The following is a 55218-nucleotide window of genomic DNA, read 5'->3' on the forward strand; positions in this document are numbered from 1 at the left end:
CTGCCCGGCCACCTACATCGGCTTTTGGGACACCGTGCGCAAGCTATTTGCCGACACGCTGGAGGCGCGCGCACGCGGTTACGCGGCAGGGCGCTTTTCTTTCAATACGGGCGAAGGGCGCTGCCCGACCTGCGAAGGCGCTGGTGTCAGAACGATCGCCATGAGCTTTCTGCCCGACGTCAAAGTGCTGTGCGAAACCTGCCACGGCGCGCGCTTCAACCCCGAAACGCTGGCCGTGACCTGGCGTGGCAAAAGCATTGGCGACGTGCTGAAAATGGAGGTTGACGAGGCGGTCGAATTCTTCGCCGCCATGCCCAGCATCGGCCATCCGCTGCAACTGCTGAAAGACGTGGGGCTGGGCTACCTCACACTCGGCCAGCCCTCACCCACCCTGTCGGGCGGCGAAGCGCAGCGCATCAAGCTGGTGACCGAGCTCAGCAAGGTGCGCGACGACATCACGCGGCGCGGCCAGAAAGCGCCGCACACGCTTTATGTGCTCGACGAGCCGACGGTGGGCCTGCACATGGCCGACGTGGAAAAGCTGGTGCATGTGCTGCACCGGCTGGTCAATGGCGGTCACAGCGTGGTCGTGATCGAGCACGACCTGGACGTGATTGCCGAGGCCGACTGGGTGATTGACCTGGGTCCGGATGGTGGCAATGCCGGCGGCCGCGTCGTGGCTTCAGCGCCGCCCGAAGCGGTGGTGGCGCTGGGGACTCACACCGGAAAAGCGCTGGCAGCGGTGCTGGCGCGCTAGTTTCTGGTTCGGGCTTCTGCTATATAAATAATAGCAGTTAACGCCCATTGCATCTGCGCTAGCGGCCTGTTTGGCTTACTTGACGATGAACGCCGGTCCGGAGGCGCTGGTCGCGTCAAACAATCCGTCGCCCAGGTAGCGCAACTGAAGCTCGTTGGTTAGGCCACCGGTGACCGAGCCTGCCGTGCCGGGCGTCGTCCGGTTGCTGGTCGAGGTGAAGATCCTGCCGTTGTTGACAGCAGCCACGATACGATTGCCATCGGCAGACAAGGCTACGCCGCGCCATGAGCTGGCTTGCTGGCGCTGCGTCCAGGTCGCGCCGCCATCTGTCGAGATATAAATTTTTCCTGTGGCGAGCGGATCAGTGGTTGAAAGGGGCTGCACCGCCACCACGGTGTTGCCGTCGCCGGATAGGGCGATGGAATTGAAGCCGTGGTCGGGGATGCGCGCTGTCCAGCTCAGTCCTGAGTCGCTGGAGGTGTAGATCTTGCCGAAGCGTTCCGCAGCGGCCAGCTTTGTGCCGTCCTGCGAAGATGCCACGCGGTAAAAAGAATGCGTCACTTGGCCTATAGGAAATGCGGGGCTGGGTGTCCAGGTCACACCGGAGTCCGTGGACAGGTAGATGGGCTGCTGCGCATCCAGCAGGTCGTTGTAGACCGCCGCGACCAGTTTGCTGCCGTCGGCAGACGACGCAATGGAACGCCAGTTGCGCGACGGCGTGCGCGCCGTCCAGGGACCGACGCCGAAGGCGTTGCCTGCGCTCTGTTCCCAGGTGTAAATTTTCCCGTCATCGGTGGCCGCTCCATTGCCCAGCACGACTGCCGCCATGCGGCTGCCGTCGGACGACATGGTGATAGACACCCAGAAACGCCCGCTGCTGCCACTGGCGAACTGCTCTTGCCAGCTGTTGCCCGAATCGGCCGAGGTCCAGATCCGGCTGAGATCACTGGCGACCGCCGCCAGCTTGGTGCCGTCGGCCGATGAGGCAATTGAAGCCCAGGCTCTGTCGCCCGGCGCCTGCCGCTCCGTCCAGGTCACGCCCGCATCGGCAGAGGTATACACAAAGCCAACCTTGGGGGCCCCCGGCGCTGTCAGGAAATTGTTGGCAACGGCGGCCAGTTTGCTGCCGCTGGCCGAGGACGCCACAAACCACCAGTCGTGAACGGGTTCACTTTGTTGAATCCAACTGGTCTCCAGCCCCGGCTCTGTCCCGCCCAATTTCCGCGTGCCAATGGTTTGCCCGGCAGCTTGGGTAATGCGCCACTCATTGCCGCTTTCGCCTCGCACCGTGAGGGTGTCGCCAGGCTTGACGGCCGGTTCGGCTGGCAGAGTCGCCACGACGTTACCTACAGAGAAACTTGAAATGATGTGGCCCAAGCCACTGACCAGTTGCGCCGCCGTCCCGGTGATGCGTTGCCATGTCGTCGACAAGCCGGGTGCCGCATAACAGAGGTACTCAACTGTCTTGCCAGCGCCGCTGGTGGTGCTGATTTGCTTGCCGGCGTTCGCGCAGTTGCCGCCCCTAGGTTCGTCGATGATGGAAATTCCGACATCGGGGCCTGCGCTGTTGCACAGATAGGCCGCCGGAGTAGTCGCTTCGGCCACATCAAGCACGCCATTGGAATTGGCGTCCAGACCGACAAAAAACTTCTTGCCGCCATTCGCGCAGGCTCTTCCAGCGGGCTCGTTGACCAGACTGACCAAGGTGGTTATCCCGGTGGTACTGGCGCTGCCGGCCGCCCCGGGTGCCTGGTAACAGGCATATTGGGTGTTCGACACATCGGCGCCATCAAGGACGCCGTTGTTGTTGGCGTCGATGAACGCCGTGATTTTGATTCCCCCTACCGGGTCCTGGCACTGGCTGCCCTTCGGCTCAGCTGCCAGCGTGATGCGGGCATTGCCGTTCTGGACAAGCGTAGCCGGAGTTGCGGGAGGCACCGGCGACCCTGGAACAGTGGGTGGGGCCGGACTGGAGGGTGTTACACCAACCACCGGCTGGGTCGGGATGTTGGAGCCACTGCCGGAGCTATCGCCGCCCCCGCCCCCACCGCAAGCCGTCAAAGCAAGCCCCACCAGCAGCAGCAGGGCAGAGATTCGAGACTCTCGCGATACTTTTAAGGACAGTCTCATCTTTTTACCTTGTAGCTAAATGTAAATAAATTGGCGCCTTGCTCTGTCAAATCCTTGACAAAAAGGCTTTTCCGAGCATTGATAAAGTGGATATTAATAAGACCAAATCATCTACGGGGTTCTTTTTTGCAAACATAAGTAATCGTGATTGGTCACGCTGTCGGTGTATATGGCGCAAACGGTTATACGTTTGGTATCAATATGGCACCGGGGGTTGCGCGTGGGGTGCAGCTAAGGGGTGCAAATCAGTCAAGAGTGGAACGCCTGCCTGGAGGCGGTGCCAGTTTATTGGCGCGGCGATGAAAGGCGCTGATGAAGAAGCAGAATGCTATTAAATAGATAGCTGTCCGCGCCCGTAAAACATGGGCTAGAGGCCTAAAGGGCTGGAAATTTCCGGAAGATGACTGAAACCACGGACTGACACGGACGTGACAGACCTTTGGGTGTTGTCCTGATGCGGCGGGACCTGGCCTGACGCATGATGAACGCATGCGGGTTTTGCACAGGGCAGGCCGCCATCCATTTTCAGGAGAACCCATGCAACGCCGTCAATTACTGCAATCCGCCGCCGCCCTTGCCCTGCCCGTTCTGGGCGCTGCGCAGGCGCAAGGTTTTCCGACTCGCCCCATCAAGCTTTTGATCGCCTTCCCGGCCGGTGGGCCGACCGACATCACCATGCGCTCGCTGGCCGACAATGCCGGGAAAATTCTGGGCCAGACGGTGATTGTGGAAAACAAGCCCGGCGCCGGCGGCTCGCTGCCGGCGCAGCAACTGCAAAGCTCGGCGGCCGATGGCTACACGCTGGCGCAGATTCCGTTGGGGGTTTTTCGCCTGCCCTACACCACCAAAATCAACTGGGATCCGGTCAAGGACATCGCCTATGTGCTAAACGTCACCGGCTACGCCTTCGGCCTGGTAGTCCCTAGCGAGTCACCATTGAAGAACTGGGCCGATTTTGTGGCCTATGCCAAGGCCAACCCCGGCAAGCTCAGCTACGGCTCGACCGGCACGTTGACCAGTCCGCACCTGACGATGGAGCTGATCGCGCAAAAGCTCGGCCTGCAACTGCTTCATGTCCCCTACAAGGGCAGTGCCGACTTGATGCAGTCGATCTTGGGTGGCAACATCATGGCCGCCGCCGATTCCACCGGCTTTGCGCCGCAGGTCGAGGCCGGCAAGCTGCGCGTGCTGAACACCTGGGGCGAGCAGCGTCTGGCCAGGTTTCCCGATGCGCCCACGCTCAAGGAGTTGGGGCTGGATATGGTGCAGGCCTCGCCGTTTGGCATAGGCGCTCCCAAAGGCACGCCGCCGGCCGTGGTCAAGCGCCTGCACGACGCCTTCAAGCAGGCGATGGAACAAGAGGCCTACAAAACCGCGTTGGGCCGTTACGACATGCTGCCGATGTACATGAGCACCGAGGCTTATGCCAGGTTTGCCCAGGACACTTTTGCCCGCGAGAAGGCGCTGGTAGACAAGCTGGGGCTGGCCAAGGGTTTCTGATTCGCCTCAAAGCCCCGCAGTTTCAAAAGGTTACAAAAAAGCGACCGGTCAAATAAAGACGAGTTGGTAATAATCCGGCCAAAAAGTATGAGTACTCATGCTGTTTTGTTACCAACCCACTGCGACGGAGCCGAAAGTCATGAGGAAACTGAGATGCACCTTGATACATGCGAGTGCCGCCGCTCTGCTGCTGGCTGCTTCAGCCAGCGCGGGCGCGCAGGCTCTGGGTGCGGCAGCTGACGGGGTGGAAATGCCGCCGCACCTTTGGGTCGTGCCGGCGCCGCGCGCGGCCGACAGCTATTTCAGCAATCTCAAGGACGGCGGTGTCTACGAGTCCCCGTTTGTGGCGCGCTTCGGCCTATCCATGCGCGGGTTAGTGCCGGCCGGCAAGACGGCAGGGCGCGCCGGCCACCATCACCTGCTGATCAACCAGGCCTTGCCGCTGGACTTTCAGAAACCGCTGCCGTTTACCGAGCAGTACCTGCATTTCGGCAAGGGCCAGATGGAGACGGTGATCAACCTGCCGCCTGGCAGCTACGAGTTGCGCATGCTGCTGGCTGATCAGAAGCACATACCCTATTTCGTCTACAGCAAGCCCCTGAAGCTCACTATCAGCAAGCAGAACAAGGAAGTGAAGCCGGCCGCCGTGCAAGGTCCGCCGCATATCGAGCTGCTGAGCCCGGCCGACCGCGAGACCGTGCAGGCGCCATTCAGGGTGCAGTTCCATGCCAGCGGCTACAACGTAGCCCACGCGGCACCTCAAGTGCCGGAAACTGGACATTTCCGTTTGACCGTCGAACGGACCAACCGCAAGCCGGAAGTGATGAACTTCACGGCGGGCCAGACCGAGACCTGGCTCAGCCCGCCCCCTGGCGACTACATCCTGCGGCTGGAACTGGTCAGCAACACGCTGGACAGTGGCGTCATCAGCCAGGCCAAATCGTTGGCGTTGGCGGTGGCAGCTCGCTGAAGGGCCCGACACCGCCGGCGTGCGGGCGCGCTGTGCAGTGGCCGCATCAGGCGGCGCGTGCGGCTAGCAAAGTTGCCGCGACTTCCGCAAACCCCGCGCCGCGCTCACCCTCTGTAACGTAGCGCGGCAGGTGCGTGAGCTGCGGCACAAAGCGGGCGATGTTGGCGACGCCGACCGAGTTGGGAAACGCCTCGAACATCAGCTGGTCATTGGTCGAATCGCCGACGTAGACCCAGCGATCCAGTTGCAGATCAAGATCACGCCCCAGCAGCTCGCGCACTATCCAGCGCGCGCCGGCCAGCTTGTTGTGCGCGCCAAACCAGCCGTTGATATGGATCGAGCTGACGCTGGCGGTCATGCCCTCGCGGTGCATGATTTGCAGCGCCTGGGCGATGCGCTCGGGTGGCAAGTGAACGAATTCGCTGTGGTCGATGGCAATGTCGGTCTCGCGGCCCGCGCTGTCTTGCGCCAGCACCGCACCGGGAACCTCTGCTGTCACGCGGCCAGCTACCCGTTGCATGCGGGCCCGGTTGGCGAGGCGCGTGGTAGCGTCTTGTTGATATAGTTTTGATAGCAGCTTGCGCCCGTCGTTATTGGGCTGGAGGCCTTTTTTGTTGGAAAAAAGAGCCACGGCACCGTTTTCAGCGACGATCGCGTCGAGTGGCCAGTCCAGCGCAAACGGCTGACTCCAGCCGACCGACCGGCCGGTGATGGCAATGACGGGCAGCCCGGCCGCTTGCAGGGCCGCCAATGCCGCCAGCGCGTCGGCGGTGATGGCGCCGGCTGTGGTCAAGGTGTCGTCGATATCGGTCAACACGCCGGTGATGCCGCGGCGCACCGCCAGGGGCCAGGTCTTCAGTACTTGCATGCTGAAATTTTCGCACTTTGCTGCTGATGCCTGGGACTTGCTCGCAGCCGCTTTTCAACACTGCGGCGGATGACAACAATGGCCCGTAAAAAAACGTCCGGCGCTGCAGGGCAACGCCGGACGTTTCGAGGGCGCTTGCAGCGCGCCAGGTCAGAAATCTTTTAAGCGACGAAGTCGGCTTTGACGTCGATCAGGGGATGGCCTGAGCCTTCGCCGCGCGCGCCTTCACCGGCTTCGCGGGCAACGACATCGCCTTTGACGTCGGTCAGGGGATGGCCTGAGCCTTCGCCGCGCGCGCCTTCACCGGCTTCGCGGGCAACGACATCGCCTTTGACGTCGGTCAGGGGATGGCCTGCGCCTTCGCCGCGCGCGCCTTCACCGGCTTCGCGGGCAACGACATCGCCTTTGACGTCGGTCAGGGGATGGCCTGAGCCTTCGCCGCGCGCGCCTTCACCGGCTTCGCGGGCAACGACATCGCCTTTGACGTCGATCAGGGGATGGCCTGCGCCCTCGCCGCGCGCACCTTCACCGGCCTCGCGGGCAAAGGAGGCGGTCGCGGCGCTGGCACCAATAGTGAGGACGGCGACAGCCATGGCTATTTTGTTGAATTTGGTCATGAAAAATTCTCCTGAATGAAGTTAGCTGGGTTGATGGGTTCGTTGCAGTGGTTCTGTATGGAAGCACTTCCACACAACTCAAATATAGGGAGGTCGGATGATCGAAACTACGATCATCAGTCGCGATTTTCGTGCTCGCTTGGTCGCGGAAAAATCAGACCATGGTCCCTGTTCTTTTTAGCTGTAATCGCTAGACTTGGACGTAGCAATTTTGGCGCCAACCGCTAAACTTTCTATCAAAAAGATACCTTTGAAATGAATTGAAACCAGGATCCAATATGTCTGCGTTCCTCACCCGAAGCCTGTCGAGGCAGTTCCTGATCGCCAGCTTTCCCGTTTTGCTGATTGGCATGCTGTTGATCGGTTTCTGGGTGGCGACGCAAATCACCAATAGCGTGGCCCATCGCATCGGTGGCATGACGGGCATGTATGTGGACAGCTTTATTGCCCCGCATATTCAAAGCCTGGCCACGGCTGATGATCTGAGTGCCAAGGAACGTGCGGCACTGGACCAGCTGTTCATTGATACCCCACTCGGCGAAAAAATTGCCTCCCTCAAGATATGGCGTCGTGATGGACGCGTTCTGTACAGCAACAACAAGGCTTTGATTGGCCGCATGTTTCCGATAGACGAGGGGCTCAAGGTGGCCCTGGCGGGCGATGTGCATTCGGAGATGAGCGATCTGAAGAGTGTCGAAAATGAGTTCGAGAGGGGCAAGTGGTCGCAGCTGATCGAGACTTATGTACCGCTTCGTGCCGACGGTACCGGAACCGTCATTGCGGCAGCGGAGTTTTACCACTCGACAGATCAGTTGGCGCTGGAGTCGCGGGCCGCGCAACTGAAAAGCTGGTTGATGCTGATCACCACGGTGGCTGTCATGTACCTGTTGTTGTTTGCGTTGGTGCGCCGGGGTAGCAAAACCATCGTCGAGCAGCAAGGCGAACTGAACGACAAGGTCACACAGCTCACGGCACTGGTCACTCAAAACGACCAGCTTCATGACAAGGTGCGCCGTGCCGCCGCCCGCACCGCGGCGCTCAATGAGGTTTTTTTACGCCGCATTTCCGCCGACCTGCATGACGGACCGGGCCAGGACATGGGTTTGGCGCTGATGCAATTTGAGTCGATTGGCGAAACCTGCATGGTGTGTCCCGGCATCAGTCACGGGCCGCTTTCAGGCACCGAAGAGTTCCGGGTGATTCGCGCATCGCTGCAATCGGCAATGGCTGACTTGCGCGCCATTTCAGCCGGCTTGCAGCTGCCGGAGATAGACAAGCTGTCCATACGCGAGATTGCAGAGCGAGCGATTCGAGACTATGAGCGAAAAACTGGCGCCACGGTCGCACTTAATACCGTGAATGGACAGGCGCCCGCTTCGCTTTCGGTCAAGATTACCTTGTACCGATTGCTGCAGGAGTCACTGACGAACGGATTTCGCCACGCGAACGGCTCGGAGCAGCATGTAGAAGCCAAGGCTGAAGACGGTCGATTGATTGTTGAGGTGAGTGACCGCGGCACCGGTTTTAATCCCGCAGCGATTGTTCCGGAAGGTCATTTGGGTCTGTTGGGAATGCGCGAGCGCGTCGAGATTCTGGGGGGCTCCTTCGATTTGCAAAGTACAGTCGGGCAGGGCACCACGATTCGCGTGGCGCTGCCGCTGGTGGTCCCCGGGCTGGAGCAGGAGTAAGAAATGACTGAGGCGATTCGTGTTCTCGTGGTGGATGACCACCCGCTGTTCCGGCAGGGTGTGGTGCAAGCACTCGGTGCCGAGCCGGATTTGAAGATTGTGGGCGAAGCCGCTTCGGGCGAGGAGGCTTTAACGCTGGCCTGTGCGTTGCTGCCCGACGTTGTCTTGCTTGACATCAGCATGCCCGGATGGGGTGGACTGATTACGGCTGAAAAAATCACGACTGCTTGCCCGGCCACGGTGATCGTCATGCTTACCGTGTCTGAAGACAAGGATAAGCTGCTGGCCGCATTCAAGGCCGGGGCGCGCGCTTACGTGCTCAAGGGCGTGGCAGCGCGAGAACTGGCCAATGTACTGCGCTCGGCCGTCGCCGGCGAGGTGTATGTGACGCCGTCGCTCGCGTCGGAGATGCTGGTGTCGTTGACGCGCGGCCAGGCACCGGATCCGCTGCAGGAATTGACCGACCGGGAGCGGGAGATTTTGAGTCTGATAGGTAACGGCTTGACCAATCGCGAAATCGGCGAGCGCATTTTTCTGTCGGAAAAAACCATCAAGCACTATGTCACCAACATCTTGCAAAAGTTACAGGTGCGCAGTCGGGTAGAGGCAGCATTGCTCGCGGCCCAGCGCGCTGCGCCTATCACCGGCAGGTAAGGCACAACCACTCCTGTCCGAGCCGGTTGCGCCGATTGACCGGGCAGTTCCATGAACTGACGGTGCCGTACTGGATCCCGGCTGCAGGGCTTTCCGTTTTTGACGGGTTCGGTACAATAGTGGCTGTCCTGAGGAGCGTTGCAACCCACAACATGTGGTCTAGGCTCAGGATTTTCTTTTGCAACCACGCTCACCCGCATGTGCCTTTGGCGTCGGGTGAGTGAAATCAATCCACTCCCTTTCGACTTGACGGCGCTGCCTGTGGCTATTTTGCCCTGTTGACTTTTGATTTTGGAGATACCCATGAACGCCGTATTGAAACCTGTCCATAGCACCGACTGCATCATTGCTGATCCCTCGCTGGCCGCCTGGGGGCGCAAAGAGCTGAAAATTGCCGAAACCGAAATGCCTGGCCTGATGGCGATTCGCCAGGAATTCGCCAAAGTTCAGCCGCTCAAGGGCGCGCGCATCACCGGCTCGCTACACATGACGATCCAGACCGGGGTGTTGATTGAAACCCTGCAGGCCTTGGGCGCCGACGTGCGCTGGGCCTCGTGCAACATTTTTTCGACGCAAGACCACGCCGCCGCCGCCATTGCAGCCGAAGGTACGCCGGTGTTCGCCATCAAGGGCGAAACCTTGGCCGATTACTGGGACTACACCCACCGCATCTTCGAATTCAGCGGCGCAAAAGGAACACCCGAAGAAGGCCCGAACATGATCCTGGATGACGGCGGCGATGCCACGCTGCTGATGCACCTGGGCACGCAGGCCGAAACCGACGCCAGTCTGATCTCGAAGCCTGGTAGCGAAGAAGAAATTTGCCTGTTCAACGCCATCAAGGCCAAGCTGGCGCAAGACGGCAGCTGGTACAGCCGCCGCCTGAAAAACATTGTCGGCGTGACCGAGGAAACCACCACCGGCGTGCTGCGCCTCAATGAAATGGCGGTCAAAGGCACGCTGGCCCTGCGCGCCATCAACGTGAACGATTCGGTGACCAAGTCCAAGTTCGACAACTTGTACGGCTGCCGCGAATCGCTGGTCGATGCGATCAAGCGCGCCACTGACGTGATGATTGCCGGCAAGGTCGCCTGCGTCGCCGGCTACGGCGATGTCGGCAAAGGTTCTGCCCAGGCGCTGCGCGCATTGAGCGCCCAGGTATGGGTCACCGAGATCGACCCGATCAATGCGCTGCAGGCCGCGATGGAAGGCTACAAGGTCGTGACCATGGAATACGCCGCCGACAAGTGCGATATTTTTGTGTCCGCCACAGGCAACAAAAACGTCATCAGCTACGCGCACATGGAGGCCATGAAAGACCAGGCCATCGTCTGCAACATCGGTCACTTCGACAATGAAATTGACGTGGTTTCGCTTGAAAAGTGCAAGTGGGAAGAGATCAAGCCGCAGGTCGACCATGTGATCTTTCCGGACGGCAAGCGCATCATCTTGTTGGCCAAGGGCCGCCTGGTGAACCTGGGTTGCGGCACCGGCCACCCTAGCTTCGTGATGTCGTCCAGCTTTGCCAACCAGACGATTGCGCAGATTGAGCTGTTCACCAAGCAGGCTGATTACGAAGTCGGCAAAGTTTATGTGCTGCCCAAGCACCTCGATGAAAAAGTGGCACGTTTGCACCTGAAGAAAGTTGGCGCGATGCTGACCGAACTGAGCGACGAGCAGGCGGCCTACATTGGCGTGTCCAAGGCGGGTCCTTACAAAGCCAACACTTACCGTTATTGAGTTTTGCCTTGCTCTTTCCCCACCGAGGGGAAAGAGCAAGATGTAAAGCGTGCCTGATATGCCTGATTTAGAGGCTGGCAAATTTATTAAGAGACTGCTTTCATGCGCGCTGACTTATTTTTGGTTGAACACGGCTTTGCCACCACCCGCTCGCAGGCGCAGCGCCTGATTGCTTCGGGCGCGCAGTGGCGAGTGGAGGAGGGCGCCTGGAAGAAGGTGGCCAAGAATGGTGACGAGGTGCCTGACGCAGCCGAGTTGCAATTGCTCGATACCAGCGAAGCCAAATACATTTCGCGCGGTGGCCTGAAGCTCGAAGGAGCTTTGACCAGTAGCGGCCTGCAGGTGAAGGATTTGCGTTGCCTTGATATTGGCCAGTCGACTGGCGGCTTTACCGACTGCCTACTGCAGCACGGCGCGGCGCAGGTGGTAGGCGTGGACGTGGGCCATGGCCAGTTGCATGACAGTCTACGCATTGATCCGCGCGTCGTGTGCATTGAAGGCGTCAATGCGCGCTCGCTCAGCGCCGATGATCTGGTCGAACATTACCGCCGTGCCCTGCATGCCGGGGACGATATGGATGATCAATTCGACGAGGACGCAGAAGTCGACGACGCCGACAATAAACTCGAATTTAAGCCGGTATTTGATTTCCTGACAGGGGATCTGTCTTTCATTTCCCTGACGCTGGTGCTGCCCGCCGTGGTGCGCTTGCTCAAGGCTGATGGCCACCTGTTGATGCTGGTCAAGCCGCAGTTCGAGCTGCAGCCCGGTCAGGTCGGCAAGGGCGGCATTGTGCGTGATGCCGCACTCTTCGAATCCATTGAAAAGCGCTTGCGCGAGTGTTGCACCGGGCTGGGGCTGCAGGTGTTGGCGTGGCTGGAGTCGCCGATCGCCGGCGGCGATGGCAACCGCGAGTTTTTCATCCACGCGAAAAAAGGTCACGAGCGCATCGGCGAAGACCAGCCGCTGGCCGCCGCGCCGCAAAGAAAAGCAGCCAAGCGGCTGCCGCGCAGCGTGCTGCGCGAGTCGCGGGAATTGCACCAGCCGCATGCTGACCCGGAAGCTGCGCATGCGGGCCAGCACGGGCCGGCGCGAGGCAAGCGGCGCGACAGTAAATCCGATGAAGACGCGTCGAACGATTAAGGCTTGTGATGACTGTTGCCGTCAGTTTTGAATTTTTTCCTCCCAAGACGCCCGAAGGCGCGGCCAAGCTGCGGCTGACGCGCCAGGACCTGTATGGGTTCAAGCCCGAATTCTGCTCGGTAACCTTCGGCGCCGGCGGCTCAACCCAGGAAGGCACCTTTGGCACCGTCGGCGAAATTCTGGCCGAAGAGGTGGATGCTGCCAGCCACTTCTCATGCGTCGGCGCCAGCAAGACCACGGTGCGCGAGCAACTGGCGGCCTTGCGGGCCATGGGTGTCAGACGTCTGGTGGCGCTGCGTGGTGATTTGCCCAGCGGCTACGGCATGGGCGGCGAGTTCCATTACGCCAGTGATCTGGTGGCGTTTATTCGCGCCGAAACTGGCGATGCCTTTCACATTGAAGTGGCGGCCTACCCGGAAATCCACCCGCAGGCCAAATCGGCAGCGGCCGATCTTCAGGCCTTTGCCGCCAAGGTCAAGGCAGGTGCCAATTCGGCCATCACGCAGTATTTTTTCAATGCAGATGCCTATTTCCGTTTTGTCGATGACGCACGCCGGCTGGGCGTCGATGAGCCGGTGGTGCCAGGTATTATGCCGATTACCAGCTCGACGCAGCTGATGCGTTTTAGCGATGCCTGCGGTGCTGAAATTCCGCGCTGGATTCGTTTGCGCCTGCAGGGCTTTGGCGATGACACGGACTCCATCAAGAGCTTTGGCCTAGATGTGATTACCGCTTTGTGCGACCAGCTTTGCACGGCCGGTGTGCCTGGCCTGCATTTTTATACGATGAACCAGAGCGCGGCGACGGCAGAAATTCTGCGCCGTCTGCAGCCAGTTTGATCTTTGAATGGATGCCTCCGGGCGTCGTCAAGCGCTGTGTCGTCGCAGGTTTGCTGGCAGTGCTGGGCGCCTGCACGACGCTGACTGCACCGCATTTCCCATCCGTAACCAGCCCGGCCGCGCCCGCAGTCAAGCCACTGGGCCAGACCGAGCAGGGAGGCACGCCAGCCGATCCCGCGTCGCCTCCGGTTGTTGCTGATAAATATCAGCTGACCGGTGACGCAGCCAGGGAATTGGAGCGTGGCCAGGCCTCCTGGTACGGGCCGCGTTTTCATGGCCGTCGCACAGCCAGCGGTGAGCGCCACGATATGTATGCGCTGACGGCAGCGCACAAGACACTGCCTTTTGGCACGCTGGTGCGGGTGCGCAGCGTAATGACCGGGCGGGAAGTTGATGTGCGTATCAATGACCGCGGCCCGTTTGTCAAAGGCCGTGTTATCGACGTGAGCAAGGCCGCCGCGCAGGTTTTGGGCATGATGGAGGACGGCGTGAAAGATGTGCTGTTGTTGGTGCCCGAAGCCATGTCTCTGGAGCTGGCGCCAGCTCTGCCGGTCAAGAAATCGCGCCGCGCGTTGCGGCGCTCTCCCTCCCCGCGTCTCCGCTGATTCTTCGGGTTTTTCCCGCGTAAGGCGGGCACCCCGGTCTTTGCCCGGTTGCCAGTTGTTTTTGACCCTCACCACGTATGGGTCAAGTTCCAAATTGCCGACGTCAGCCTGAGGGATTATTAAAATTTCAGTCATTCCTGAAATTTGAGTAATCCAGATCATGAACCTTGCCCCCCTGACCAAGCGTTTTGTCCTTCACTTTGGCGAAATGGGTAGCCGATGGGGCATCAACCGCACGGTGGGGCAGATTTATGCGCTGCTTTACGTATCGCCGCGCGCCCTGAATGCCGACGACATTGGCGAAGCGCTGGGGTTCTCGCGTTCCAACGTCAGCATGGGCTTGAAAGAGCTGCAGTCGTGGAATCTGGTGCGGCTGCAACACTTGCCCAATGACAGACGCGAGTACTTTCAGGCGCCCGACGATGTGTGGATGATCTTCCGCACGCTGGCCGAAGAGCGACGCAAGCGCGAGATCGACCCGACGCTCTCGATGCTGCGCGATGCGCTGCTGGACCAGTCTGCGGAGGGGGACGATATTCATGCCCAAGCCCGCATGCGACAGATGCACGACCTGGTCGAACTGATGACCGGCTGGCTCGCCGATGTGCAGAAAATGGATTCGACCACGCTGGTCAGCCTGATGAAGATGGGGGCCAAGGTGCAGAAGTTGTTGGAGGCCAAAGGCAAAGTGGCGCGTTCCGTCAGGGCTGGATTGACAGGCCGCTCGGCACTTGATTTGCCAGGCGATGAAGCCGCACAATCTGCTCAGCTTCCCGATGCGGACAGGAGTTGACTATGGACGGACTTGATGCCTTCCAACTGGCCAGAATTCAATTCGCGGCCAACATGACATTCCACATTTTGTTCCCGACCATCAGCATTTCACTGGCTTGGGTGCTGCTGTTTTTCAAGCTGCGTTTTGTCAAAACCGGGCAGCCGCACTGGATGGACGCCTACCAGTTCTGGGTGAAGATTTTTGCGTTGACTTTTGCACTGGGTGTGGTCAGCGGCATCACCATGAGTTTTCAGTTTGGCACCAACTGGCCAGGCTTCATGCAAAAAGTCGGAAACATCGCGGGGCCGCTGCTGGCCTATGAAGTGCTCACGGCCTTTTTTCTGGAAGCCACCATGCTGGGCGTGATGCTGTTCGGGCGCGCGCGCGTCAGCGAAACCATGCACACCGTGGCCACGCTGCTGGTGGCCGGTGGAACCACTTTGTCTGCTTTCTGGATTCTGGCGCTGAACTCGTGGATGCACACTCCCGCCGGCTTTGAAATGGTCAACGGCCAGGCCCACGTCACGAGCTGGTTTGAAGTCATCTTCAATCCCTCATTTCCCTATCGCCTGACGCACATGCTGCTGGCCTCGGGCCTGACCGTGGCCTTTCTAATCGCGGGCATCTCGGCCTACCGCTGGTTGCGCCAGGAGCGCGGTGCGGAAGTGATGGCAAGTCTAAAAACCGGTATTTACCTGGCTGCCGTATTAATCCCGCTGCAAATCGTTGCGGGCGACTTCCACGGCATCAACACCTTGGAGCACCAGCCGGCCAAGTTGGCCGCCATGGAAGGCATTTGGGAAACTCAAAAGGGCGCGCCCGCCGTGCTGTTCGCCTTGCCTGACAGCCAGACGCGCGAGAACCGCTATCAAATTGCGATCCCCAAGCTGGCTTCGCTGTACCTGACCCACAGCCTTGATGGTGAGGTCAAGGGCTTGAACGATTTTGTCGGAAAGCATCCACCGGTGGCGCCGGTATTCTGGGCCTTTCGCCTGATGGTCGGCATGGGGCTGTTGATGCTGGCCGTGAGTTGGGCCAGCGCCTGGCAGTTGGCGCCGTGGAGGAAAGACGCCCCCACGCTGGCCGCTTCGCGTACTTCGCTGCCCCCCGACGGGGCTGGCCTTGCTTGGGGCGGCCCGGCGCTGGCGGCCGTGGCCCCTGCACGCGAGCTGAAGCGATGGCAGGCCCGCGTGCTGGTGGCAATGACGTTTGCCGGCTGGGTGGCGCTGATTGCCGGCTGGTACGTCACCGAGATCGGCCGCCAGCCCTGGCTGGTGTCCGGTGTGCTGACTGCAGCGGACGCTGCTTCCGAGGTGGTAGCACCCAAAATCGCCGTTACGCTGGTTTTGTATCTCGCGCTCTACGCGGCGCTCATAGCCGCTTACATCTCCGTGGTGTTTTATCTAGCGCGGCATAGCAGTCATTCCGACCAGCCCTTCGGCGGCGCGCTGCAAGCGTCGCCAAATGTAATCAATTATCCCGGAAAGGAAGGCGCCGCCCATGCTTGACCTGGCCCCTGACTTGACCCAAGCCGCCGGCTGGATGCCGATTGTGTTTCTTGTGGTCATGGGTTTGGCCATGCTGGCCTATGTCATCCTGGACGGCTACGACCTCGGCGTCGGTGTGTTGATGCAGCGCGCCAGCGATGACGACAAGGACGCCATGATTGCCAGCATTGGCCCATTCTGGGACGCCAACGAAACCTGGCTGGTGTTGGGTGTCGGCATCTTGCTCACGGTGTTTCCGTTAGCCCACGGCGTGATTTTGGGCGCCCTGTATCTGCCGGTGGCCCTGATGCTGATCGGGCTGACGCTGCGCGGCGTCGCCTTTGACTTTCGTGTCAAGGCGCGCGCGGCGCGCAAGCCCCTGTGGAACCGGGCCTTCCATGCCGGCTCGCTGCTGGCCAGCTGGAGTCAAGGCTATATGCTGGGCTCGCTGATCACCGGCTTTGCGAGCAACGCCTGGACCCTAGTTTTCAATGCGGTAATCGGGCTGGCCCTGGTGGCTGCCTACTGTTTGCTCGGTGCCGGCTGGCTCATCATCAAGTGTGAGGGCGCGCTGCAATTGCAGGCGGTGCGTTGGGCCAGAATCAGCCTGCTGTTCACCATCGCGGGCATTGCCGCCATCTCGATCGCCACGCCGCTGGTCAGCCCCAGCATTTTTGCCAAATGGTTTTCGTTTCCCAACATTGTCCTTTTGTTGCCTATACCGGTGGCCACGGCGGCGCTGTTTGCGGTGATTTTCAGAAGTCTGCAGCGCTTGCCGGTGCGGCTGGCCCAGGGCAACGAATACGGCGCCTGGGTACCGTTTGGCGCCACTGTGGGCGTGTTTTTGCTGGCGTTTTATGGGCTGGCCTACAGCCTGTTTCCGTGGCTGGTGATTGAGCGGATCACGATCTGGCAAGCTGCTACCGCACCCGAGGCGATGGGCGTGATTCTGCTGGGAGCCGGAGTGGTGCTGCCCATGATCGTGGGCTACACCGTATTTTCTTACCGTGTGTTCTGGGGCAAGAGCACGGCGCTGAAGTATTAGAGTGCGGGTGACAGTGATGCTATTAAAAAGATAGCTTCTAACGCCCGTGCTGATTGGGCTAAACGCTTATTTGATGCTTTTATTCAAGTAAGAGGTATATCTTTAAAAAACGTCAGCCGGAGCTTTGTTTGAGTCCATCTTCGCAAGCCCGGCGTTCAGCCGCCATGGTCCAGCGTGAAGCCGGCATTGCGGTCTTGCCCGAGCAGCGCGACCATTTGCGGCAAAGCCGCCTGCAGTTCGGCTTTGAGCGTGTGCGGCGGATTGATGATGAACATGCCGCTGGCCGGCAGGCCGGGGCGAACCACCTCACCCGCCGTATCGGTGGTCAGTTTGCTGGATTTCACCGTTAACGTGGCATTCAGCCAACTGCGCCCGGCCTTGACGGCCAGCGTCTTCAGTTTGCGCGGCAAGTCGTGCGCTTCTGGCCGCGGAATGATGGGGTACCAGACCACGTAGGTGCCGGTTGCAAAGCGCTTCACGGCATCGACCATGCACGCCGCCACACGGGCGTAGTCGGTCTTCATTTCATAGCTCGGGTCGCACAGCACCATGGCGCGCCGGACCGGTGGCGGCAAAAAGGTCTTCAGGGCGTCAAACCCGTCTTCGCGAGCGACCGTCACCCGGCGGCCAACGCCGAGCTGCTCGATATTGCCGGAAAGCGACTTGAAATCGGTTGGATGCAGCTCAAACAGCTTGAGCTTGTCACGCCCGCTCAGGAATTTCTGCTCGATAAAGGGCGAGCCCGGGTAGATTTTCAGCTGCGCCACGTCGCCGGTCTGGGCAAACTGGGGGTTCAGCCCGCGCAGCAACTCGAGGTAGTCTTGCAAGGCCGGCACCCATGCGGTGGCGGGCTTGGCTGCGGCAGCGCGCGCTGGCTTGGCCGGGGCCGGGGCAGGCTCTGCTATGTTTTTAGTAGCTGCTTGCGCCCGTTGCGCTTGGGCTAAAGGGCTTTTATGCTCCGAAAACAGCTTGAAGACACCTTCCTGCGCTTCGCCACTGGTTTCGGTGTAGTCGCCATCGAGCCGGTACAGGCCCGCACCCGCGTGGGTGTCGATCACGGTCAGCGCCGTGTCTTTCTGGGTCAAATATTTCATCAACGCAATCAGCGTGGTGTGCTTGAGCACGTCGGCGTGGTTGCCGGCATGAAAGGCGTGGCGGTAGGAAAACATGGCGCTATCGTACCTTCATGCAACGCAAAAGCCCCGAAAAATTGACGTAAGCGCTTGATTCTTCATATAATCCAAGGCTCTGCAGCGCACATGTGGTTCCGCGGCAGAGTTGCCTTAAAGCACCTTCAGGACTTGTCCATGACTTGTCCATAAGGCGCCAGCAGGCAATCACCACCTAAGAGGTTCTCATCAGAAGAACGCCGACCGTGGAGTAGAACCCAACGTTCGCGGGCTCACGTGGAACCCGCCAAACCCTTTTGAAAAAGAGAAACTCATGAAAACCTTCAGCGCCAAACCCGCTGACGTGACGCACGAGTGGTTTGTGATTGACGCGACCGACAAGGTCCTCGGACGAGTAGCCAGCGAAGTTGCTCTCCGTTTGCGCGGCAAACACAAGGCCATTTATACGCCTCACGTCGACACCGGTGACTTCATCGTCATCATCAACGCAGCCCAGCTGCGTGTGACCGGTGCCAAATCGACCGACAAGATTTATTACCGTCATTCCGGTTATCCAGGCGGCATCACAGCTACCAATTTCCGCGACATGCAGACCAAATTTCCTGGCCGCGCCCTGGAAAAAGCTGTCAAGGGCATGCTGCCCAAAGGCCCGCTTGGTTACGCCATGATCAAGAAACTCAAGGTGTATGGTGGTGCAGAGCACCCGCACACCGCCCAACAGCCTAAAGTGCTTGAGATTGCAGGCATGTCAGCGAACGCACAACGGGAGTCGGCCAAATGATTGGTGATTGGAACAATGGCACCGGCCGTCGCAAATCCAGCGTCGCCCGCGTGTTTATGAAAAAAGGCACCGGCAAGATCACGATCAACGAGCGTGACGTGCAGGTGTTCTTTGGCCGTCAAACCTCGATCATGATTTGCCGCCAGCCGCTGTTTTTGACCAACCACGTCGAGACCTTTGACATCATGGTCAATGTTCACGGCGGCGGCGAGTCCGGCCAGGCTGGCGCGATCCGCCACGGCATTACCCGTGCGCTGATTGACTACGATGCAACCCTTAAGCCGGCCCTGAGCCAGGCCGGTTTCGTCACGCGCGATGCCCGTGAAGTCGAACGTAAGAAAGTCGGTTTCCGTTCAGCGCGCCGTCGCAAGCAGTTCAGCAAGCGTTAATCTGTTTTGCTGTCAGCAAAAAGCCGCCAAGGTTTGCGCCTGGCGGCTTTTTTCATGGATTTTTTGCTACCGGCATGAGGCGTCGAAATGCAAAATTCCTGGTCGTGGTTTACAAAGGCTGGGGCGAGCAGTTGCTGCGTCTGCATGCACAATGATTCTCTCCAACCGAAAACTGCAAGACCTGTTTTGAAATTTCGCCTGTTTCGCCGTCGTCTGACCATCAGTTCCCCGCGCATGTCGGTGCGCAACTCGTTGCCGTGGCCTTTGCGCTGGATTGCCGGCGCCCTGATGCTGGGGTTTTCCGCCGCCGTTGCCTTGTGGGCTTTCGAGTTTGGCAAGGAGATTGCGGGCCTGGACAGTGTCGCCAAACAAGAGCTGAGCCAACTGCGGCAAGAGGTGGCCAATCTGCGTTCGGAGCGCGACAAGGCGCAGTCCGTTGTTACTACCCCGGGCAGCCTGCAAACCGCTGACAAGGTGACATTTGAAAAATTGCTGAGCCAGATCAAGCAACTCGAATCGGACAATCGCAGCCTGCGCGACGATCTCGGCTTTTTTGAGCGCCTGCTGCCCGCCAGCAGCACGGAAGTGGCCACCATACGCAGCCTGCAGGCTGAAGTGTTGTCAGAAACCCAGCTGAAGTGGCAGGTGCTGGTCATACTGCCTGTCAAAAACGCCCCGACTTTCAATGGCAAGCTGGACCTGACGCTGCACGGCACGCAGGGCGGCAATCCCTGGTCCATGAGCCTCCCCGGCGGGCCACAGCTGCTGCAATTCAAACAATATCGCCGGGTTGAAGGTGTCCTCGATTTGCCCCCGCAAGCCGTGGTAAAAACAGTTACCGCCAAGGTCATGGAAGGCGCCGTAGTGCGTTCCGTGCAAACCTTCAAGTTCTAGTCGCGCGGTCTTCCGCCCCAAAACCCCCAACCCATATTTCCCGTTCACAGGAACTAGTCCATGTTTGGAAAAAAAAAGCAGCCCCCTATCAAAAGCCTGATTGCCGAGGGCACGGCTATCGAAGGCAATCTGAAGTTTTCTGACGGTCTGCGCGTCGATGGCACGGTGATTGGTGAGATTCGCGCAAAAGAAGGCAGTCCCAGCATTCTTGTGATCAGCGAATTCGCCACCGTGACCGGGCTGATTCATGCCGATCACGTCATCATCAACGGGCATGTGCGCGGTCCGGTTCACGCGTCTGAATTGCTGGAACTCCAGCCCAAAGCCAAAATTGAGGGAGATGTTGCTTACAAGGCGCTTGAAATGCACCAGGGTGCCGTCATATTTGGACAACTACGGTCTACTGCTCACCAGGAAGTGGAAGAAAAGCCGGTGCTTAAGCTGGCGACCAACAATTGAGGGTAGCAGCAGAGCCGCGAACGCCGGTGAGCAACTGTTGGTTTTAATACGCGTGCCCGCAATGGTTGATCAATTTGCTGTAGTATTTATGAACCAGGCCTTGTCAGACCTTAAGTATTGGAGTTCCCCATGAGTGCAGTTCTAGAAACTATTCCCGCTGAAATGCCAGCCCCTTTTGTCTTCACCGACAGTGCAGCGTCCAAAGTGGCCGAGCTGATTGCCGAAGAAGGCAACCCGGACCTGAAGCTGCGTGTTTTTGTGCAAGGTGGCGGTTGCTCTGGCTTCCAGTATGGCTTCACTTTTGACGAGATCACCAATGAAGACGACACCACCATGACCAAAAATGGCGTGTCCCTACTGATTGACGCGATGAGCTACCAGTATCTGGTCGGCGCAGAGATCGACTACAAAGACGATCTCGAAGGCGCACAGTTCGTCATCAAGAACCCCAACGCCACCAGTACCTGCGGCTGCGGCTCCAGCTTCTCCTCCTGATTTTTCCGATTCATTTCAAAAAGCCGCCTTTTCCGGCGGCTTTTTGCTTGGCGGCTGGTACTGGCAGGGCTATCGAGCCGGGTAGAGGGCGCCCAGCACGCGCGGCCCGGCAGCACCCGTTACGCTGGCCAGATTGCCGGGCTCGCGCCTGACGGCTCGGCGCGCCAGCCAGGCAAAAGCTGCCGCTTCCACCTGCAAGGGCGGCAAGCCGTGCTGCTCTGAACTGCTGACGCGAAGGCCTGGCAGGCCCGCTTGCAGACGCTGCATGAGGTGCTGGTTGAACGCTCCGCCGCCGCACACGATTAACTCTTTGCTATTTTTTCCATAGCTGTTGATGCCCGTTGTGCATGCGCTGGCGGTGAATTCAGTCAATGTATTCTGAATATCCTGGGGGCGCTCGGTGGCGAAGGGCGCCAGTTTCGCTGCCAGCCACGTCAGGCTGAAAAGATCCCTGCCGGTGCTTTTGGGTGGTGTTTTGGAAAAATAAGCGTCGCTCAGCAGGCTGGCCAGCAGTGGCCGAATTAGCTTGCCGCTGGCCGCCCAGGCGCCTCCCGCATCAAAGGGCTGGCCGGTGTGCTGTTGGCACCAGGCATCCATCAGCGCATTGCCCGGTCCGCAGTCGAAGCCCAACACAGGCGCGAAACTGCCCTTGGGAGGTAAAAGGCTCAGGTTGGAAATGCCGCCCAGGTTCAGCACGGCCACGGCACTGGCGGCACGGCTGAAAACGCCTAGGTGGAAGGCCGGCACCAGCGGTGCGCCCTGGCCGCCAGCCGCCACATCGCGACTGCGGAAATCGGCCACTACGTCAATGTCGGTGAGCTCGGCCAGCAGGGCGGGGTTGCCCAGCTGCAGCGTGTAACCGACGCCTGCAGGCTCGCCAGATACGCGCTCGGGCTGGTGCCTGACCGTCTGCCCGTGCGCGCCTATGGCCTGAATTTGGTTCGTCGTTATTCCCCGCCTGGCGGCCTGCTCCCGCAGGGCGCTGACGACACGGGCATACAGCGCGGCCAACTGGTTGCCGGCAAGCGCGGCACGGTGCAGTTCATTGTCGGTGGGTGAATTGAGCGCCAGCAACTCGGCGCGCAAGGTGTCGGTAAAGGGCTCAGTGGCAGCGGCCACTACCCGCAGTCGGGGCTCAGAAAAATCTACCAGCACGCCATCTGCGCCGTCAAGCGAGGTGCCTGACATCAGGCCAATGTAGTAGTCGGACATGCGGATATTTTGCCGCAAGGCGCTCGCAACGCCGGAGCCGGCGCTGGACTTATTCGGCGCGGGTCTGGCTGATGGTGGCTGCGGCCTGCAGCTGGTTTTTGACGCCGCTGGCCAGCTGCCTGAACTGAGGCAGGGCGGTAGCTGCCACCGGAATGGTGTTGCTTTGCTTGGCCATGGTCATCGGGTCTTGCTGCGTGCCGTTGACGCGAACTTCGAAATGCAAGTGCGGGCCGGTGGCCCAGCCGCTAGAACCGACTAGGCCAATGGTCTGGCCTTGGCTTACGCTCTGGCCGTTTTGTACCGAGACCTTGCTCAGGTGCGCGTACACCGTTTCGTGGTTGTCGCGGTGCTTGATGAAGACCACGTTGCCATAGCCGTTCTGCACCCCGGCAAAAGACACCACGCCGTCGCCAATGGTGCGCGCCGGCGTGCCGGTGGTGGCGGCAAAATCGGTGCCTAAATGGGCACGCCACTTTTGCAGAATGGGGTGAAAGCGCATGGAAAAGCCACTGCTGATGCGCGAGAACTCCACCGGAGAGCTCAGGTAGGCGCGGCGCAGGCTTTGGCCGTCCAGCGTGTAATAGCCGCCCTTGTTGGGCGCACCCGCGGCGTCCTGGCCTTCCGGCTGAAACCACATAGCCTGATAGCTCTTGCCGGCGTTGACGAATTCGGCCGACAGCACGCGTGCGGTGCGCAGCGCTTCGCCATCGGCTTCCAGCGTTTCATAAACCACGTTAAAGCGGTCGCCCTTGCGCAGCGCGCGGCGAAAATCGATATCGCCCGAGAAAATTTCGGCGATCTGCACGCCCACGCCATCGGGGATGCGGGCCTCGTCGGTCGCGGCAAAAAGCGAAGTCTCGATGCTGCCGCTGGCTAGTCGGGCCGAGCGCGTGTAGGGCGCGGTTTCAATGCGTGAACTGAAGCCGCTGGCGCTACGCTCGATCACCAGGCGGTTGAAGCGCGTTTCGTCGTCGCTGGGCCAGCGCATGCTGAGCTTGAGCAGCTGCTGGCTGTCACTGGCTTCGACTGTCACGGTCTTGCCCGGCCGGCCTGCCAGGATCAGCTGGGCGTTGGGATCTTTGCGCAGATAAGTTGCGGCCGCCGCATCGTTGAGGTTCAGGCGTTTGAGCAGGGCGTCGGCGCTGTCGCTGCTGCGCGTGCTTTCAGTGCGGAACAGGTTGAAGCGGAAATCGCTGAGTGCGTCGGTCTGCGGCTGCATGGGCAGCGGCTGCACCGCCTCCAGCACCTGGCGCACCGGCAAATCAGCGGCATCGGGTGCCAGCGGCGCGACGCCAAAGGCTGTCACGCCAGTTCCCAGCAACAGCGCTGCCAAGCTGGCGGCGACGCGTTGTGGGTGGCGGCGCAGGCTGCCGGCAATGCCTAGCAGCAGATGGGAAGGGAGAGACAGCAAGCGGGAGGGGACGGGCAGGGGCAAAACGAAATTCCCAACTAAAGCGCATCGGGCCGCGTGGGCGCGCCGGACTGCTGTATAAAACATCAATGGACGTCGGCAACCGCCCCTTGACTGGCCGGGAGGGCGGGATTACCGGACTCAAAAAACTTTCGCTGCAACTTGACCAGTGGCGGGCCTACTAAAATGGCCGGCCGATGCAGTGAAGCGCCCAGTATATCTGTCGGACGATACCCTGACATGTGAAAAACCCTTATGAATCAAGAGCTCGTTACAAAATTTCCGGTCACTGACCGTGTAAAGAATGCCCTCGCGGTGTCGCTGCGCGGCTGCGACGAGCTAATCCCGCAGGACGAATGGGTCAAAAAACTGGCGCGCAGCGAGGCCACGGGCGTGCCACTGCGCATCAAACTGGGGCTGGATCCGACCGCGCCCGACATTCATATCGGCCACACGGTGGTGCTGAACAAAATGCGCCAGCTGCAGGATTTGGGCCACAGCGTGATCTTCCTGATCGGCGACTTCACCACCCTGATTGGCGACCCATCGGGGCGCAACAGCACGCGCCCGGCTTTGACGCGCGAGCAGATCGAGGCCAACGCGCAAACCTATTACAAGCAGGCCAGTCTGGTGCTGGACCCGGCCAAAACCGAAATTCGCTACAACAGCGAGTGGTGCGACCCGCTGGGCGCGCGCGGCATGATACAGCTGGCAGCCAAGTACAACGTGGCGCGCATGATGGAACGCGAAGACTTTAACAAACGTTACAAAAACGGACAGTCCATCAGCATTCACGAGTTTCTCTACCCGCTGCTGCAAGGCTACGACTCGGTGGCGCTCAAAAGCGATCTGGAGCTGGGCGGAACCGACCAGAAGTTCAACCTGCTGGTTGGCCGGCACCTGCAGTCCGAGCACGGCCAGGAGCCGCAGTGCATTTTGACCATGCCGCTGCTCGAAGGGCTGGACGGCGTGGAAAAGATGTCCAAGAGCAAGAACAACTACATCGGCATTTCCGAGGACGCCAACAGCATGTTCGCCAAAGTGCTGTCGATTTCCGACGTGCTGATGTGGAAGTGGTACACGCTGCTGTCGTTCAAAAGCGAGGCGGATATTGCGGCACTGACAGCCGAAGTCGATGCGGGCCGCAACCCGAAAGACGCCAAGGTGGCGCTGGCCAAAGAGATCACGGCGCGTTTTCACTCCAGCGCAGCCGCTGATTCGGCCGAGCAGGATTTCATCAAGCGCAGCCAAGGCGGCGTGCCCGACGAGATTGATCAAGTCAGCGTGGCGGGCGCGCCCATGGGCATTGGCGCCTTGCTCAAGGCGGCCGGGCTGGCGCCTTCGGGCAGCGAGGCTACCCGCCTGATCGAAGGCGGCGGCGTGCGGGTTGACTCCAGCGTGGTCAGCGACAAGGCGCTCAAACTGGGCGCCGGGATTTACGTGCTGCAGGTTGGCAAGCGCAAATTCGCGCAGGTCACGCTCAGTTGATGGGACGGCTGGTCAGCCGGCGCCCGGCTGCAAGCGCCCGGCCGCATCATTGACAATGCCCGAATGAACTTACCGACCTTGCAATTCCTGACGCCGCAGCGCCTGCTGCGCGTCTCCGTGGTCGTGGCCTTGATCACCATCGCCCTCAAAACCACCGCCTGGTACATCACCGACTCGGTCGGGCTGCTGTCCGATGCGATGGAATCCTTTGTCAATCTGGCCAGCGCCATTTTCGGGCTGGCCATGGTCACGATCGCGCTGCGCCCCGCCGATGACGATCATCCCTATGGCCACCACAAGGCCGAGTATTTCTCGTCCGGCTTTGAGGGCGCGCTGATCATCGTGGCTGCGCTGGCCATCATCTGGGCGGCCGGCCACCGGGTTTTTGATCCGCAACCGCTGCAACAGGTGGGCTGGGGTCTGCTGCTCGCGGTGCTCAGCTCTGCCCTCAACGGGCTGCTGGCCTGGGTCATGTTTCATGCGGCACGGGAGCACCGCTCGATTGCGCTGGAGGCCGATGCGAAACATCTGGTCACCGATGTCTGGACCTCGGCGGGTGTCGTTATCGGCATTGGCGCCGTGGCGCTGACCGGCTGGCTGTGGCTGGACGCGCTGGTGGCCATCGGCGTGGCGCTCAACATTTTGTGGCACGGCATTCACCTGATGTGGCGATCTTCCCAGGGCCTGATGGACGAGGCCGCCGAGCCCGAGGTGCTGGCGCAGATCAACCAGACGCTGGACGGCTTCTCGCACGCCACCATCCGCTTTGACCACGTCAGCACGCGACGCGCCGGCCAGCGCCGTTTTGTCGACTTGCACATGCACATGCCGCCCAGCTGGTCGCTCGGGCGCGCGGCTGCCCTGCGCGCCAGCGTGGAGCAGGCGCTGATGAGCGCTGTGCCGGGCCTGCGCGCCACCATCCAGCTACTGCCCAACGATGTGGAGACCCACTTTGATGACGCGTCCGACCTGATCTGATGGCGGCTTCAGCGAGGAAAGGCCCATGAAAGCGCTGCTGCAGCGCGTTCTTGAGGCGCGCGTCGCCATTGCCGGCCAGACCGTGGGCGCCATCGGTCCGGGGCTGCTGGTGTTGCTGTGCGCCGAGCGCGGCGACAGCGAGGCACAGGCCGACAAACTGCTGGCCAAAATCCTCAAGCTGCGCATTTTTCCCGATGCGGCTGGCAAGATGAACCGCAGCGTGCAGGACCTGGACGGCCAGGGCATGAATGGATTGAAGGGCGGGCTGCTCATCGTGAGCCAGTTCACGCTGGCCGCCGATGTCTCGGGCGGCAACCGGCCCAGCTTCACCGGCGCCGCGCCGCCGGATGTGGGGCGCCGCCTCTACGACTACTTCGTGGCGCAGGCGCGGGCGGCTCATGCGCAGGTGCAAACCGGGCAGTTTGCCGCCGACATGCAGATTCATCTGGTCAACGACGGGCCGGTGACCATCCCCTTGCATATAGATCCGGCACTTTGACAGTTTTGGATTGCTATTTATTTGATAGCTGCTTGCGCCCGTCCTTATTGGGCTAGAGGCCTATTTAAAGCCTAAATAATCATTGGTATGGGTTGTCGAAGCCCAAGCCGGCCAGCAGCTTGACCTCCAGCGCTTCCATGGTTTGAGCGTCCTGCTCGCCGGTTTCATGGTCGTAACCCTGCGCGTGCAGCGTGCCGTGCACCAGCAGGTGGGCGTAGTGGGCTTGCAGCGTCTTTTTGTTCTCTTTGGCTTCGCGCTCCACCACCGGCGCGCACAGCACCAGGTCGGCCGTGACTAGCGGCTCCTGGGTGTAGTCAAAGGTCAGCACATTGGTGGCGTAGTCTTTCTGGCGGTAGTCGCGGTTCAGGGTCTGTCCTTCTTCGGCACCGACGATACGCACCGTGATCTCGGCGTCCTGCGCTAGCGCGTGACGTATCCAGCGCGTCACGCTGTGGCGCGGCAGCGCGGCGCGGTGCAGCGCCGCATCTGGGAAGGCGCCAAACTGCAGCGATAAACTCAAGTGATTAAGAGCCATTTCGGCTCCTGGCGCTTGTTTTGCGGGCGCGGGTAGCTACTAAATCAATAGCATCGTCGGTACCCGCGGCGGCGCCAGCAGCGGCATCGTCACGGCTGCTGGGGGTCTTGTCATAGGCGTCCACAATGCGTGCCACCAGCGGATGGCGCACCACATCAAGACTGGTCAGCCGGGTAATCGCAATACCCTGCACGCGCCTCAGCACGCGTTCGGCATCGATCAGCCCGCTGAGTTGCGTGCGCGGCAAATCGACCTGACTCACGTCGCCCGTCACCACCGCCTTGCTGCCAAAGCCGATGCGTGTCAAAAACATCTTCATCTGCTCGGGCGTGGTGTTTTGCGCCTCGTCGAGGATGACAAACGCGTGGTTCAGTGTGCGCCCGCGCATGAAGGCGAGCGGCGCAATCTCGATCTGCTGGCGCTCAAAAGCTTTTTGCACGCGCTCAAAGCCCATCAGCTCGTGCAGCGCGTCATACAGCGGGCGCAAATACGGGTCGACCTTTTGCGCCATGTCGCCCGGCAAAAAGCCCAGGCGTTCGCCCGCCTCAACCGCCGGGCGCGTCAGCACGATGCGCTGCACCGTGCTGCGCTCCAACGCATCAACCGCGCAGGCCACCGCCAAATAGGTCTTGCCGGTGCCGGCCGGGCCAATGCCAAAAGTGATGTCGTGCGTCGCGATGTTTTCAAGGTAGACCCCCTGCTTGACGGTTCGCGCGCGCAGGTCGGCGCGGCGCGTTGACAGCGTCGCCTGCCCATCGGGCGCCACACCCAACGCGGTGTCGCCGGCCAGCATCAGCTGCACGGTCTCCGGCTCAATCGGCCGCTGGGCAATTTCGTACAGCGCCTGCAGCACCTCCAGCGCCTGCTGCGCCCGCAGCCTGGCGCCATCGATCTTGAACTGCTCAAAGCGGTGAGCAATCGTCACCTGCAGACCCGCCTCTATGGTGCGGATGTGGGCGTCCATGGGACCGCACAAATGGCCCATGCGGGTATTGTTCGGTGGCGTGAAGGTGTGGCGAAGAATCAAGGCGTGGGTTTTCCTGAAAAAAGGGCAGAAAACGTTAAGACAGCGGGAAGAAAGCCAATTGTCGGCCTAAACGGCGGCCGTGCGCCGACTGCTAAGATTTGCGCATGATAGGAAGACTCACTGGCCAGCTGGCCGAAAAAAATCCGCCTGAAATCCTGCTGGACTGCCATGGCGTCGGTTATGAAGTGCTGGTGCCCATGAGCACGTTTTACAACCTGCCAGGGCTGGGTGAAAAAGTCAGCCTGTTCACGCATTTTGTGGTGCGCGAGGACGCGCAGATTCTTTACGGCTTTGGCAGCACGGCCGAGCGCGCAGCGTTCCGCCAGCTCATCAAGATATCGGGCGTCGGCCCGCGCACCGCGCTCAGCGTGCTCAGCGGCATGAGCGTGCAAGAACTGGCCCAGGCCGTCACCACCCAGGAAGCCGGCCGCATTATCAAGGTGCCCGGCATCGGCAAAAAAACCGCCGAACGTCTGCTGCTAGAACTCAAGGGCAAGCTGGGCGCCGACATTGGTGCGCACGTTAGCGTTGCCAATGACATGCAGTCCGACATCCTGCAGGCGCTGGTTGCGCTGGGCTACAGCGACCGCGACGCTGCCCTGGCGCTGAAAGCCTTGCCCAAGGAGGTGGGGGTCAGCGACGGCATCAAGCTGGCGCTGAAAGCGCTGGCCAAATAGCATGACGCAACAACCATGAGCATCCAGACCGACGACTTCGACATGTCCGACCTGCCGCCGGCCCGGCGCATCATGTCGGCCGCGCCTGCCTCGCCTAAGGAAGAGGCGATTGAACGCGCGCTGCGGCCCAAGCTGTTTGACGACTATGTCGGCCAGACCAAGGCGCGCGAGCAGCTTGAAATCTTTATTGGCGCCGCCAAAAAGCGCAGCGAGGCACTCGACCATGTGTTGCTGTTCGGCCCGCCCGGACTGGGCAAAACCACGCTATCGCACATCATTGCGCACGAACTGGGCGTCAACATGCGTCAAACCTCGGGCCCGGTACTTGAAAAACCAAAAGACCTGGCGGCCTTGCTGACCAATCTTGAAAAAAATGACGTTCTGTTCATCGACGAGATTCACCGCCTGAGCCCAGTGGTCGAGGAAATCCTCTATCCCGCGCTGGAGGACTACCAGATCGACATCATGATCGGCGAAGGCCCGGCGGCGCGCTCCATCAAGCTTGATTTGCAGCCTTTCACGCTGGTCGGCGCCACCACGCGCGCCGGCATGCTGACCAATCCGCTGCGTGACCGTTTTGGCATCGTGGCGCGGCTGGAGTTTTACACGCCCGAAGAGCTGGCGCGCATCGTCAAGCGCAGCGCGGGGTTGCTCAACGTGCCGACCGACGTGGCCGGCGGTTTTGAGATTGCGCGGCGTTCGCGCGGCACGCCGCGCATTGCCAACCGGCTGCTGCGCCGCGTGCGCGATTACGCCGACGTCAAGGGCAGCGGCCAGATCACGCTGGACATAGCCAACAAGGCGCTCGCCATGCTCGACGTCGACCCGCAGGGCTTTGACCTGATGGACCGCAAGCTGTTGGAGGCGGTGATTCACCGTTTCGACGGCGGCCCGGTCGGGCTGGACAATATCGCCGCCAGCATTGGCGAGGAGCCGGGCACGATTGAAGACGTGATCGAGCCCTACCTGATCCAGCAGGGCTTTTTGCAACGCACGCCGCGCGGCCGCATCGCCACGCTGGCGGCCTACCGGCACCTCGGCGTCGCGCCGCCGCAGGCCGATGCCGGCCTTGGCCTGTTCACGCCAGGAATCTGAAAAAACCACATGACCCGCCCGAGAGCCTTCGCATGAAACGTCGCTGGCTTTGGGTCGCGGGCGTGCTCGCTTTGATTGCTTTGGCGCTGCTGGGCTGGCTGACGCTGCGCGCCCCGCGCCTCGATGCGCTGGAGTTGCGCCCGGCGCCGCTGCTGCGTACGCTGCAGTTTTCCGCGCGCGTGGCGACCTTGTCGCGCGTCGATGTCGGCAGCACCGTCACCGGGCGCGTGGCGCAGGTGCTGGTGTCGGAAGGGGCGCAGGTGCGCAAGGGCGAGCTGCTGGTCCGGCTTGAGTCCGACGAGCTGCGCGCCGCGTTGGCGCAGGCTGTGGCCGCCGAGCAGCAGGCGGCCGCGCGCATTGCCGGGCTGCGCAGCAGCGGCAGAAGCAGCGCCAAGGCCGGTCTGGCGCAGGCCGACTCGACGTTGAAGGCTGCGCAGGCTGAACTGGCACGCACGCAACAACTGGTGGCGCAGGGCTTTGTCAGTGCGTCGCGGCTCGATGACGTGCAGCGGGCCGTCGAAGTGGCCAGCGCGCAGCAGGCCGCTGCCAGGGCGCAGATACAGGCCAATGCCGATGCCGGAACCGATGTGGTGCAGGCCCAGGCGCTGCTGGCGCTGGGCCGTGCCGCCACGCAGGCGGCCCAGGCCCGGCTGGTGCAGGCGGCGGTATCGGCACCGGCCGATGCGCGGGTGTTGTCGCGCCAGGTCGAGCCTGGGCAGATCGTGCAGCCGGGCAAGGCTTTGCTCAGCCTGGCGCTGGCGGGCCCGACGCAGCTGAGCGCGCAGGTTGACGAGCGTTTTCTTGACCAGCTGCAGGTGGGCCAGCAGGCGGCGGTGCTGGCCGATGCCTTTGCCGGGCAGCGTTTTGCCGCCCGGGTGATGTCGATCGCGCCTGCCGTTGATGCCCAGCGCGGCGCGATTGAGCTTAAATTTGCGCTGGAACAGCAGCCACCGGCCTTTTTGCGCGAGGACATGACGCTGTCCGTCGAGCTGGAAACGGCCAGGCGCGAGCAGGCTCTGGCCCTGCCGCTAAGCGCGCTGCGCACGCAGGCGGGCGACGGTTCCGCGACGGTGCTGGTGGCGCGCGATGGCCGGGCGCAGGTGCAGGCCGTGCGCCTGGGCCTGCGCACGCTGGACGCGGCAGAAGTGCTGCAAGGCCTGAGCGCCGGTGATCTGGTGTTGCTGGGCGGCCAGGTCAAGGCCGGTAGCCGGGTCAGGACACAGACCGTGCCCTGGCAGCCGGGCAAGTCAGCCACGCGGGGCGGGACGGGGGTCGCAGGGGTGCAAGGGGCAGAGGCCGGCTCGGCCCTGACCAACGCCATGGGGCGCTGAAGGGCGCAGACCCAGCATGTCATCCTGGCTTGGCTTTGAATTTCGCGTGGCGCTGCGTTTTTTGCGCGAGGGGCGCATGCAAACCCTGCTCATTATCGTCGGCGTGGCTGCCGGCGTCGCCGTCGTCGCCTATATCTCGGCGCTGATCAGCGGCCTGCAAAGCAGCACGCTGACCAAGACGCTGGGCGCCCAGGCCCATATCACGGTGCGCGCGCCTGACGACGTCGTGACGCCCGCAGCGCTTTTGGCGCCGGGCAGCACCACGCTGACCGAACTACAGCCGCGCGCGCAGCGCCTGCGCGCGGTCGCCAACTGGCAGGCCTTGCTGCCGCTGCTCGAAGAGCTGCCCGCCATCGCAGGCGTCTCGCCCATGGTGTCGGGTGCCGGCTTGGCTCTGCGCGGCGAGGCCACGCAGGCCATCGCGCTGACCGGCGTGGAACTCGACCGCTATGACCGCGTCGTCGGCCTGCGCAGCAAGGTCGTCAGCGGCAGCGCGCGCCTGTCGCCTGGCGAGGCCATTGTCGGCCGTGAACTGGCGGCCGACCTGGGCGTGCGCGTGGGCGACCGCCTGACGGTGCAAACGGGCACCGTTACCGAGGCGCTGCGCGTCACGGCGCTGGTCGACCTGGGTGTGAAGGACCTGAACCGCCGCACCGTCATCGTGCCGCTGCGCTCTGCCCAGAGTTTGCTGGCCCTGCCGGGCGGTGCCACCAGCCTGGATTTGACAGTGAAGGATGTCTGGTCAGCGCAGACGCTGGCGCAGGATTTACGCCGCCAGTTTCCCTACAAGATTGAAAGCTGGCAGGAGAGCAACGCCCAACTGGTGTCCGCGCTCAACGCCCAGTCGGTCAGCACGGCGCTGATACGCGGCGTGGTGCTGGTCGTGGTGGTGCTGGGCATCGCCAGCGTGCTGGTGGTGTCGGTGGTGCAAAAGCGCCGCGAGATCGGCATCCTGCGCGCCATGGGCGCCACGCGCGGTCAGATCTTGCGGCTTTTCCTGGTGCAGGGCGCGGTGGTGGGCGCGCTCGGCTCGCTGTTGGGAATTTTGCTGGCGATAGTCATGATCTGGCTGTTCATGGCCTTTGTGCGCGGCGCCGACGGCTTGCCGCTGTTCGTGATCAGGCTGCCGTGGACGACGGCCTGGCAAGTGGCGCTGATCGCCACCGTTTGCGGCGTGCTGGCTGCCATTGCCCCGGCACGCCGCGCCGCCGCCATGGACCCGGCGCAAGCCATCAGGATCTAGCGCGATGAGCCAGAACACTGATTCGCGCAAGAGCACCGAGTCCGGCGCATTGCTAGAGTTGAGCGATGTGCGCAAGAGCTACAACATCGGGCAGCCCAATCAGGCCGAGGTGCTGCACGGCGTGTCGCTGCGCGTGGACCCGGGCGAGTTCATCGCACTGATCGGGCCTTCGGGCTCCGGCAAAAGCACCCTGCTCAACATCATCGGCCTGCTCGAACCCATGACGTCGGGCCGCTACCAGCTGCGCGGCGAAGGGGTAGAGGGGCTGGACGACGCCGCGCTGACCATGCGCCGGCGCAGCACGCTGGGCTTTGTGTTCCAGTTTCATCACCTGCTGCCGGCTTTCACGGCGCTGGAAAACGTCACCATGCCGGCCTTGCTGCGGGAAGGCCGCGTCAGCAGCCGGCAGCGCGAACACGCGCGCGAACTGCTGGCCGCCGTCGGCCTGGCGAGCGCCATGGACAAGCGCCCGGCCGAGCTGTCGGGCGGCATGCAGCAGCGCGTGGCAATCGCGCGCGCGCTGGTGCAAGAGCCGCCGCTGGTGCTGGCCGACGAGCCCACCGGCAACCTCGATACCGCCTCGTCCGACGAAGTGTTTGTGCAGTTGCGACGCATGCACGCCGAGCGCGGCATTTCATTTGTGGTGGTGACGCACGACCCGCGCCTGGCAGCGCGCTGCGACCGGCTGGTAGAGTTGATCGATGGGCGCATCGCCCGGGATGAGCCGATTGCCGGGGGGCAGGGTGGGGCGGGTTTGCCGGCTGTTTAGGGGTGTTTTATGCCTCTAGCCCAGGTGGAGCGGGCGCCAGCAGCTCCTTAAATGATAGCGGTTGGTTTGCGAGGGGTGGCTTGTTTAACGTTTGAGGCGAGAGGGGGACGTCCGGAGCCACTTCAAATTTTCCTGCCAAAAAGCCCTCAAGCCTGGTGCAGTCAACGCAATCTACTCAGTCAGCTCAACGCGCCCCGGGCATCCACCCGGATGATCTGCTCGACTGTGCCGTGCTGCAAGCCGCCACGCACCCCCACCATGAAGTCGTGCAGGTTGACGGTGGGGTCACAGTGACCCGGTATCAGCCACACAGCTTCGCCGAGTTCCGGCAGCACCGCGCCGCGCAGGATGCCGTGTTCGTCGCCGCCGTTGGCATAGTCCAGCGCCAGTCCGTGCACGGCCGGCAGGCCCGAATCGATCGCATGGCTTTTATGCCCCGCGTCCACCACCGCGTGGCTGGCGCAGACGCTCATGACCTGGCTTTTGACAAACAGCGCATGCTCAAAAACCGGCTGTGCCGAGTCGCGCTCGTTGGCGGCATAGTCGCGGTCCATGAAGAGGAAAGAGCCCGCCTGCAGCTCGCCATAAACGCCGCTGGCCGTTTCCAGCGCAAACGTGCCGGTGCCGGCGCCGGTCACCAGGCCCACCGTCATGCCTTGCTCCGCAATCAGCTGGCGTGTCCGCCGCACTGCGGCCACCACCTGGGCGATGGCCGCCTGCCGATCAAGCGCACTGCGCACATGCTGCGCCCCGCCGTGGTAAGCCTGCAAGCCGGCGAAGCGCAGGGCCGGGTGTTTGCGGATCTCCAGCGCCAGCGTGACGGCTGCAGGACCGGGGGTTACGCCGCAGCGGCCCTGGCCGACGTCGATTTCCACAAACACGTCGATCACCGTGGCCGCGGGCGCCGCGCCGCTGTCTTCCCTGGGGCTGGTGCGGGCCTCGGTCATGGCTTGGGCCAGCCGGCTCACGCCCTCCAGGCTGTCCACCGCAATGGCGATCTGCCCGCCGTGCGCCGCCACCCGTTGCGTGAGCGCCGCCACGCGGGCAAGCTTGGCGGGTGCAATCACCTGGTTGCTGATGTAGACGTTGTAAACAGCGCCGGCCACCATGGCTTCGGCTTCGGCGGTTTTTTGCACGCACACGCCGACTGCGCCGGCCTTGATCTGCATCCTGGCCAGCGCAGCGCTCTTGTGCATCTTGGCGTGGGGGCGCCAGCGGATGTTGTGTTTTTTGGCAAATTCGGCCAGGCGGCCGATGTTGCGCTTCATCGCATCGAGGTCAATCACCAGAGCCGGGGTGTCGATGTCGTTGACGGGTTTGCCCATCAGTTCGGCCAAATGGAGTGGCAAGGTGGTCATGGAAAGTAGCTTGTCCGGATGCATCATCGGGTGTTAACAGCGCCGCGCGCAGATTCGTCTGCCAAGCGATTGTCATCGACAGCGTCGTCCCGGGCTTCGTCATCCAGATGCTGGGTGTCGGCCCAGCCGACCAGCGTGAAGCCCTGGGGGCTCCAGAGCAGGCGGTTGATGGCCGTGTTGCCAAGCGCCCAGGTGCGTGGCGCCTGCAGGTCCAGCCGGGTCGCGGCGCGGTACAGCACGTCCATCACGCCGCCGTGGCCGACCAGCGCAATCAGCTCGCCCGGGTGTTCGGCGGCCAGCCGTTCGGCGGCGCTTACGACGCGGCTGCGCAGCGCCAGCAGGGACTCGCCGCCGGCCGGGGCAAATTCCGGGTCGCGCTTGCGCCAGCGCAGCGACTGTTCTGGCAGCAGGACTTCTATCTCGGCAAAGGTCTTGCCTTCGAAGTCGCCAAAGCCGCGTTCGCGCAGCCCTTCTTCCTTGGTGATCGGTATATCCAGCGCACGCCCAAGGTACTGAGCCGTCTCCCAGGCGCGGCGCAGGTCGCTGGCGTAAATCGCCGTGATCGGCTCATCACCCAGGGCCTGCGCCATGCGCTCAGCCTGGCGGCGGCCCGTGCTGTTAAGCGGAATGTCAAGCTGGCCTTGAATGCGGGTGTCCACATTCCAGGTGGTTTCGCCATGGCGAATGGCAATGATGCGGGTCGCTTCAATCATCGGGCTAGTTTCGCAAGGGGAAGCGCATTACACGCGGTGAAAGGCGTGACGGCCATCGGCCGCCGCGCCGGGCCGCCCCAAGCAAGGCCAGCCCCCTCGGGGGGCAGAGAGCTACACGCAGTGAGCGAACGTGGGGGGCAACAATTTCCCGCCGGGCCGCCCCAAAGGAAATTAGCCCCCTCGGGGGGCAGAGAGCTACACGCAGTGAGCGAACGTGGGGGCCACATCCCTAACGCGGTATTTCAACGTTGATGCGACGCGTGCCCGGCGGCGGCTGCGGAAAGCCGCGCAGTGCGGAATCCAGCATGGCGGGCAGCACCGCCAGCGTGTCATTCCACACGCCGTCGTGCAATGCGCGGCTTTCAAAGACCACCTGGTTGCTACTCAGGTCGCGCATGAAAATGCTCAACTCGCGCTTGTAATAGGGCTCTGAAAAGCGCAGCGGAAACGACAGGCCGAACGCAGCGCCCCGGTTGCCGCCGCCCAGAAAAACGCCGGGTCCGCCGAAGCCGAAACCGCCAAATCCGTCGACACCGCCGTCGTAAGGCGAGCGATCGACGCGCTGGTTGTTGAGGAGCACCTGCACGCTGTAGCGCGCCACCGGCGCATTGAATTCCATCCCCACCTTGGCCAGCGCAGTGCGTGCCAGCCCTTCCACCAGATCTTGCTGGTTGCCCACCGACTGCTGCGACGGCAGGCGCTCAAAGCGGTAGGCGGTGCCTGGCCCCGGTGGGGCGGCGCTCCAGCGCGAAAACGCCGTGACGTCGCTGTCGACCAGCCGTACCGTGGAGCAGCCAGCCATGAAAATTCCCATAAATGCTATTGAAAAAATAGCTGCGAGCGCTCGTTTCATACGGACTCCAGGGTTATTTTGTTTAACAAACGGGACTAGAGAACATGAATTCCGATGGCGGAAAGACCGGGGGCCATGGCCATGGCCGGTTCGCTGAATTCTTCGGCATCAAAAGCCTTGTCGCCTTGCGCATCGGCAACGCCGGTCGCCCGGATGTTTTTGAAATCATGGCGCTGGCGGTCCATCAGGTGCGAGGGCACGATGTTTTGCAGCGCCGAGAACATGTTTTCAACACGTCCAGGGTATTGCTTTTGCCAGTCGCGCAGCAGGTTGCCGACCTGCTTGCGCTGCAGGTTTTCCTGGCTGCCGCAGAGTGAGCACGGAATGATGGGGAAGTCACGCACCTGGGCCCAGCGGATCAGATCTTTTTCAGGCACGTAGGCCATCGGGCGGATCACGATGTTCTTGCCGTCGTCGCTGACCAGCTTGGGCGGCATGCCCTTGAGCTTGGCGGCAAAGAACATGTTCAGAAAAAACGTCTGCAGCATGTCGTCGCGGTGATGGCCCAGCGCGATTTTGGTCGCGCCGAGTTCGCCCGCCACCCGGTACAAAATGCCACGGCGCAACCGTGAGCACAGCGAGCAAAGCGTCTTGCCCTCGGGAATCACACGGGTGACGATGCTGTAGGTGTCCTGGTTTTCAATGTGATACGGCACGCCCAGCTTGCCTAAATAGTCGGGCAGCACATGCTCGGGAAAGCCTGGCTGCTTCTGGTCCAGGTTGACGGCGACCAGCTCGAAGCTGATCGGCGCGCGCTTTTGCAGTTTCAGCAAAATGTCGAGCATGGCGTAGCTGTCCTTGCCGCCTGACACGCACACCATCACCTTGTCGCCTTCTTCGATCATGTTGAAGTCCACAATCGCCCGGCCGACTTCGCGGCACAGGCGCTTTTCCAGCTTGTGGTCTTCGCGTTCGAGTTTTATGGCCCCCACGCTCCCCACTGCGTGTGGTTCGCTGCCCCCCGAGGGGGCGCTGCGCCTGCGGCCCGGCAAAGCCGTTTCCGCGGCCCCGGCTGGTGGAGATGAAGTCCCCACGCTTGTTGCTTTGCATGCAGCGCTTTCCGTTTTTGCAGCGTCGGCAGTCGCATTCATTTCTTCAACTTGCATCGGGTCACCATTGTCCTGTCTCGACGCGAATGGCTACTTCGCAGTCGTTAAAAATTTCGAGTTTTGTAATCTTCACCCGCACGCCCAGCACGCCCGGCAGCAGTATCAGCCGGTGCGCCAGCTTGCCGATCAGGCTTTCCAGCAGGTTGGCGTGCTCGGCGGTGCATTCGGTGATGATGATCTGGCGCACCTTGCGGTAGTCCAGTACATGGTTGATGTCGTCGTCATGCGGCAGCAATGGCTGTGTGCCCAGATTCAGCTCGGCATCGACCTGAATCGGCTGCGGCGCGGTTTTCTCATGGGCCAGGATGCCCAGGTTGGCGTCAAAGCGCAAACCGGTGAGATGCAAAATTTGGGTGCCCCGGGTGTTCAACATGGTGCCAGTCTGTAATAGGTCGGGTGTCGGGTGTCGGGTCTGTTAGCGCTTGCCGATGGCTTACATCAGCGAAAAGTCGCGCTCGAACTTCATCAGGTGCTGCCCGCCATCGACCAGCAGCGTGGTGCCGGTGATGGAGGTGTTCTCAAGCGCAAACTTCACCGTCGCCGCCACATCGGCAGGCGTTGACGAGCGGCCCAGCGGCGAAAGCTGGTGCCGCGCTGCAAATTGTTCGTCGCTCAGCAAATGACTGCTCAGGGTCAGTCCGGGGGCCACGCCGACCACGCGCAGCTGCGGCGCCAGTGCCAGCGCCAGCATGGTGCCGGCCGCTTCCAGCGCGGCCTTGGACAGCGTGTAGCTGAAGAAATCCGGGTTCTGGTTCCACAGCTTCTGGTCCAGCAGATTGACGACGGCCCCGCTGGCGTTGCGCGCGGTCACATGCGCATGCAGCGCCTGGGCCAGCACGATGGCGGCGCCGGTGTTGCTGCGCAGGTGCTTGTCCAGGCTGGCAAAGCCAAAGCTGGCGGCCGTGTCGTGCTCAAAGGTCGAGGCATTGTTGACGACGGCATCGACCTGGCCAAAATGGGCGACGACGCGGGGCAGCAGCGCGCGAACCGCCGCTTCATCCCCTAAATCTGCATCAAAAGCGGCTGCAGCCCCCGAAAGAAGGGCGCAGTCAGCTACTGTTTTAATAGCATCGTTGGCCGAGTCACGGTAATGCACCGCCACCCGCCAGCCGCCAGCGGCGAGTGCCAATGCAATTTCGCGGCCCAGCCGCTTGGCGGCGCCGGTGACGAGAACGACAGGTTGAGAGGGTTGGGCAGTCATCGGGCGGGGTGTGGAGAGGAAGCTTGCAATTACCGGGCAGGATGGCCATGGGGCATGGTCGCCAATCAGGCCGACAATCACGGGCGTGACGAACAATCCTCATTCGCTTATTTTAACGACCGAGCTGTCTGCCCATATCGCCAAGGCCATTGACGCCGCGGGCGGCTGGCTGGGCTTCGACCCCTTCATGGCGCTGGCGCTGTACACCCCGCAGCTGGGTTACTACGCCAACGACTCACGCAAGTTTGGCCTGATGCCTGCGGGCGTGAAAGGCGGTGGTAGCGATTTCGTTACCGCGCCCGAGCTCTCGCCGCGCTTTGGCCGCGCCCTGGCGCGCCAGGTGGCGCAGGCGCTGCAGGCCTCTGGCACGGCTGAAGTCTGGGAATTTGGCGCGGGCTCGGGCGCACTGGCGCTGCAGTTGCTGGACACGCTCGGGCCGCTGGTCAAGCGCTACACGATTGTGGATCTGTCGGGCAGCCTGCGCGAGCGCCAGCGCGAGCGGCTGGCAGTTCACGCCGGCAAAGTGCATTGGGCCAGCGAGTTGCCCGCAAAAATGCGTGGTGTGGTGTTGGGCAATGAAGTGCTGGACGCGATGCCCGTCAAATTGCTGAATCGCTTGGACGGGGTCTGGCATGAACGTGGCGTAGTCATGACCCCCACGCTTTCGACTTCGCCTGATGCGTTGCCGTTTGATGCGGGGCGTGTTCCCCTAAGGTCGGACCGTCGTGAAACGCACCAAGGCCGCTTCACCTACGCCGACCGGCCAACCGAGCTGCGGCCGCCGCTGCAGGTGGAAGGCACACACGACTACCTGACTGAAATTCACCCACAGGGCGAAGGCTTTATCCGCACACTGGCCGACCGGCTTGAAACGGGCGCGGTCTTTCTGCTGGACTATGGCTTTCCCGAGCACGAGTACTACCACCCACAGCGCAGCATGGGCACGCTGATGTGCCATCGCGGCCATCTGGCAGATGCCGACGCGCTGGTGGATGTGGGCAGCAAGGACATCACGGCCCATGTCAATTTCACCGGCATTGCAGTGGCCGGGCAGGTCGCCGGTTTGCCGGTGGCGGGCTACACCAGCCAAGGTCATTTTCTGCTCAACTGCGGGCTGCTGGACGGCATGGACGACCTGCACAGCACCAGCCTGGGAGAGCGCGTCATGGTGCAAAAGCTGGTCAACGAGCATGAAATGGGCGAGCTGTTCAAGGTCATCGCCTTTGCCACGGAAGACGTCAAAAATCCGGATGGCAGCGCGTGGCAGCCTTTGGGGTTTGCCGTGGGCGACCGCACGCATACGCTGTAGCGCTGACGTTACGGACAGCAGGCGAAAAGGCCTAGCGATTCCTGACTGCGTCGGTGATGGCCTGATTGATCGTTGACTGCAAATTCAGATTTTTCACCATGCTCAGGCCGTTGCTGTGGGCCTGAATTACGGTCTGGTTGCGGATGGTTTGGTTGCTCAGCGTGTTCTGGATGTAGGTGGTCAACGGGACTGTTCCAGCGCCAGGCTCCAGCGTATTGCCAGGGCCGTTTTGCACGACCTGCGTCTGCGTTGCAATCTGCTGACCCAATGCCGCCGCCTGCGTGGGTGTCAGCCTGCTGAGGTCGCCGACCTGCAATGAAGTCGAGGTGATCAGCTGGCCGTCGATGTAGACCGCGCGGCTGATGCCGAAGGACACGACCAGACCTGCGCCCAGGTCGAAGCCCCCGCGCAGTTGTTCAAGCGTGCGGTCGCTGGCGGTTAGCCACATCGATTCCTGTGGTGTCTGCTGGGACTGCGTGAGACTGGTCTGCGCGTGGCTGGCACCGGCCATCAGCAGGGCGCACAGGACAGCGAGAGTCCAACTCTTGCGCTTGGCCATGGTGCGTGTGGGGGGTCGCCGGGCCATCAGAAGTCTCCCGGGCCGTGCTTGGGCAGCGTCACGCCGGTAAGGTCAGCGCGGTTGACCCCAGCCGTTAGCGGTGCTGCGGGTGCCGCTCGCCAGTCGGCTGCCAGATTGAAGCGCGCAGTATCCATGCGGTTGTGCACGACGAACAGCAGGCCGCTTTGCCAGCTCGCCTGGAAGGCTGAGCGCGACACGGCGCGCGTGCCGTTGGCCGGATCGCCTATCAACACGCGCTCGCCGCGCAGCCCTTTGACCACGACAAAATGCAGGTAGCCGTTCTCGTTGATCAGCACGATGGCGGGTGCGCGTGCCTCCGCCAGTTTGTCCAGCGGCTGCTCGAAGCCGTCGGCTTCGAAGCCGTGGGCTTGCAAAAATCGCTTCATGTCGAGCAGCGAAAACCCTTCGCGGCGGATTTTTTGCTGGTCGCCGTTGCGGTACATGTGTTCAAAGACCGTCGCCTCGGATACCGGGTAACCGTAATGGTGGGTCAGCAGCGTGGCAACGGCGGCTGAACCGCAACTGAAGTCGTATTGCTGCAACAGCGTGCTGGCCAGACGCGCCTGCCGCATGCTGGTGACGGGTATGACCACATCGCCGCCGCCCATGGCTGGCAGCAAGGCCGGTTGCGCCCCGGCCGCAGTCGCAAACAGGGCCGCGCTGAGCGCCAGAAACAATGGCAGGCGACGCATGCTGCTCTCCGCTCAGTTGATCTGTAAATTCAAGATCACTGCGTTCTGGATCAGAACGTTGGCGCCAGAATTCTGGATCACCACCGGCAACCCGCTCATGCTGGAAAACGCACCAGCGCTGATGGTGTTGTTGCCCGTCGCCACGTTAATGGCGGTGTTGCCGGCCGTGGTGCCGGCAAGCGTCATTTCGTTGTGCACGACTTCCGTGCCGCCGCGGTATCCGGCCAGGGTGGCAGTCGCGACCGGGTTGTCGAAGCCGGTGCTTTGCAGGGCGCTGTTCACCCCGCCGTCTGGCGTTGGTGCTGTTTGCGCGATCACTTGGGCTGGTAACGCCAGGGCTAGCGCCACGCAGGCGAGCCCGTAAATTCGGCATGCTTTCATGTTGTTCTCCCTTTGGTAGGCACGGGCACCCCGCCGACATCCACCGCAGTACCGGGATAGCCGGTCCACGGGGGATGTCGATCTGAGGCTTAGCGGACGTTCAGGTTGGCCTGCACGTTCACGCTTTGCTGAACCAGCGAGGAGATGCCGCTGTTTTGGCTGGCAATCATGATGCCGGCTGCCGATTGCCCGACGCTGTTCATGGTGTTGGACATGTTAAAAGTCCCCGCGTTGACGCTATTGCCGCCGCCAGCACCGCCGGTGCCGCCTTGCCCGTCCCCGCCCGAGCCAGCGACAGCCGTGTTCACGCCGCCGTTGCCTGCGCCACCGGTGCCGCCCGTGCCGCTGCCGCCGGCGCCGCCATTGCCGGCGGTGTTATTGCCATTGCTGGCAACCCCGGTGGCGACGCTGTTATTGGTGGCCGCGCCGCCAGCACCGCCTGCCCCTGCACCGCCGGTACGCGTGCCGCCGCCGCCATTGCTGGCCGCCGCCCCACCGGCTCCGCCGGCACCACCTGCGCCGGTGCCGCCGCCATTGCTGGATGCGAAGCCGCCACCACCGCCGCCGCCGCCATTGCCGGCCAAGGCGCCGCCACTGCCGCCGTTGGCGTTGCCGCCGCTGGCACTACCGCTGTTGGCGTTGCCGCTGCCGTCGCCGTCGCCGCCCAGGGACCTGGCTGTGCCGCCTGAGTTGTTGCCGGACGCGGCGCCGCCCGTGCCGGCAGCGCCCCTGCCCGCGATAGCGACACCGATGGCAGCCGTGCCATTGCGAACAGCGCCGTTGGAGGCGCTGCCGCCTGCCGCACCGGCTCCGCCAACGCCGGCGGCGCCGGCGCCGCCATTGCCCTGACCGGCCGCCAAGGCACCCCCGCCATTGCCACCGGTGCCGCCGTTGCCGGTGCCGCCGTTGGCACTGCCGGAGTTGGTGGCGGTGTTGCCAATGTTGGCCAAGACATTGCCAGTCACGACGCCGCTGAGGCTGCTGCTGGCCGTCGCCGTAGTCACGTTGAAGGCGTTGGTGAAGGTTCCAGTGGAGCCATTGTTGAGCGCAGCCGAGCGCGCAGCGTTGGCAGAGGCGGCACCTGAATTTCTATTGGTGCTGTTGTCGGTGGCGATGCTTGTGGTGGTAGGGGTAATTGTGTTCGTCTCTGTGCTGGTGGCCGTGCTGGTGTTGCTGCCAATGGCAGTGTTCTGGTCGACGTCGTTGGTGGTCGCAAACGCCGCACCGCTGAAGCCGAATGCAAGGGCAATGGCCGAAGCCAAAAGTGATTTTTTCATGATTCCTCCTGAAGTGGATTAACAAACAAATTTAACTGACCTCGGTGAATTGCGTGACCGCAAATCGAGGGCAATTTAGCAACTTTGATGCCAGCTGATTCGTCTGCACGCCCAGGCCCTGAGATCATTGGAGAAAACGCAATTGCCGTTGCTGGCAGCTCAGCGCGGCGGCTGTTTTGCGGTGGCAAATCGGGGGGAAGTGTCACAGTTGCCTGACACGCGCGGCGTAGCTTTGCGCGCCGGTACCAGCAGCGGCTGGCGTGCAAACAGCGCACGCGCGTGGCTTGCGCGCAGAGCCGCAGCTTCAACCCCAGCAGGCCTTGACCAGCTGTCCGGGAAACTGTCACTTCTTTGTGACATCGACGTCAGGATGCACAAGCTTGCGCAAGCTTGCGGGAACGGCAGACCTGGCTAGCGCACCTTGATGCAATAGCAAGACGAAAATTTGCGGGTTGTAGTGTTTAAAAGCTCCCGCTGCATCAGGTTTGTTACAGGGCACCTTTTGTGCGCAGGTAGATTTACTTTTACTTGCAACTTGCAACTTGCCGCAAATTGCCCGTTTGGCCTACGCTACCTGCAAGCAAAAGAAATGAATCGTCACATATCGTGTGGCAGCTTCAAAGGGAGGGTGGCATGAATAGATATCGTTACAACTGGCCGCTGGCCATCATGGCGTGGTCCGCGCTAACCACGCTTGCAACGCCATCTCACGCCCAAAACGCAACGGCAAACAGTGGCCCGGGCGGGTCTATCGAGCGCTTGCAGCAGCAACTGTCCGAGCAGGCCAAACAGATCGAAGCGCTCAAGCAGGCCGTGGCAGAGCAGGACGCGCGTCAGCGCGAATTGCAGCGTGCGCTGGACCAGCAGCCGCGGTCGGTAACGGGGACTGAAGGCCTGCCGCCCTCTGCGCGGAGTTCATCCACAGCAAGCGTGCCCGACGCCAACCAGCGTGCCGTGCGCGTAGGCAGCGCTCCGGAGGCCCAGCCACCGGCGGTAGCGCCGCTGTTCGACCAGCCGGGAATTCTCACGCCCCGGGGCAAGTACGTGCTGGAGCCCTCGGTGCAATACAGCTATTCATCAAGCAACCGGGTTGCCTTGGTGGGCTACACCATCATTCCGGCGCTGCTGATCGGGCTGGTGGATGTGCGCGAGGTCAAGCGCAACACCCTGACGGGCGCTTTGGCGTTTCGCTACGGCTTGAGCAATCGGCTGGAACTGGAAGGCAAACTACCTTACGTGTACCGGTCCGATTCGACCATTAGCCGCGAAATTTTTACCGGATCGGCTTCTGAAAGAGTCTTCAGTACCAGCGGCAAGGCGCTGGGCGACGTGGAGTTCGGAGCGCGTTACCAGCTTAACGAAGGCGGTGCCAACAAGCCTTACCTGATCGGATCAATGCGCTTCAAATCGCGTACCGGCAAAGACCCGTTCGATGTGGTGACCGACTGCGCCACGCGCTGCGTCGGCAACACCACCGGCACCGGCCTGCCGCTGGACCTGCCGACGGGCTCGGGCTTTTACTCGCTGCAACCGGGCCTGACCTGGCTGTTTCCGTCCGATCCGGCGGTGTTCTTCGGCGGCGTCAGCTACACCTACAACTTCAAGCGCAGCGGCATCAGCCGAGTGGTGCTCAATGGCGAGCGCGAGTTCATCGGCGATGTGGAGCCCGGCGGGATCTTTGGCATCAATTTCGGCATGGGGCTTGCGCTCAACGACAAATCGTCGTTCAGCATGGGCGTTGATCTGAACTCCGTTGGCCGCACGCGTCAGAACGGCGCGCCGGTGCAAAGCTCCGTGCGCACCCAGCTGGCCAGCCTGTTGCTGGGCTATTCGTATCGCTACAGCGACAAGACTGCCTTCAGCGTCACGGTCGGTGCCGGCCTCACGCGCGACACGCCGGATCTCACCGTGAGCATCAGGATTCCCATGTCGTTCTAAAGAGGCGTCATCATGGAGTTTCCAAAGGTTCTGTGCTTGGGTCTGGGGGAGTCACCCGCCGCGCTGGTCGCCCCCTTACTCGCCAGTGGCTGGGACGCGTTGCCGGCAGCCGATCTGGTCTCGGGCAGGCGCATTCAAAAGCAGCAGCCGGTTCAGGTTGGCGTGCTGATTCTCAAGAATTTTCCTGCCGAGCGGCTGGGTGAGGTCGAGGCGTTTTTACGTCTTTCGTCCAGAGTGGAATGGGTTGGCGTCTTCCAGAACGAAGCCCTCGCATCGCCGATTCTGCGAGAGCTGGTGCTGAGCTACTTTTTTGACTACCAGACGCAACCGGTCAACTGGCGCGAGCTCGACCTCATGCTGGGGCGTGCCCTGCGCCGCGCCCAATTGCGCGGCCGCGACGAGGCGATCCTGCAGGCCGCAGGCTGCATGGGAATGGTTGGGAACAGCACGGCGATTGCGCGCTTGCAGCAGCAGATCCGCAAGGTCGCCGCGACCGACGCCCCGGTGCTCATCGGTGGAGAAAGCGGCAGTGGCAAGGAACTCGCGGCGCGTGCCATTCACCAGTGCTCGCGGCGTGCCACAGGTCCGTTCATTGACGTCAACTGCGGGGCCATTGCGCCGGCGCTGATTCATTCAGAACTGTTTGGCCACGAACGCGGCGCGTTCACCGGGGCGACGGCGGGCAAGCAGGGCTTTATTGAGGCTGCCAACGGAGGCACCATCTTCCTGGACGAAATCGCCGACCTGCCGTTTGAGCTGCAGACCAATCTGCTGCGCTTCCTGCAAGAGCGCACCATTCATCGGGTCGGCTCCACGCGCAGTCTGCCGGTTGATGCGCGCGTGGTCGCGGCCTCGCACGTCGATCTGGCCGAGGCCGTGGCCGCCGGCCGGTTTCGGGAAGACCTGTTTTATCGCCTGAATGTCTTGCCCATCACGGTGCCGCCGCTGCGCGAACGCCTGTCCGACGTGCCGGTGCTGGCGCAGTTTTTTCTGCAGCGCTGCAAAACCGGTCAGCATGGGCGGGTGGAAGGCTTCAGCCGGCAAGCCGAGGCCGCGATGATGTCGCACGACTGGCCAGGCAATGTTCGCGAGTTGTGCAACCGGGTCCAGCGTGCCACCGTGATGACGGACCAGCGCCTGATCACACCGCTGGATTTGGGGCTGATCATGGCCAGCGGGCCGGTTGGCATCGGGCTGGACGCGGTGCGCACCATGGCAGAGCGCGATGCGATTGCGCGGACGCTCGGCCGGGTCGGCCGCAACATCACCCGTGCAGCGCGCGAACTGGGCGTTTCGCGCATGACGCTGTACCGCCTGATGGACAAGCATGGCCTGGTGCCGGGCGGCGAGTAAAACCAGCCGCACAGTGCGTGCTGCTGGTCCTCGCCGAGCCCCGCCAATGCTGACGTCTTAGTGAACCACCATCAGCGTGAACGGCCAGACATAGGCTTGCATCGTTACGTACAGGCCGACCAGGCAGGCCAGCGCGATCGAGTGGAAGAACACATAGCGCAGGATGTCGCCCTCGTGGTTAAACCAGCGCGTTGCCGTGGAGGCGACGACGATGGACTGGGCGTCAATCATCTTGCCCATTACGCCGCCCGAGCTATTGGCCGCGCCCATCAGGTTGGGGCTTAAGCCGAGCTGCTCCGCGGCGACACGCTGCATGCCGCCAAACAGAACGTTGGACGCCGTGTCGGAGCCCGTCATCGCCACGCCGATCCAGCCCATCAGCGTGCCGAAGAAGGGGTAGAACACACCGGTGTTGGCAAACGCCAGGCCCAGCGTGGTGTCGGTGCCCGAAAAGCGTGTCAGCGTGCCTAGTCCGAGCATCAGCACGATGGTGACCAGCGAATAGCGCACCAGCCACAACGTGCGGAAAAAGGTGCGCACGATCTCGATCGGGTTGTACTTCATCACCAGCGCGCCGACGATGGCCGCCAGCAAAATGCCGGTGCCGGTGGCCGACAGCAGGTTGAGCGTGTAGACCGCGGTTTCCAGGTGCGGCGTGGGCACCACCGGCGGGACTTTCTGTATCAGGTTGTGCAGGCCCGCTATCGGGAATGACGGCGCGAATATGCTGTTGAGGAAGGTCTTGACAGGCGGCAGGCCCCAGATGAAGACGAATACGGTCAGGATGGCCCAGGGCGTCCAGGCGCGTATCAGGTCGTCACGCGAATGGCGCACTGGCGCGCGCGGCGGTTTGGCCTCGGCGGCGCTGATGTCACGCCCGCGCATGGTCGGTGAGGTCCATATTTTTTTGGGTTGCCAGACGCGCAAAAACAGGATCAGCGAGACCATCGAAACGATGGCGGCAATGATGTCCACCAGCTCGGGGCCGATGAAATTGGACACCAGGTATTGCGGAATCGCGAACGACAGGCCGGTCACCAAAATGGCCGGCCAGATCTCTGCCATTGCCTTGCGTCCGGCGAAGGCCCAGATCAGCCAGAACGGCACCAGCAGAGAGAAGAAAGGCAGCTGACGGCCAATCATGGCGGTGACTTCCATCAGGTCATAGCCGTGCACCTTGGCCAGCGTAATGACCGGCGTGCCCAGCGCGCCAAAGGCCACTGGCGCGGTGTTGGCGATCAGCGACAGACCGGACGCCGCCAGCGGCGAGAAGCCCAGTCCAATCAATATGCCTGCCGTTACCGCCACCGGGGTGCCGAAACCCGCCGCGCCCTCGAAGAAAGCACCGAAGCAAAACGCAATCAGCAGCAACTGCAGGCGGCGGTCTTCGGTGATGCCAGAGAGCGAGTCCTGCAAGATCTTGAAGCTGCCATTTTGTTCTGCCAGCTGCTGCAAAAAGATGATGTTGAGCACGATCCAGCCGATCGGCAGCAGGCCGGTGAAGCCACCGTACATCGCCGCGCGGCCCGCCATGTCGGCCGGCATGCCGTAGGCAAACACCGCTACCACTACGGCCGCCAGCAAGCCGAGGCCAGCGGCCAGGTGCGCTTTCATGTGCAAAAAGCCGAGGCATACCAGCATCACCACCACTGGCACGGCGGCCAGAAAAGTGGAGATGATCATGTTGCCGAAGGGGTCGTATATTTGCTGCCAGATCATTGGCTGTCTCCGGTGAGTTGTTGGTCGATTGGAGCGCTAAATTGTAGGCAAGGGCCCGGCGGTCCCCCGTGAAAGCTGCCGGGCCCCTGCATGAATCATTTTCAATCGCGTTGCAAGCCTGGCGTCAGGCCCGCTCCTACGCGGGGGGGGCGAAGCGGCGAACGCAAATTTTAGCCATTCGCTGGAGCGTTGCTGCCAGCGGCCAAGCACTAAACTAGCGCGATGATCCGCTGGTTCATCGTCATTTTCCTCGCATTAATTTTCATCAGCTGGTTCAGCCCGCTGCTGCAAAAACTCGGTCTTGGAAAATTGCCCGGCGACTTTCGCTTCCGCCTGTTTGGCCGCGAATGGTTTATTCCGGTCACCACCACCATTCTTCTAAGTTTTGTGGCCAGTCTGATCGCCAAATTTATCTGAAGCCCATGAAAAAGGACGCCCATGAAAGCCTGTGTTGACCTGGGTGGAACCAAAATAGCCGTCAGCCTCGCGTCGGTTGTGGACGGAGCCCATCCCGCGCCCTTGCAGATGCGGCGCTCCGAGCCTACTGTCAAGACCGGCGCGCCCGACGCGGTGGCGCTGCAGATCCTGCGCATGCTGGCGGCTGCCTGCGAAGAAGCTGGCGCTAGCGAACAAGAGCTGGAGGCCGTGGGCGTGTCGTCCTGCGGCCCGTTTGTGCTAAAGGCCGGGCTGATCGAGCTGGCCGCCCCGAATATCTGCGGCGGTCTGGCCGGGCCGGCGCGCGGCTTGCCCAACCAATGGACCAGCGCCTTGCTGGAGACGCCGCTGCGCGAAAAGTTTGGCACCCGCTTGCGCATTGAAAACGACGGCATAGGCGCGCTGCAGGCCGAACGCCGCTGGGGGGCGCTGCAGGGGATTGACAACTGCGCTTACGTAACCTGGAGCACCGGTATCGGCTGGGGGCTGTGCGTTGACGGTCGTGTGCTGCGCGGCAAACACGGCAACGCCGGCCATGCCGGACATATGTTTGTCAGCGACGGCCCCGACTATCTGGACGCGCTGTGCGGCTGCGGCAACTTGGGCGACCTGGAAGGACTGGTGGCAGGTAATGCGATCGCGCGGCGTTTTGCCGGCGCCGGCTATCCAGATGCTGCCGCTGTGCTGGCGGCGGCGCGAGCCGGTGACGCGGCCGCTGTCGTCATCGTCGACGAGTTGTGCCGGGTCATGGGGCGGGCGCTGTACAACGTCGTCGTCACGCTCGATTTGCAGCGCATCAGTCTGGGCGGCAGCGTGTTCTGGCACCACCGCGACTACCTGCTGCCGCGCCTGCAGTCGCACATTGGCGGCAGGCTGCCGTCATTGACCGATGGCTTTGAACTGGTGCCCGCCGGCCTCGGCGAGCGCGTCGGCGATCTGGGGGCGTTGGCGCTGGTGAGTTGACGCCGTGCGGTCCTGAGTGTGCCGGGGCGCCAAGGCATTGAGACTGCTATGAATAAAATAGCTGCTAACTCCCGTACCTAATGGGCTATAGCCTTATTTCATTGATTTATGGGGCTGCTCATAGCCCCCGGCGGGTCTTAAGGTAAATCCTTGACCACCTCGGGCAGTGAAGCATCGCGCGGCCCGACCATGCCCAGCCGCGCTTTCAGCGACTGCGGCTGGCCCGACAAGATGGCGGCGTAGTTGGTGGTGTTGGACAGCACTTTTTTCACGTAGTCGCGCGTCTCGCTGAAAGGCACGTTCTCGGCCCAGATGGCGGCGTCCAGCATGGGGCTGCCGGGCTGACCACGCCAGCTGCGCGGCCGGCCCGGCCCGGCGTTGTAGGCGGCTGCGGCCAGCGCCAGCGAGCCGTTCAGGTCGTCCAGGGCCAGCTTGAGGTAGGCCGTGCCAATCGTGATGTTGGTGTCGCGGTCGTTCAATTGGTCCTGGCTAAAGCCTTCCAGGCCGATTTTTCGTGCGGTCCAGCGCGCCGTGGCCGGCATCACCTGCATCAGCCCCGACGCGCCTACGCCGGAGCGCGCGTCCATGATGAAACGGCTTTCCTGGCGGATCAGGCCATACACATAGGCCGGGTCCAAATCGATGCTGCGCGCTCGTTTGGTCACGCTGTCACGAAAAGGCATGGGAAAGCGCTGCTCGAAATCAATCTCGGTTTTGGTGCGCTCGCTGGTGTTGATGCAGCGGTCCCAGATCTGCCGGTCGCAGGCAAACTGGGCGGCGGCCAGCAGCTCGCGCTCACCCATGCCGCTGCGCGCGGCCAGGTTGGTGCTGTAGTTCCATTCGCGCACGCCTTCGCTGCGCAAGCCCATGGCAATGGCGTAGACGCCACGGTTCAGGCCCGGGTTCTGGCGCGCCGCCTCCTTTTCTTCGGCGCTCAGCGGCGCCGGTTTGGCCGGTACCGTGATTTTCTGGCCCAGTTCTTCCAGCGCCAGCTGTTCGTAAAAGCCGCGCACCGAGGCGATGGATTGCAGCAGTGCCAGCGCTTCGGCGCGCTGCGGCGCGATGCTGACGGTTTGCTGCGGTCCCTGAGCGGTGGCCACGGCGGTGGGAATATCGGGCGGTGCCGTGGCCAGCAGGGCGCGCGCTTTCCAGTAGCTCCAGGCCGGCTCCTTGCGCGCCTCGTCGCTCATGGCATTGATGGCCGACAGCACTATTCGCCAGTTGGGCTGGCTGCCCGCACGCAGGGCGACCCGTGCCTTCCAGGCCAGCATGTCGTCGCTCAGGTCGCTGTCCTTGCTGACTTTGGCAAAGTAGCCCAGTGCATCGCTGGCCGGTAGCGTGCCCAGGCGTGTCGCCGCCTGCCGCCCGATCACGCCCCAGATCCAGTTGCGCTCTTCAGCCGTGAGTTGCAGCGCCCATTTACCCTCCAGCTGCGAGGCCGCGCCTTCAACGTCGCTGGTAGCCATCTTGATCAATGCCAGCGTGATGATTTCCTTGCGCACCTTGCGCACCGCCAGGTATTTGGTCGACAGGAATTTGATGGCGCTGTTGTTCAGTTCGGTCACCAGGGCTGCGGCTTCCGGCGCGATGATCTGCACCGCGTCGCGCGCGGCGCCCGGCCGGTTGGCTTCCATCGCCAGCCGGGCTTTTTGCCAGACATCGTGCGCCGTCAGCTGTTGCGCGCCCACCAGCCGCTCAGCCGCCGTCGTGCAGCCGTCGTCGGCCTCGCGCTGCGCCTGCCAGTTCTTGCGCACCTCGTCCGACAGGCGGGCATCCTGCGCCGGATTTTTCAGGTGTTCGACCAGCAGCGCGTAGCAGCGCACTTCGCGGTCGTCGCGCATGCGGTAGTGCGGGTATTCGGCGGCAAAGGCGGCCCAGTCGCGGCGCTGTCCCAGCAGCAGCAGCCAGTCGTTGCGCAGCCGGTCTTCCTGGTAGCTGCCGGCGTAACGCGTCAAAAAATCCTGTACCTCCTGCGCGCTGGCCTCGCTCAGCCGCGCCTTCAGTTCCCAGTAGCCGGCCCAGGCTTCCAGCGCGTGGCCCCTGGCCTGCGGCAGCAGTTGCGCCAGCCGGTCCTTGTCGCCGCGTTTGAAGGCCTTGTTCATCTCCAGAATCAGGCTGTCGCCCGCGCCATTGCGGGCCGAAAAGGTGTTTTGCGACGCTGCAGGCGCCACCAGCAGGGAGATAAGTGCCGTGCTGAAAAGAAATTTGTATAGCATCGAGACATTATGGACAAATTAAGTACGCGCAAAGCACTGATCGAAGCCCGCCTCAACCTGCCCGACCGATTGCAGCGGGCAGATCTGCTGCAGCGCGTGCTGCGCATCTGGCTGGTCGGATCAAAGCACGAGGTGATAGGCGCCTACTGGCCGATCAAGGGCGAATTTGATCCGTTGCCCGCTCTGTACCGTTGGCAGGAAGACGCCGTGCTGAGCCCGGAATTTCAGGAAAATATGCCGCTAGCCCAGGAGGGACGGGCGCAGTTAGCTACTGAAAGCATAGCAAGCCGGTCGCCGCGCAAGATTGGCCTGCCAGTCGTCAACAAGTTGCACAAGACCCTGGTCTTTCACGCCTGGTACCCCGGTTGCCCGATGGAAGAAGACGCCTACGGCATTCCCAAGCCCAAGGACACGGAAGTCATCGTGCCGACGCTGCTGTTCGTGCCCTGCCTGGGTTACGGGCCGGGCGGCTTCCGGCTGGGCTATGGTGGCGGCTTTTACGACCGCACGCTGGCAACTTTGCAACCGCGGCCGGTGACGGTGGGGCTGGGCTACAGTCACGGCTGGCTGCCTGAGCTTGAGCCCGAACCGCACGATGTGGCGCTGGACGTGTTGCTCAATGACAAGGGCGTGGCCTGGCCTTTGTAGCCCCCACGGTCGTTCACTTCGTGTAACTCCCTGCCCCCCCAGGGGGCCGCTGCGCCTGCGGCCCGGCAAAGCCGGTTCCGCGGCCCCTGCTGGCCTAAAACCTGTTCCCCGCGCTTGCCGCGTGGGCGCCAAAAGTACGGCAGGTTTCGAGGTCTAAAATTTGAAATTTTCAAGCCTGCGGGCAATTTAATCCCAAAGAGATCTCAACCATGCCAGATGCCAGCAGCAAGAAATCCCCGCCGGTGCTTCCGGCAAGCCGCAAGACAAGGTCCCGCCGCGTAGCCGCCCCGCCCGCCCCGCCTGCAGGCGTGCGCGCCGCAGTGCGTGGCGACAGAGCGCCGTCCACCCGTCCGCGCGCGCTGGAGCGTTTCGTGACGAAAGAAGCCACGCAGGCGGCGCAAGCGGAGCAGTTGACAGCCGCGCTCTCGCTGCTGGGTGATGACGAGATCACCAGTGAACCCATCGCCCGGGCGCAGGCCTTGCGCGCCTTGCTCGAAGGCGCTTCGTCGGATGACCGTCGCGTGCTGCGCGCAGCGCTGACCGGCGGCCAGATCGAGCAGGACGAAGAAGGCCAAAACCCTGACGAGGAATTGGCCCTTGACTGGCGCGACGGCGGTTATCCCTACCGCAACCTGATGCGGCGCGGCAGCTACGAAAAAGAGAAGTTTCGGCTGCAGGTCGAATTGCTCAAGCTGCAAGCCTGGGTCAAGGAAACCGGCCAGCGTGTCGTGATTCTGTTTGAAGGGCGCGACGCGGCCGGCAAGGGCGGCGCCATCAAGCGCTTTATGGAACACCTGAACCCGCGCGGCGCCCGCGTCGTGGCGCTTGAAAAACCTTCCGAGACCGAGCGCGGGCAGTGGTACTTCCAGCGCTATGTGCAGCACCTGCCGACGCGCGGCGAGATTGTGATGTTTGACCGTTCCTGGTACAACCGTTCCGGCGTCGAGCGCGTGATGGGCTTTTGCAGCGATGCAGAATACACCGAATTCATGCGCCAGGCGCCCGAGTTCGAGCGCCATCTGGTGCGCAGCGGCGTGCATGTGGTCAAGTTCTGGTTCAGCGTCAGCCGCAAGGAGCAGCGCCGCCGCTTCAAGGAGCGCGAGGGCCATCCGCTCAAGCAGTGGAAGCTCAGCCCGATCGACCTGGCCTCACTCGACAAATGGGAAGACTACACGCGCTCCAAGGAAGCGATGTTCTTTGAGACCGACACCGCCGATTCGCCCTGGACCGTCATCAAGAGCGACTGCAAAAAGCGCGCGCGCCTGAACGCCATGCGCTATGTGCTGCACAAATTGCCCTATGCCAACAAGGATGCGGTGCATATCGGCAAGCTCGACCTGATGATCGTGGGCCGCGCCAATGTGGTCTATGAGCGCGGCGAAGAGCCGGTTGCGATTCTCTGAACCGGGCGTTCCAGGGCATTGAAGCCTGCGCGGGCTAACGCGGAAATCACGCGGGAATTACGCGGGTTAACGCAGCCTGCGCGAAGTCTGGCCAGACTATTGCTGGGGGTCCGTCACCTCGCCAATTGCCTTGCGGGTCTGCGCCGCCTGGTCTTTCAGCCAGTTACAAAACGCCAGCACTTCGGGCCGTGCGGCATTGCGCGGGCCCACAATCAGCCAACACGCCAAAGGGGAGGCCATACGCAGCTGCGGAAAGGGTTCCACCAAATCACCTGAAGCCAGGCTTTCGGCAATCAGCGGCGTGCGTGACAATGCCACGCCCTGGCCGGTGAGGGCAGCCTGGGCGATCTGGTGGGCGTAATTGAAGTAGAGCCAGCGCTTGGGCTCGAAACGCGCAATGCGCTGCGCGTCAAACCAGCGCGGCCAGCTCAGCCACTCCATGTACTGGCTATGGTGCGCATCACCGGCTTCCACCAGCGCAAACTGGGCCAGGTCCTGCGGCTTCTGCAGGGGTGGGCCGCTTTTGAGCAGCCAGGGGCTGATCACCGGCGTGAGCTTCTCGCCAAACAGGCGCTGCGCGTGTTTAGGCACGTTAGCGGGCACGCTGTAACGCAGCGCCAGGTCGACGTCGGCGGTGTCCAGGTCCACCGGGATATCGGTGGCGTCAATGCGGATGTCGATGTCCGGGTGCCCACGCTGGAAGGCTTCGAGCCGGGGGATCAGCCACATCGAGGCAAACGAGGCCCAGGTGCTGATGGCCACGCTTTTGCGGCCGGCGCTCTGGCGAATCTGCCGCACCGCGCTGTCGATGCGCTCCAGCGAGGGCAGGACCACGCGCAGCAGTTGCGCGCCAGCGCCGGTGAGTTCCACGGCCCGGGTATGGCGCAGAAACAGGCTGACGCCGACCTCTTCTTCCAGGCCTTGGATCTGCCGGCTCACCGCCGACTGCGTCAGCGCGAGTTCCTCGGAGGCGGCGCGGAAATTGAGGTGGCGCGCCACCGCTTCGAAAGCGCGCAGCTGGCCGGCGGAGATCCGCCGGGAACGTAGATGGATTTGTGACTGCTGCATGACGGGAAGCTTAATGATTGATGCGTTTATAGAATCAATAGCGTAGCGCGATTTCATTGGACCGCAAAGCCTTGCAGCGCGATCATTTGTTTCTCATTAACGACATCTGGTCTTTTTTGGAGAACCTCATGGACCACCCTATGGCTTATCAGGATTTGCCTCAAATTGAGCATCAGTCAGGCGACGATGCTGCGCCCGAAGCTAATGCTGGCCACGCTGCCAGCAAGCTGCCGGCTCCTGCCCTGTCGGGCTATTGCAAGCTGGAGGCGGGCCGCGCGCTGACCCTGCACGCGCGCCAGGCCGGCGTGCTGCGCATCACGCGCGGCCGCGTTTGGCTGACGTTCAACCTCACTGAAAAGGCCGCTGGCGCTCGCACCGGCGACCATTTCCTCAGCCGCGGCGAAAGCCTGCAACTGGCGTGCGGAGAGGCCGTGGTGATGGAAGCCTACGGGCTGGGCCATGCAACATTGGCCTACTACAGCTGGGAACCGGCTGCTTCCAGCCACCCCGTGGCGCTTGTCGGGTCCGCCGGGTGGCGCGCCGGTGTGCTTCAGCCCTTGGCGGATTTGCGCTTGGCGCTGCGCTTGGCGCTAGGCGCGCTGGGGCGACTGGCGCGCGGTTTGGCCGGTGGCGTGGTGGCGGCCGGGGCCGCGGCCCTGACCGGATTTGCTACCATTTTTGTAGCTGCTCGCGCCCGTGGTGATTGGGCTGAGCGTGCTTTTAATGCGCAAGCTAGCGATACACGAGCCCATTGCAGCATCCATTGAGCAG

General features: G+C 62.2%; 55 protein-coding genes and 1 riboswitch (1 of these 56 only partly in view). Of the genes, 33 read left to right on the plus strand and 22 right to left on the minus strand.

Features of this window, described 5'->3' with window-relative positions; translation table 11 throughout:
* Positions 1-757: the end of an excinuclease ABC subunit UvrA gene (locus tag HHJ18_RS20040; RefSeq protein ID WP_296918164.1), read on the plus strand. Its footprint begins 5243 nt before the window's first position; only the last 757 of its 6000 coding nucleotides appear in the window; the start codon falls outside the window, past its left edge; its stop codon occupies positions 755-757.
* A 75-nt stretch (positions 758-832) separates the two neighbouring features.
* Here HHJ18_RS20040 and HHJ18_RS20045 read toward each other — a convergent pair whose 3' ends face one another.
* A complete protein-coding gene (locus HHJ18_RS20045; RefSeq protein ID WP_296918166.1) occupies positions 833-2695 on the minus strand; it encodes a sialidase family protein in 1863 nt (620 codons plus the stop codon).
* A gap of 729 nt (positions 2696-3424) precedes the next feature.
* On the opposite strand from HHJ18_RS20045, the gene HHJ18_RS20050 reads away from it, so the two are divergent.
* Entirely contained in the window at positions 3425-4387 is a 963-nt protein-coding gene (locus HHJ18_RS20050; RefSeq protein ID WP_296918167.1) for a tripartite tricarboxylate transporter substrate binding protein, read from the plus strand.
* 139 nt (positions 4388-4526) lie between these two features.
* Complete coding sequence (locus tag HHJ18_RS20055) at positions 4527-5357, plus strand: DUF4399 domain-containing protein (protein WP_296918170.1); 831 nt, start codon at positions 4527-4529, stop codon at positions 5355-5357.
* 46 nt (positions 5358-5403) lie between these two features.
* On the opposite strand, the gene HHJ18_RS20060 is transcribed toward HHJ18_RS20055, so the two are convergent.
* Together HHJ18_RS20060 and HHJ18_RS20065 are read right to left on the minus strand one after the other, a co-directional pair.
* Complete coding sequence (locus HHJ18_RS20060) at positions 5404-6225, minus strand: HAD-IIB family hydrolase (protein ID WP_296918172.1); 822 nt, start codon at positions 6223-6225, stop codon at positions 5404-5406.
* A gap of 161 nt (positions 6226-6386) precedes the next feature.
* Complete coding sequence (locus tag HHJ18_RS20065; RefSeq protein ID WP_296918173.1) at positions 6387-6842, minus strand: hypothetical protein; 456 nt, start codon at positions 6840-6842, stop codon at positions 6387-6389.
* 278 nt (positions 6843-7120) lie between these two features.
* Between HHJ18_RS20065 and HHJ18_RS20070 the strand changes: the two genes are divergently transcribed.
* The 9 genes from HHJ18_RS20070 to HHJ18_RS20110 all read left to right on the plus strand — a co-directional run bounded on the left by HHJ18_RS20070 (position 7121) and on the right by HHJ18_RS20110 (position 16818).
* On the plus strand, positions 7121-8530 hold the full coding sequence (locus HHJ18_RS20070) for a sensor histidine kinase (protein ID WP_296918175.1): 1410 nt from the start codon (positions 7121-7123) through the stop codon (positions 8528-8530).
* A gap of 3 nt (positions 8531-8533) precedes the next feature.
* Complete coding sequence (locus HHJ18_RS20075) at positions 8534-9184, plus strand: response regulator transcription factor (RefSeq protein WP_296918177.1); 651 nt, start codon at positions 8534-8536, stop codon at positions 9182-9184.
* Positions 9185-9308: 124 nt separating this feature from the next.
* Positions 9309-9383, plus strand: a riboswitch (S-adenosyl-L-homocysteine riboswitch).
* Positions 9384-9487: 104 nt separating this feature from the next.
* A complete protein-coding gene (ahcY, locus tag HHJ18_RS20080; RefSeq protein ID WP_296918179.1) occupies positions 9488-10924 on the plus strand; it encodes an adenosylhomocysteinase in 1437 nt (478 codons plus the stop codon).
* Positions 10925-11026: 102 nt separating this feature from the next.
* Positions 11027-12067, plus strand: a complete 1041-nt coding sequence (locus HHJ18_RS20085; RefSeq protein ID WP_296918181.1) for a TlyA family RNA methyltransferase — start codon at positions 11027-11029, stop codon at positions 12065-12067.
* Between the two features lie 8 nt (positions 12068-12075).
* Positions 12076-12906: a methylenetetrahydrofolate reductase [NAD(P)H] gene (gene metF, locus HHJ18_RS20090; protein ID WP_296918183.1), complete on the plus strand. Its 831-nt coding sequence runs from the start codon at positions 12076-12078 to the stop codon at positions 12904-12906.
* Positions 12903-13511 (plus strand): septal ring lytic transglycosylase RlpA family protein, encoded by a 609-nt coding sequence (locus tag HHJ18_RS20095; RefSeq protein WP_296918184.1) that lies wholly within the window; start codon positions 12903-12905, stop codon positions 13509-13511. The genes metF and HHJ18_RS20095 overlap by 4 nt, the downstream gene beginning before the upstream one ends.
* Positions 13512-13671: 160 nt before the next feature.
* A complete protein-coding gene (locus HHJ18_RS20100) occupies positions 13672-14304 on the plus strand; it encodes a GbsR/MarR family transcriptional regulator (RefSeq protein WP_296918186.1) in 633 nt (210 codons plus the stop codon).
* A gap of 2 nt (positions 14305-14306) precedes the next feature.
* Positions 14307-15794: a cytochrome ubiquinol oxidase subunit I gene (locus HHJ18_RS20105; RefSeq protein ID WP_296918188.1), complete on the plus strand. Its 1488-nt coding sequence runs from the start codon at positions 14307-14309 to the stop codon at positions 15792-15794.
* On the plus strand, positions 15787-16818 hold the full coding sequence (locus tag HHJ18_RS20110) for a cytochrome d ubiquinol oxidase subunit II (protein WP_296918190.1): 1032 nt from the start codon (positions 15787-15789) through the stop codon (positions 16816-16818). The genes HHJ18_RS20105 and HHJ18_RS20110 overlap by 8 nt, the downstream gene beginning before the upstream one ends.
* Before the next feature lie 155 nt (positions 16819-16973).
* Here HHJ18_RS20110 and rlmJ read toward each other — a convergent pair whose 3' ends face one another.
* Complete coding sequence (gene rlmJ, locus HHJ18_RS20115; protein WP_296918192.1) at positions 16974-17987, minus strand: 23S rRNA (adenine(2030)-N(6))-methyltransferase RlmJ; 1014 nt, start codon at positions 17985-17987, stop codon at positions 16974-16976.
* Positions 17988-18261: 274 nt separating this feature from the next.
* Between rlmJ and rplM the strand changes: the two genes are divergently transcribed.
* Both rplM and rpsI read left to right on the plus strand, forming a co-directional pair.
* Entirely contained in the window at positions 18262-18729 is a 468-nt protein-coding gene (gene rplM / locus HHJ18_RS20120) for a 50S ribosomal protein L13 (protein ID WP_296918194.1), read from the plus strand.
* On the plus strand, positions 18726-19118 hold the full coding sequence (gene rpsI, locus HHJ18_RS20125; protein WP_296918196.1) for a 30S ribosomal protein S9: 393 nt from the start codon (positions 18726-18728) through the stop codon (positions 19116-19118). Before rplM ends, rpsI begins: the two co-directional genes overlap by 4 nt.
* Here rpsI and HHJ18_RS20130 read toward each other — a convergent pair.
* Positions 19115-19264, minus strand: coding sequence for a hypothetical protein (locus tag HHJ18_RS20130; protein WP_296918198.1), 150 nt, complete (start codon positions 19262-19264; stop codon positions 19115-19117). The genes rpsI and HHJ18_RS20130 overlap by 4 nt on opposite strands.
* A gap of 40 nt (positions 19265-19304) precedes the next feature.
* Here HHJ18_RS20130 and HHJ18_RS20135 point away from each other — a divergent pair, with 40 nt between their 5' ends.
* The 3 genes from HHJ18_RS20135 to erpA all read left to right on the plus strand — a co-directional run bounded on the left by HHJ18_RS20135 (position 19305) and on the right by erpA (position 20966).
* Positions 19305-20012, plus strand: coding sequence for a DUF6776 family protein (locus HHJ18_RS20135; protein WP_296918200.1), 708 nt, complete (start codon positions 19305-19307; stop codon positions 20010-20012).
* 60 nt (positions 20013-20072) lie between these two features.
* Positions 20073-20471 (plus strand): polymer-forming cytoskeletal protein, encoded by a 399-nt coding sequence (locus HHJ18_RS20140; RefSeq protein ID WP_296918202.1) that lies wholly within the window; start codon positions 20073-20075, stop codon positions 20469-20471.
* A 129-nt stretch (positions 20472-20600) separates the two neighbouring features.
* A complete protein-coding gene (gene erpA / locus HHJ18_RS20145; RefSeq protein ID WP_296918203.1) occupies positions 20601-20966 on the plus strand; it encodes an iron-sulfur cluster insertion protein ErpA in 366 nt (121 codons plus the stop codon).
* 69 nt (positions 20967-21035) lie between these two features.
* On the opposite strand, the gene HHJ18_RS20150 is transcribed toward erpA, so the two are convergent.
* Positions 21036-22178, minus strand: coding sequence for an anhydro-N-acetylmuramic acid kinase (locus HHJ18_RS20150; protein WP_296918205.1), 1143 nt, complete (start codon positions 22176-22178; stop codon positions 21036-21038).
* Positions 22179-22227: 49 nt separating this feature from the next.
* The gene (locus HHJ18_RS20155; protein ID WP_296918301.1) at positions 22228-23607 is read right to left on the minus strand and encodes a M23 family metallopeptidase; all 1380 of its coding nucleotides are present in this window, start codon (positions 23605-23607) and stop codon (positions 22228-22230) included.
* 237 nt (positions 23608-23844) lie between these two features.
* On the opposite strand from HHJ18_RS20155, the gene tyrS reads away from it, so the two are divergent.
* From tyrS to dtd, 3 genes are all read left to right on the plus strand, one after another.
* Positions 23845-25077 (plus strand): tyrosine--tRNA ligase, encoded by a 1233-nt coding sequence (gene tyrS / locus HHJ18_RS20160; protein ID WP_296918207.1) that lies wholly within the window; start codon positions 23845-23847, stop codon positions 25075-25077.
* 63 nt (positions 25078-25140) lie between these two features.
* Entirely contained in the window at positions 25141-26055 is a 915-nt protein-coding gene (locus HHJ18_RS20165) for a cation diffusion facilitator family transporter (protein WP_296918209.1), read from the plus strand.
* A 25-nt stretch (positions 26056-26080) separates the two neighbouring features.
* Positions 26081-26554: a D-aminoacyl-tRNA deacylase gene (gene dtd / locus HHJ18_RS20170; RefSeq protein ID WP_296918211.1), complete on the plus strand. Its 474-nt coding sequence runs from the start codon at positions 26081-26083 to the stop codon at positions 26552-26554.
* Between the two features lie 79 nt (positions 26555-26633).
* On the opposite strand, the gene ybeY is transcribed toward dtd, so the two are convergent.
* On the minus strand, positions 26634-27089 hold the full coding sequence (ybeY, locus tag HHJ18_RS20175; RefSeq protein ID WP_296918213.1) for an rRNA maturation RNase YbeY: 456 nt from the start codon (positions 27087-27089) through the stop codon (positions 26634-26636).
* A complete protein-coding gene (locus HHJ18_RS20180; protein WP_296918216.1) occupies positions 27079-28116 on the minus strand; it encodes a PhoH family protein in 1038 nt (345 codons plus the stop codon). Before HHJ18_RS20180 ends, ybeY begins: the two co-directional genes overlap by 11 nt.
* A 104-nt stretch (positions 28117-28220) precedes the next feature.
* On the opposite strand from HHJ18_RS20180, the gene ruvA reads away from it, so the two are divergent.
* Genes ruvA through HHJ18_RS20205 form a run of 5 tightly spaced genes read left to right on the plus strand, consistent with a single transcriptional unit; the run spans position 28221 to position 33231 of the window.
* Complete coding sequence (ruvA, locus tag HHJ18_RS20185; RefSeq protein WP_296918217.1) at positions 28221-28793, plus strand: Holliday junction branch migration protein RuvA; 573 nt, start codon at positions 28221-28223, stop codon at positions 28791-28793.
* Between the two features lie 15 nt (positions 28794-28808).
* Complete coding sequence (gene ruvB / locus HHJ18_RS20190) at positions 28809-29888, plus strand: Holliday junction branch migration DNA helicase RuvB (RefSeq protein ID WP_296918219.1); 1080 nt, start codon at positions 28809-28811, stop codon at positions 29886-29888.
* A 32-nt stretch (positions 29889-29920) separates the two neighbouring features.
* Positions 29921-31219, plus strand: a complete 1299-nt coding sequence (locus tag HHJ18_RS20195) for an efflux RND transporter periplasmic adaptor subunit (protein ID WP_296918222.1) — start codon at positions 29921-29923, stop codon at positions 31217-31219.
* Between the two features lie 16 nt (positions 31220-31235).
* A complete protein-coding gene (locus tag HHJ18_RS20200; protein WP_296918224.1) occupies positions 31236-32462 on the plus strand; it encodes an FtsX-like permease family protein in 1227 nt (408 codons plus the stop codon).
* Between the two features lie 4 nt (positions 32463-32466).
* Entirely contained in the window at positions 32467-33231 is a 765-nt protein-coding gene (locus HHJ18_RS20205; protein ID WP_296918226.1) for an ABC transporter ATP-binding protein, read from the plus strand.
* A gap of 179 nt (positions 33232-33410) precedes the next feature.
* Here HHJ18_RS20205 and HHJ18_RS20210 read toward each other — a convergent pair whose 3' ends face one another.
* The 6 genes from HHJ18_RS20210 to HHJ18_RS20235 all read right to left on the minus strand — a co-directional run bounded on the left by HHJ18_RS20210 (position 33411) and on the right by HHJ18_RS20235 (position 38465).
* Positions 33411-34589 (minus strand): DSD1 family PLP-dependent enzyme, encoded by a 1179-nt coding sequence (locus HHJ18_RS20210; RefSeq protein WP_296918228.1) that lies wholly within the window; start codon positions 34587-34589, stop codon positions 33411-33413.
* Positions 34590-34612: 23 nt separating this feature from the next.
* Positions 34613-35302 (minus strand): histidine phosphatase family protein, encoded by a 690-nt coding sequence (locus HHJ18_RS20215; protein WP_296918230.1) that lies wholly within the window; start codon positions 35300-35302, stop codon positions 34613-34615.
* 229 nt (positions 35303-35531) lie between these two features.
* On the minus strand, positions 35532-36155 hold the full coding sequence (locus tag HHJ18_RS20220; protein WP_296918232.1) for a DUF4136 domain-containing protein: 624 nt from the start codon (positions 36153-36155) through the stop codon (positions 35532-35534).
* Between the two features lie 35 nt (positions 36156-36190).
* Positions 36191-37087: a tRNA 2-thiocytidine(32) synthetase TtcA gene (ttcA, locus tag HHJ18_RS20225; RefSeq protein ID WP_296918234.1), complete on the minus strand. Its 897-nt coding sequence runs from the start codon at positions 37085-37087 to the stop codon at positions 36191-36193.
* A 178-nt stretch (positions 37088-37265) separates the two neighbouring features.
* Complete coding sequence (locus HHJ18_RS20230; protein ID WP_296918236.1) at positions 37266-37637, minus strand: dihydroneopterin aldolase; 372 nt, start codon at positions 37635-37637, stop codon at positions 37266-37268.
* Positions 37638-37697: 60 nt separating this feature from the next.
* On the minus strand, positions 37698-38465 hold the full coding sequence (locus tag HHJ18_RS20235; RefSeq protein ID WP_296918238.1) for an SDR family oxidoreductase: 768 nt from the start codon (positions 38463-38465) through the stop codon (positions 37698-37700).
* 85 nt (positions 38466-38550) lie between these two features.
* On the opposite strand from HHJ18_RS20235, the gene HHJ18_RS20240 reads away from it, so the two are divergent.
* Entirely contained in the window at positions 38551-39774 is a 1224-nt protein-coding gene (locus tag HHJ18_RS20240; RefSeq protein ID WP_296918240.1) for an SAM-dependent methyltransferase, read from the plus strand.
* A 31-nt stretch (positions 39775-39805) separates the two neighbouring features.
* Here the strand turns inward: HHJ18_RS20240 and HHJ18_RS20245 are convergent, their stop codons facing one another.
* The 4 genes from HHJ18_RS20245 to HHJ18_RS20260 form a co-directional block, all read right to left on the minus strand.
* Complete coding sequence (locus tag HHJ18_RS20245; protein ID WP_296918242.1) at positions 39806-40360, minus strand: hypothetical protein; 555 nt, start codon at positions 40358-40360, stop codon at positions 39806-39808.
* Positions 40360-41046 (minus strand): C39 family peptidase, encoded by a 687-nt coding sequence (locus tag HHJ18_RS20250; RefSeq protein WP_296918244.1) that lies wholly within the window; start codon positions 41044-41046, stop codon positions 40360-40362. The genes HHJ18_RS20245 and HHJ18_RS20250 overlap by 1 nt, the downstream gene beginning before the upstream one ends.
* A gap of 12 nt (positions 41047-41058) precedes the next feature.
* Entirely contained in the window at positions 41059-41427 is a 369-nt protein-coding gene (locus HHJ18_RS20255; RefSeq protein WP_296918246.1) for a hypothetical protein, read from the minus strand.
* An 89-nt stretch (positions 41428-41516) separates the two neighbouring features.
* Positions 41517-42704 carry a hypothetical protein gene (locus HHJ18_RS20260; RefSeq protein WP_296918248.1) on the minus strand — a complete coding sequence of 396 codons (1188 nt, stop codon included), beginning with the start codon at positions 42702-42704 and terminating at the stop codon, positions 41517-41519.
* 633 nt (positions 42705-43337) lie between these two features.
* Here HHJ18_RS20260 and HHJ18_RS20265 point away from each other — a divergent pair.
* The gene (locus tag HHJ18_RS20265) at positions 43338-44642 is read left to right on the plus strand and encodes an acetate kinase (RefSeq protein ID WP_296918250.1); all 1305 of its coding nucleotides are present in this window, start codon (positions 43338-43340) and stop codon (positions 44640-44642) included.
* A 12-nt stretch (positions 44643-44654) separates the two neighbouring features.
* On the plus strand, positions 44655-45995 hold the full coding sequence (locus HHJ18_RS20270) for a sigma-54 dependent transcriptional regulator (RefSeq protein WP_296918252.1): 1341 nt from the start codon (positions 44655-44657) through the stop codon (positions 45993-45995).
* 57 nt (positions 45996-46052) lie between these two features.
* Here HHJ18_RS20270 and HHJ18_RS20275 read toward each other — a convergent pair whose 3' ends face one another.
* A complete protein-coding gene (locus HHJ18_RS20275; RefSeq protein WP_296918254.1) occupies positions 46053-47714 on the minus strand; it encodes an L-lactate permease in 1662 nt (553 codons plus the stop codon).
* Positions 47715-47936: 222 nt separating this feature from the next.
* On the opposite strand from HHJ18_RS20275, the gene HHJ18_RS20280 reads away from it, so the two are divergent.
* Entirely contained in the window at positions 47937-48131 is a 195-nt protein-coding gene (locus HHJ18_RS20280) for a DUF2905 domain-containing protein (protein WP_296918256.1), read from the plus strand.
* Between the two features lie 21 nt (positions 48132-48152).
* On the plus strand, positions 48153-49112 hold the full coding sequence (locus tag HHJ18_RS20285) for an ROK family protein (RefSeq protein ID WP_296918258.1): 960 nt from the start codon (positions 48153-48155) through the stop codon (positions 49110-49112).
* 137 nt (positions 49113-49249) lie between these two features.
* Here the strand turns inward: HHJ18_RS20285 and HHJ18_RS20290 are convergent, their stop codons facing one another.
* The gene (locus tag HHJ18_RS20290) at positions 49250-51328 is read right to left on the minus strand and encodes a lytic transglycosylase domain-containing protein (RefSeq protein ID WP_296918260.1); all 2079 of its coding nucleotides are present in this window, start codon (positions 51326-51328) and stop codon (positions 49250-49252) included.
* A gap of 9 nt (positions 51329-51337) precedes the next feature.
* On the opposite strand from HHJ18_RS20290, the gene HHJ18_RS20295 reads away from it, so the two are divergent.
* Together HHJ18_RS20295 and ppk2 are read left to right on the plus strand one after the other, a co-directional pair.
* On the plus strand, positions 51338-51976 hold the full coding sequence (locus HHJ18_RS20295) for a 5-formyltetrahydrofolate cyclo-ligase (protein WP_296918262.1): 639 nt from the start codon (positions 51338-51340) through the stop codon (positions 51974-51976).
* Positions 51977-52185: 209 nt separating this feature from the next.
* A complete protein-coding gene (gene ppk2, locus HHJ18_RS20300; RefSeq protein ID WP_296918264.1) occupies positions 52186-53379 on the plus strand; it encodes a polyphosphate kinase 2 in 1194 nt (397 codons plus the stop codon).
* Between the two features lie 96 nt (positions 53380-53475).
* Here the strand turns inward: ppk2 and HHJ18_RS20305 are convergent, their stop codons facing one another.
* Positions 53476-54447, minus strand: coding sequence for a LysR substrate-binding domain-containing protein (locus tag HHJ18_RS20305; protein WP_296918265.1), 972 nt, complete (start codon positions 54445-54447; stop codon positions 53476-53478).
* A gap of 128 nt (positions 54448-54575) precedes the next feature.
* On the opposite strand from HHJ18_RS20305, the gene HHJ18_RS20310 reads away from it, so the two are divergent.
* Positions 54576-55214, plus strand: a complete 639-nt coding sequence (locus HHJ18_RS20310; protein WP_296918267.1) for a DUF2917 domain-containing protein — start codon at positions 54576-54578, stop codon at positions 55212-55214.
* Positions 55215-55218: the final 4 nt, after the last annotated feature.

This window comes from Polaromonas sp., assembly GCF_012927455.1.
Lineage (GTDB): Bacteria > Pseudomonadota > Gammaproteobacteria > Burkholderiales > Burkholderiaceae_C > Polaromonas.

Coding starts and splice junctions, on each gene's coding strand:
- HHJ18_RS20110 (WP_296918190.1), top strand. CDS start 15,787: ATGCTTGACCTGGCCCCTGACTTGACCCAAGCCGCCGGCTGGATGCCG.
- HHJ18_RS20215 (WP_296918230.1), bottom strand. CDS start 35,302: ATGATTGAAGCGACCCGCATCATTGCCATTCGCCATGGCGAAACCACC.
- HHJ18_RS20250 (WP_296918244.1), bottom strand. CDS start 41,046: ATGCGTCGCCTGCCATTGTTTCTGGCGCTCAGCGCGGCCCTGTTTGCG.
- HHJ18_RS20305 (WP_296918265.1), bottom strand. CDS start 54,447: ATGCAGCAGTCACAAATCCATCTACGTTCCCGGCGGATCTCCGCCGGC.
- rpsI (WP_296918196.1), top strand. CDS start 18,726: ATGATTGGTGATTGGAACAATGGCACCGGCCGTCGCAAATCCAGCGTC.
- HHJ18_RS20230 (WP_296918236.1), bottom strand. CDS start 37,637: ATGTTGAACACCCGGGGCACCCAAATTTTGCATCTCACCGGTTTGCGC.
- HHJ18_RS20130 (WP_296918198.1), bottom strand. CDS start 19,264: ATGCAGACGCAGCAACTGCTCGCCCCAGCCTTTGTAAACCACGACCAG.
- rplM (WP_296918194.1), top strand. CDS start 18,262: ATGAAAACCTTCAGCGCCAAACCCGCTGACGTGACGCACGAGTGGTTT.
- ruvA (WP_296918217.1), top strand. CDS start 28,221: ATGATAGGAAGACTCACTGGCCAGCTGGCCGAAAAAAATCCGCCTGAA.
- HHJ18_RS20085 (WP_296918181.1), top strand. CDS start 11,027: ATGCGCGCTGACTTATTTTTGGTTGAACACGGCTTTGCCACCACCCGC.
- HHJ18_RS20265 (WP_296918250.1), top strand. CDS start 43,338: ATGAATAGATATCGTTACAACTGGCCGCTGGCCATCATGGCGTGGTCC.
- metF (WP_296918183.1), top strand. CDS start 12,076: ATGACTGTTGCCGTCAGTTTTGAATTTTTTCCTCCCAAGACGCCCGAA.
- HHJ18_RS20055 (WP_296918170.1), top strand. CDS start 4,527: ATGAGGAAACTGAGATGCACCTTGATACATGCGAGTGCCGCCGCTCTG.
- HHJ18_RS20105 (WP_296918188.1), top strand. CDS start 14,307: ATGGACGGACTTGATGCCTTCCAACTGGCCAGAATTCAATTCGCGGCC.
- HHJ18_RS20220 (WP_296918232.1), bottom strand. CDS start 36,155: ATGAAACGAGCGCTCGCAGCTATTTTTTCAATAGCATTTATGGGAATT.
- HHJ18_RS20295 (WP_296918262.1), top strand. CDS start 51,338: ATGGACAAATTAAGTACGCGCAAAGCACTGATCGAAGCCCGCCTCAAC.
- HHJ18_RS20255 (WP_296918246.1), bottom strand. CDS start 41,427: ATGAAAGCATGCCGAATTTACGGGCTCGCCTGCGTGGCGCTAGCCCTG.
- erpA (WP_296918203.1), top strand. CDS start 20,601: ATGAGTGCAGTTCTAGAAACTATTCCCGCTGAAATGCCAGCCCCTTTT.
- ahcY (WP_296918179.1), top strand. CDS start 9,488: ATGAACGCCGTATTGAAACCTGTCCATAGCACCGACTGCATCATTGCT.
- ybeY (WP_296918213.1), bottom strand. CDS start 27,089: ATGGCTCTTAATCACTTGAGTTTATCGCTGCAGTTTGGCGCCTTCCCA.
- HHJ18_RS20210 (WP_296918228.1), bottom strand. CDS start 34,589: ATGACCACCTTGCCACTCCATTTGGCCGAACTGATGGGCAAACCCGTC.
- HHJ18_RS20150 (WP_296918205.1), bottom strand. CDS start 22,178: ATGTCCGACTACTACATTGGCCTGATGTCAGGCACCTCGCTTGACGGC.
- HHJ18_RS20275 (WP_296918254.1), bottom strand. CDS start 47,714: ATGATCTGGCAGCAAATATACGACCCCTTCGGCAACATGATCATCTCC.
- ppk2 (WP_296918264.1), top strand. CDS start 52,186: ATGCCAGATGCCAGCAGCAAGAAATCCCCGCCGGTGCTTCCGGCAAGC.
- HHJ18_RS20075 (WP_296918177.1), top strand. CDS start 8,534: ATGACTGAGGCGATTCGTGTTCTCGTGGTGGATGACCACCCGCTGTTC.
- HHJ18_RS20205 (WP_296918226.1), top strand. CDS start 32,467: ATGAGCCAGAACACTGATTCGCGCAAGAGCACCGAGTCCGGCGCATTG.
- HHJ18_RS20245 (WP_296918242.1), bottom strand. CDS start 40,360: ATGGCCCGGCGACCCCCCACACGCACCATGGCCAAGCGCAAGAGTTGG.
- HHJ18_RS20310 (WP_296918267.1), top strand. CDS start 54,576: ATGGACCACCCTATGGCTTATCAGGATTTGCCTCAAATTGAGCATCAG.
- HHJ18_RS20235 (WP_296918238.1), bottom strand. CDS start 38,465: ATGACTGCCCAACCCTCTCAACCTGTCGTTCTCGTCACCGGCGCCGCC.
- tyrS (WP_296918207.1), top strand. CDS start 23,845: ATGAATCAAGAGCTCGTTACAAAATTTCCGGTCACTGACCGTGTAAAG.
- HHJ18_RS20065 (WP_296918173.1), bottom strand. CDS start 6,842: ATGACCAAATTCAACAAAATAGCCATGGCTGTCGCCGTCCTCACTATT.
- HHJ18_RS20050 (WP_296918167.1), top strand. CDS start 3,425: ATGCAACGCCGTCAATTACTGCAATCCGCCGCCGCCCTTGCCCTGCCC.
- HHJ18_RS20165 (WP_296918209.1), top strand. CDS start 25,141: ATGAACTTACCGACCTTGCAATTCCTGACGCCGCAGCGCCTGCTGCGC.
- rlmJ (WP_296918192.1), bottom strand. CDS start 17,987: ATGTTTTCCTACCGCCACGCCTTTCATGCCGGCAACCACGCCGACGTG.
- HHJ18_RS20200 (WP_296918224.1), top strand. CDS start 31,236: ATGTCATCCTGGCTTGGCTTTGAATTTCGCGTGGCGCTGCGTTTTTTG.
- HHJ18_RS20070 (WP_296918175.1), top strand. CDS start 7,121: ATGTCTGCGTTCCTCACCCGAAGCCTGTCGAGGCAGTTCCTGATCGCC.
- HHJ18_RS20140 (WP_296918202.1), top strand. CDS start 20,073: ATGTTTGGAAAAAAAAAGCAGCCCCCTATCAAAAGCCTGATTGCCGAG.
- HHJ18_RS20290 (WP_296918260.1), bottom strand. CDS start 51,328: ATGCTATACAAATTTCTTTTCAGCACGGCACTTATCTCCCTGCTGGTG.
- HHJ18_RS20280 (WP_296918256.1), top strand. CDS start 47,937: ATGATCCGCTGGTTCATCGTCATTTTCCTCGCATTAATTTTCATCAGC.
- HHJ18_RS20270 (WP_296918252.1), top strand. CDS start 44,655: ATGGAGTTTCCAAAGGTTCTGTGCTTGGGTCTGGGGGAGTCACCCGCC.
- ruvB (WP_296918219.1), top strand. CDS start 28,809: ATGAGCATCCAGACCGACGACTTCGACATGTCCGACCTGCCGCCGGCC.
- HHJ18_RS20285 (WP_296918258.1), top strand. CDS start 48,153: ATGAAAGCCTGTGTTGACCTGGGTGGAACCAAAATAGCCGTCAGCCTC.
- HHJ18_RS20060 (WP_296918172.1), bottom strand. CDS start 6,225: ATGCAAGTACTGAAGACCTGGCCCCTGGCGGTGCGCCGCGGCATCACC.
- HHJ18_RS20260 (WP_296918248.1), bottom strand. CDS start 42,704: ATGAAAAAATCACTTTTGGCTTCGGCCATTGCCCTTGCATTCGGCTTC.
- dtd (WP_296918211.1), top strand. CDS start 26,081: ATGAAAGCGCTGCTGCAGCGCGTTCTTGAGGCGCGCGTCGCCATTGCC.
- HHJ18_RS20100 (WP_296918186.1), top strand. CDS start 13,672: ATGAACCTTGCCCCCCTGACCAAGCGTTTTGTCCTTCACTTTGGCGAA.
- HHJ18_RS20195 (WP_296918222.1), top strand. CDS start 29,921: ATGAAACGTCGCTGGCTTTGGGTCGCGGGCGTGCTCGCTTTGATTGCT.